Source organism: Thioclava sp. F34-6 (genome assembly GCF_002213235.1).
Classification (GTDB): Bacteria; Pseudomonadota; Alphaproteobacteria; order Rhodobacterales; family Rhodobacteraceae; genus Thioclava; species Thioclava nitratireducens.
In genome coordinates this window covers 507,970-565,640 of the sequence record NZ_NBOA01000003.1, presented here as the reverse complement: position 1 = coordinate 565,640, position 57,671 = coordinate 507,970, and the positions used below count along the sequence as shown (strand labels likewise).

At 64.2% G+C, this 57,671-nt stretch carries 26 protein-coding genes (2 of these 26 only partly in view); 15 read left to right on the top strand and 11 right to left on the bottom strand.

The features are described from left to right. Nucleotides 1–1,147, top strand: the 3' portion of a protein-coding gene (locus B6V72_RS08660) for a methyl-accepting chemotaxis protein (RefSeq protein ID WP_168173027.1). It extends 1,460 nt beyond the left edge of the window; 1,147 of the gene's 2,607 nt are visible here — the last part of the coding sequence; its start codon lies beyond the left edge, outside the window; it ends in the stop codon at nt 1,145–1,147. A 42-nt stretch (nt 1,148–1,189) separates the two neighbouring features. On the opposite strand, the gene B6V72_RS08655 is transcribed toward B6V72_RS08660, so the two are convergent. Together B6V72_RS08655 and uraH are read right to left on the bottom strand one after the other, a co-directional pair. After that, nucleotides 1,190–2,488, bottom strand: coding sequence for a urate hydroxylase PuuD (locus B6V72_RS08655; protein WP_088721853.1), 1,299 nt, complete (start codon nt 2,486–2,488; stop codon nt 1,190–1,192). Between the two features lie 122 nt (nt 2,489–2,610). Further along, nucleotides 2,611–2,967 carry a hydroxyisourate hydrolase gene (uraH, locus tag B6V72_RS08650; protein WP_075774354.1) on the bottom strand — a complete coding sequence of 119 codons (357 nt, stop codon included), beginning with the start codon at nt 2,965–2,967 and terminating at the stop codon, nt 2,611–2,613. Between the two features lie 326 nt (nt 2,968–3,293). On the opposite strand from uraH, the gene B6V72_RS08645 reads away from it, so the two are divergent. Genes B6V72_RS08645 through B6V72_RS08625 form a run of 5 tightly spaced genes read left to right on the top strand, consistent with a single transcriptional unit; the run spans nt 3,294 to nt 8,012 of the window. After that, nucleotides 3,294–4,097, top strand: a complete 804-nt coding sequence (locus B6V72_RS08645) for a UDP-2,3-diacylglucosamine diphosphatase (RefSeq protein WP_077701170.1) — start codon at nt 3,294–3,296, stop codon at nt 4,095–4,097. Beyond that, the gene (locus B6V72_RS08640) at nt 4,094–5,233 is read left to right on the top strand and encodes a ceramide glucosyltransferase (protein ID WP_088735337.1); all 1,140 of its coding nucleotides are present in this window, start codon (nt 4,094–4,096) and stop codon (nt 5,231–5,233) included. The genes B6V72_RS08645 and B6V72_RS08640 overlap by 4 nt, the downstream gene beginning before the upstream one ends. 4 nt (nt 5,234–5,237) lie before the next feature. Then, the gene (locus B6V72_RS08635) at nt 5,238–5,813 is read left to right on the top strand and encodes a VTT domain-containing protein (protein ID WP_075776029.1); all 576 of its coding nucleotides are present in this window, start codon (nt 5,238–5,240) and stop codon (nt 5,811–5,813) included. Next, entirely contained in the window at nt 5,810–6,553 is a 744-nt protein-coding gene (locus B6V72_RS08630) for a glycosyltransferase family 2 protein (RefSeq protein WP_088735336.1), read from the top strand. Before B6V72_RS08635 ends, B6V72_RS08630 begins: the two co-directional genes overlap by 4 nt. Before the next feature lie 34 nt (nt 6,554–6,587). Next, a complete protein-coding gene (locus B6V72_RS08625) occupies nt 6,588–8,012 on the top strand; it encodes a dihydrolipoyl dehydrogenase (protein ID WP_088735335.1) in 1,425 nt (474 codons plus the stop codon). Here the strand turns inward: B6V72_RS08625 and B6V72_RS08620 are convergent. Together B6V72_RS08620 and B6V72_RS08615 are read right to left on the bottom strand one after the other, a co-directional pair. Continuing rightward, entirely contained in the window at nt 8,009–8,761 is a 753-nt protein-coding gene (locus B6V72_RS08620; RefSeq protein ID WP_077701168.1) for a 3-keto-5-aminohexanoate cleavage protein, read from the bottom strand. The genes B6V72_RS08625 and B6V72_RS08620 overlap by 4 nt on opposite strands. After that, a complete protein-coding gene (locus B6V72_RS08615; RefSeq protein WP_088735334.1) occupies nt 8,758–10,080 on the bottom strand; it encodes an aspartate aminotransferase family protein in 1,323 nt (440 codons plus the stop codon). Before B6V72_RS08615 ends, B6V72_RS08620 begins: the two co-directional genes overlap by 4 nt. Nucleotides 10,081–10,221: 141 nt before the next feature. Here B6V72_RS08615 and B6V72_RS08610 point away from each other — a divergent pair, with 141 nt between their 5' ends. The 4 genes from B6V72_RS08610 (at nt 10,222) to B6V72_RS08595 (ending at nt 15,270) form a co-directional block, all read left to right on the top strand. Next, complete coding sequence (locus B6V72_RS08610; protein WP_233243028.1) at nt 10,222–11,085, top strand: MurR/RpiR family transcriptional regulator; 864 nt, start codon at nt 10,222–10,224, stop codon at nt 11,083–11,085. A gap of 57 nt (nt 11,086–11,142) precedes the next feature. Next, nucleotides 11,143–12,117 (top strand): TAXI family TRAP transporter solute-binding subunit, encoded by a 975-nt coding sequence (locus B6V72_RS08605; protein WP_075776034.1) that lies wholly within the window; start codon nt 11,143–11,145, stop codon nt 12,115–12,117. A 109-nt stretch (nt 12,118–12,226) separates the two neighbouring features. Next, nucleotides 12,227–14,842 carry a TRAP transporter permease gene (locus B6V72_RS08600; RefSeq protein WP_240497706.1) on the top strand — a complete coding sequence of 872 codons (2,616 nt, stop codon included), beginning with the start codon at nt 12,227–12,229 and terminating at the stop codon, nt 14,840–14,842. Further along, a complete protein-coding gene (locus B6V72_RS08595; RefSeq protein ID WP_088735333.1) occupies nt 14,839–15,270 on the top strand; it encodes a universal stress protein in 432 nt (143 codons plus the stop codon). Before B6V72_RS08600 ends, B6V72_RS08595 begins: the two co-directional genes overlap by 4 nt. Nucleotides 15,271–15,344: 74 nt before the next feature. Here the strand turns inward: B6V72_RS08595 and B6V72_RS08590 are convergent, their stop codons facing one another. Together B6V72_RS08590 and B6V72_RS08585 are read right to left on the bottom strand one after the other, a co-directional pair. Next, entirely contained in the window at nt 15,345–16,010 is a 666-nt protein-coding gene (locus B6V72_RS08590; protein WP_088718978.1) for an acyl-homoserine-lactone synthase, read from the bottom strand. Nucleotides 16,011–16,083: 73 nt separating this feature from the next. Continuing rightward, entirely contained in the window at nt 16,084–16,686 is a 603-nt protein-coding gene (locus B6V72_RS08585) for a LuxR family transcriptional regulator (RefSeq protein WP_075776038.1), read from the bottom strand. A 99-nt stretch (nt 16,687–16,785) separates the two neighbouring features. Here B6V72_RS08585 and B6V72_RS08580 point away from each other — a divergent pair, with 99 nt between their 5' ends. From B6V72_RS08580 to B6V72_RS08560, 5 genes are all read left to right on the top strand, one after another. Continuing rightward, nucleotides 16,786–17,217, top strand: coding sequence for an autoinducer binding domain-containing protein (locus B6V72_RS08580; protein WP_075776039.1), 432 nt, complete (start codon nt 16,786–16,788; stop codon nt 17,215–17,217). 390 nt (nt 17,218–17,607) lie between these two features. Then, the gene (locus B6V72_RS08575; protein ID WP_240497707.1) at nt 17,608–18,582 is read left to right on the top strand and encodes a UDP-glucuronic acid decarboxylase family protein; all 975 of its coding nucleotides are present in this window, start codon (nt 17,608–17,610) and stop codon (nt 18,580–18,582) included. Beyond that, nucleotides 18,579–20,393, top strand: a complete 1,815-nt coding sequence (locus B6V72_RS08570; protein WP_088735331.1) for a glycosyltransferase — start codon at nt 18,579–18,581, stop codon at nt 20,391–20,393. The genes B6V72_RS08575 and B6V72_RS08570 overlap by 4 nt, the downstream gene beginning before the upstream one ends. A gap of 32 nt (nt 20,394–20,425) precedes the next feature. Further along, entirely contained in the window at nt 20,426–21,337 is a 912-nt protein-coding gene (locus tag B6V72_RS08565; RefSeq protein WP_233243027.1) for a glycosyl hydrolase, read from the top strand. Nucleotides 21,338–21,625: 288 nt separating this feature from the next. Beyond that, complete coding sequence (locus B6V72_RS08560) at nt 21,626–21,880, top strand: hypothetical protein (protein ID WP_146696185.1); 255 nt, start codon at nt 21,626–21,628, stop codon at nt 21,878–21,880. A 54-nt stretch (nt 21,881–21,934) separates the two neighbouring features. On the opposite strand, the gene B6V72_RS08555 is transcribed toward B6V72_RS08560, so the two are convergent. The 5 genes from B6V72_RS08555 to B6V72_RS08535 form a co-directional block, all read right to left on the bottom strand. Beyond that, the gene (locus B6V72_RS08555) at nt 21,935–22,741 is read right to left on the bottom strand and encodes an efflux RND transporter periplasmic adaptor subunit (RefSeq protein ID WP_075776042.1); all 807 of its coding nucleotides are present in this window, start codon (nt 22,739–22,741) and stop codon (nt 21,935–21,937) included. A gap of 12 nt (nt 22,742–22,753) precedes the next feature. Further along, entirely contained in the window at nt 22,754–24,748 is a 1,995-nt protein-coding gene (locus B6V72_RS08550; protein ID WP_088735330.1) for a preprotein translocase subunit SecA, read from the bottom strand. Then, nucleotides 24,741–26,891 carry a biotin/lipoyl-binding protein gene (locus B6V72_RS08545; protein WP_088735329.1) on the bottom strand — a complete coding sequence of 717 codons (2,151 nt, stop codon included), beginning with the start codon at nt 26,889–26,891 and terminating at the stop codon, nt 24,741–24,743. Before B6V72_RS08545 ends, B6V72_RS08550 begins: the two co-directional genes overlap by 8 nt. Before the next feature lies 1 nt (nt 26,892). Further along, nucleotides 26,893–28,734, bottom strand: a complete 1,842-nt coding sequence (locus tag B6V72_RS08540; RefSeq protein ID WP_088721866.1) for an HlyD family efflux transporter periplasmic adaptor subunit — start codon at nt 28,732–28,734, stop codon at nt 26,893–26,895. A gap of 156 nt (nt 28,735–28,890) precedes the next feature. After that, on the bottom strand, nt 28,891–57,671 hold the 3' portion of the coding sequence (locus B6V72_RS08535; RefSeq protein ID WP_146696184.1) for a matrixin family metalloprotease. Its footprint extends 9,475 nt past the window's final position; the window shows 28,781 of its 38,256 coding nt (coding positions 9,476–38,256); its start codon lies off the right edge, out of view; its stop codon occupies nt 28,891–28,893.

The following is a 57,671-nucleotide window of genomic DNA, read 5'->3' as shown; positions in this document are numbered from 1 at the left end:
CGCCCGCCGGAAAGAACGCGACGCGATGCAAGCCGCCCAACAACACATTGTCGAGACCCTGAAATCGGCCTTGGCCGGGCTCTCCGCCGGGGATCTCATGGCCGAGATCACCGCTGAATTCGAAGGCGATTCCAAGACATTGCGTGACGACTTCAACAGCGCGATCGGCGATTTGCGCGACGCGATGCGAAAGGTGCTCGACAACGCCGGATCGATCCGCACTGAGGCGCGGCAAATTTCGTCAAACTCCGATGACATGGCGCGGCGCACCGAACGGCAGGCCGCCACGCTCGAGGAGACCGCCGCCGCGCTCAACGAGATCACCGCCTCGGTCGAGGCGGCCGCCCAGGCCGCCGGCCGCGCGAATGACCTTGTCGAGACCGCCCGGCGCAGCGCGGAAGAAAGCGGCCAAGTCGTTTCCGAAGCCGTGCAGGCGATGTCGGAAATCGAACAAAGCTCGGAGCAGATCAGCCGGATCACCAGCGTCATCGACGAGATCGCCTTTCAGACCAACCTGCTCGCTCTGAACGCCGGGGTGGAGGCCGCGCGCGCTGGCGAAGCCGGACGAGGCTTCGCGGTGGTCGCGTCGGAAGTGCGTGCGCTCGCGCAGCGCTCCTCTGACGCTGCACGCGAGATCGCCGAGTTGATCGCGAACTCCTCAGCACAGGTGAAACGCGGCGTCGGCTTGGTGGGCCAAGCGGGCGATGCGCTCGGGGGCATCCAGTCCTCCGTTTCCGATCTTCTCGCCTATGTCGCGGACAGCGCGAATGCTACGCAGGAGCAAAGCGCGGGCCTGACGGAAATCAATTCCGCCGTCACGCAGCTCGATCAGGTTACCCAGCACAACGCCGCCATGTTCGAAGAGGCCCTCGCCGCTAGCCAGGTCCTCGAACGCGAGGCCGTGGAACTCGGCGAGGCGATGGGACAATTCAAACTTGGCGAGGCATCGGGTGCCAGCGCCAGTCGTGTCGACTCTGCGGACAAACCTGCTGTGGCGCCGCGACGTGCGCCCGAGAAATCGGAGCGCATTGCCTCCGCGCCGCCGAAATCGGCCCTGCGCGATGCTGCTTCGCCTATCAGCGTGTCAGGCAATACTGCCTTGGCTTTGCCGCCGCCACCCACGGATGACGATTGGGAGGATTTCTAACTCATCACTATGATCCCTGAACCCGCCGATATGCGGCAGCGATCACGACGCGTCGGGATGGGGAACCGCGATCTCGGCCTCGGCCCGATCCGTTGGACCTGCCGCTTGCGTCCCGGCCTCGCCCGCTCGGAACCAAGCCCGGATGGCGGCGCGCTCCTGCGGCTCCATGTAGCTCAAATTCGCAGGCGGCATCGCGTCGGTCAGCCCGGCTTGCACGTAGATTTGCCGCGCGGCGGCGGCGATTTCGCGGGGCGTCTCGAGCTTGATATTCTTGGGAGCATGGCCAATCCCCTCATAGCCGGGCTCGCTCGCATGACACATCGAACAGCGCCCCATTACGATACCGCTCACTTCGTCGAAGCCGGGCGCCGCCGCGAAGCGCTGCTCGAAAGGCGTCAACATGGCGCTGTCCTCGGTGTCCGCCCCGGCATCCGCCTTCGGGATCGAGGACAGCCATACGATCGCAATAAACAACGCCGCGGTGGCGCCCCAGGTCCACCACGGCTTACCCTTATGGGCGTGGTGCGTGTTGAAGAAGTGCCGGATCGTCACCCCCATCAGGAACACCAGGGAGGCGATAAGCCAGTTATAGGCGCTCGCGAAAGCCAGCGGATAATGGTTCGACAACATCAGGAAGATGACCGGCAGCGTCAGGTAATTGTTATGGGTCGAACGCTGCTTGGCGATCTTGCCGTATTTCGGATCGGGCGTGCGCCCCGCCACGAGGTCGGCTACTACGATCTTCTGGTTCGGAATGATGATCAGGAACACGTTTGCGGTCATGATCGTCGCGGTGAAGGCCCCCAGATGCAGCAGCGCCGCGCGGCCCGAGAATACCTGCGTATAGCCCCAGGCCATCGCGACGAGAATGACGTAGAGGCCGAGCATGAGCCGGGTATTGTTTTCGCCGAAACGCGATTTGCAGATCAGGTCGTAGAGGAGCCAGCCGAGCGCGAGCGAGCCGATCGAGATCAGAATTGCCCCCCAGACCGGCAGCTCCATCACCCGCGGATCAATCAGATAGAACTGCGCCTGCGTCCAGTAGAGCACCACCAGCATCGCGAAGCCCGAAAGCCACGTCATGTAGCTTTCCCATTTGAACCAGGTCAGCCGGTCGGGCATCTGCGCCGGGGCCACGAGATATTTCTGGATGTGGTAGAAGCCGCCGCCATGGACCTGCCACGCCGCCCCATGCACCCCTTCAGGCGCGCCGGGTTCGGGCACCAGCCCCAGATCGAGCGCGATGAAATAGAAGGACGACCCGATCCACGCAATCGCGGTGATCACGTGCAGCCAGCGCACCGCGAACTGCACCCATTCCAGAAAAAAAGTGTAATCCATCCGTCGTCCCTCGTTTTGCGCCCAGAGTTTCCGAAGCCACGGCCGAGCGCAAGCGATGGCGCGGCGGAACCGCCGGATTTTTGTCCGGATGCTCAAATCACGAGCAGATGGACGCCCCGGGCTCAGCTGCCGCGATAGGTTGAGTAGCCGTAGGGCGAGAGCAGCAGCGGCACGTGGTAATGCGCCCCGGCATCATTCATCCCGAAGCGGATCGGGATATCGTCGAGGAACAGCGGCTCTTCCGCTCCCTGCCCGCTCGCCCGCAGATAATCCCCCGCAGCGAAGACCAGTTCGAACTGCCCGGTGCGAAACCGCTCCGCCGGCAGGATCGGCGAGTCGGTGCGCCCGTCGGCATTCGTCACCATCTCGGCCAGCACCTCACGATCGTCTCCGTTGAGAGCGAAGAGCGTGATCTTGAGCCCGTCCGCCGGGCATCCCCGCGCCGTGTCGAGCACATGGGTGGTCAGATATCCTGCCATCGCGTTCTCCTTCGCCAATCGTCGTCACCGCGACCACTATGCTTTCGGGTGAAACAAACCGCAAGATATCGTGCGCTCACCGGAAGTTGCTTGGTATTTCACACCCTTATGGTTGATCACCGCACAGCTGCCTCTAGGTGACATAACAGGTTCACGTAGCCGTCACATCGATGTCACGTCGGAAGGCGATGGGCAGCGCAGCAAAGAGCGGAAGGATCCTATGGCCCATAAATTGCAGTCTGCCATTTTCCGGACTGTCTCCGCATCGCTTCTCTGCGCAGGCGCCGGGTGCCTGCCTCTCCCCGCCGATCCACCGGAGATGTGACATGAGCCGATCGCGCCATCACAACAAGCACCACTACCGCAGCCTCTTCCTCTCGGATTTTCACCTTGGCTCGCGCGGGTGCAGCCCCGGCCCGATACTCGACTTTCTGCAAAGCGTCCGGGCCGACGCGATCTACCTCGTCGGCGATATCCTCGACCTCTGGCATGGTGGCCCCGTGCAGTGGGGGGATATCCATGCCGAGATCATCGAGACCCTCGAGGCCCATGCCGAGGCCGGAACGCGTATCGTCTACCTGCCCGGCAATCACGATGCGGCACTACGCTCGCCGGGTATGAACTTCCTCAGCTTTGAGCTGGCCGAGACGGCACTCCATGTCGGCGCGGACGGGCAGCGCTACCTTATCGTGCATGGCGATCAATGCGATGCGCGCATCCTGCGCTGGCACGCGATGACCCGTTTCGGAAGCCGGATGGACGCGCTGTTCCGCGGCATCGATGCCTGGTTGCGCCGCCGCCGTGACGTTTCCGAGACAGAGCGCACGTTGATCCAGCTCGCGATCGAGGGGATTAACCACCTGATCGCACGTGGCTCTGGTTACGAGCATCGGCTGATCGCGCTGGCCTCCGAGGCCGGGGTCGACGGGATCATCTGCGGCCACTCGCACAAGCCCGCGCTGCGCGAGGTCGGCGGAATGACCTACGCGAATTGCGGCGACTGGGTGGACAGCCTGACCGCCTTGGCCGAGGATAGTTCAGGCGCATTGCAACTTCTTCAATGGGGCGCGGAGCCCGCTGCGGTCACCGAGACCGGCACCCGCCCCGCCGTCGCAAAGGTTCGTGCATGACGATCGTTCTGCTCTTCCTTGCAGCCCTTCTGGGCATCACTCTAACGGCGCATCTTCTCAGCGCCGCGATGACCGCGTGGCGCGAATCCCGACCACCGAAGCCGGTGCCCGACGACCTGCCTTTCATCGCACTGATGCGCCCGGTCTGCGGGGTCGACCCGTTCGACGCGGAGACGCTGGGCTCGTCCTTCGAACTCGACTATCCGGATTACGAGGTAATATTCTGCGCGCCGTCCGAGCACGACCCGGCCTGCGCGCTGGTCCGTCGCCTGATCGAAGAGAACCCGCATGTGCATGCGCGGCTTCTGACCGGGCTCGACGCGGTGTCGGGCAATCCGAAGCTGAACAACCTGCACAAGGGTCTGTCCGCGACCGACGCTGAGTGGCTCGCGATGGCCGATAGCAATCTGCTTTTGCCGCGCGATTATCTGAAGCGGTTGGTGGCGGAATGGCGGCCCGGCACGGGGCTGGTCTCCGCTCCGCCGGTCGCCGAGCGTCCAGGCAATCTCTGGGGCGCCGTCGAGGCAGCGTTCCTCAACACCAATCAGGCGCGCTGGCAGGTGGCGGCCGACATGATCGGGCTGGGCTTCGCACAGGGCAAATCGCTGTTCTGGCGGCGCGACATCCTGATGGCAGGCGGCGGCTTTGCGGCGCTCGGGCGCAACATGGCCGAGGACGTGGCCTCTACGAAACTCGTGCGCCGTCAGGGGCTGAAGGTGCGGCTGACGCGGCACCTCTTCGCGCAACCGATCGGGAGGCGCGCGGCTCGCACGGTCTGGAACCGCCAGCTGCGCTGGTCCAAGGTGCGTCGCGACGGCTTCGTGATGATCTTCGCCGCAGAGATCGCGCAGGGCCCTTTCCTGCCCTTCCTCGCCGCGCTTGCCCTCGCCGCTTTCGGCGCGATGCCTTGGATCGCGCTGCCGCTTCTGGTTGCGCTGTGGTACGGTGCCGAGGTGCTGCTGGCGCGGATCGCGGGCTGGCCCGCCTCCGCGCGCGACATCGCAGGGTTCGCGATCCGCGACGCGATGCTGCCCGCGCTGTGGCTGATGACATGGTTTGGGCGCGATTTCACGTGGCGCGGCAATGACATGACCCATCGGGACGTGGCGCGCCGCGACACCCCCGTCACGGAGTAACCTTATGTTCGGCTTGGAGACGATCTCCGCATTGATGGCGAAACACGGCCTAGCCGTAATCGCGCCGATTGCGGTGCTCGAAGGGCCGATCGTGACCGTGATCGCGGCGTGGCTTGCCAGCCAGAACCTGTTCTCCGTCTGGTCGGTTGCGATCATCGTGATCCTTGCCGATCTCGTCGGCGATCTGGGGCTCTATTCGCTTGGCCGATGGGGGCTGAACCGGATGCCCAAGAAATGGCGCGACAGGCTGGGTCTGAGCCGCGCGCGGCTCGTGAGCGCGGCGCGGCACTTCCAGAGCAAGGGGATCAAGACGCTGGTCTTCGGTAAACTGACCCATTCGGCTGGCGCGCCGGTGCTGGTCGCAGCCGGGGTCGCGCGGATGAATTTCTGGGTGTTCATGCTGACCAATCTGATCGCCACGATCCCGAAATCGCTTGCTTTCGTGGCACTCGGCTATTGGCTCGGCTCGCATATCGGCAAGATCGACAGCTGGCTGTCGACGGGCTCGCTGATCCTGCTCGTCGTGATCGCGCTCGGCGCCACGATCTGGTTCTATCGCCGCAAGAGGTCGCATTCATGACGAAGATCAGTTGCATTCTGCCCGCCTATAACGAAGCCCCGCGGATCGGCGCGGTGCTGGAGCGCGTGCTGGGCCATCCGCAGATCGCCGAGGTGATCGTGATCGACGACGGCTCAAGCGACGGCACCGCCGAAATCGCCGAGGGGTATTGCGCCGCCCATCCGCATCTGCGGGTGCTGCGCCAGACACAGAACGGAGGCAAGACGGCGGCCGTGGCCGCGGGGATCGCAGAAGCCGCGGGCACTCACCTGATGCTGCTCGACAGCGATCTGCTGGGGCTGACCCATTCCGATCTGGGCGCGCTGATCGCGCCGGTGGCGAATGGGGAGGCCGATGTCACGATCAGCCTGCGCCGCAACGCGCCGCGCATCTGGCGGGTGATCGGGCTCGATTACATCTCAGGCGAGCGTGTGATCCCGCGCGAGATGCTGGGCACACGACTGGAGGCTCTCAACGCCCTTCCCCGCTTCGGGCTGGAGGTGTTCATGAACCGCCTGTGGATCGGCGCGCGCGCCCGGATCGCCGTCGTCGCGTGGCCCGGCGTCGACAGCCCGATGAAGTCCGCAAAGCTTGGCAACTGGCGCGCCGGTGTCACCGCCGACGCGCGGATGATCCGCGACATCTTCCGCACCATCGCACCGCATCGCGCGTTGGGGCAGATCGTGGCGATGCGCCGCCTGCGGGTGCCAGTTCAGGTGCAGACTTTACCGCGAAAAGACTTGGAACGTATAGCTCGCTAGGCGGTTCGGTTCGCGACAGTTCAGCGGAGGTTTCATGTCACAACATGCGCGCGTCGTCATAATCGGCTCCGGCTCGGCCGGGTTGTCCGCCTTGCGCGAGGTGCGCCATGCGACAGATGACTTCCTCATCATCAATGACGGCCATTGGGGCACGACCTGCGCCGAAAGCGGCTGCATGCCTTCCAAGGCGCTGATCGAAGCCGCCAACGCCTTCCACCGTCGCCACGATTTCGAGGCCTTCGGGATTTCCGCCGCCGAGACGCTGCGCATCCGCGTGCCCGACGTGATGGCGCGAATGAAACGGATGCGCGACGACTTCACGAAATCGCCGCGCGCGGTGCCCGAGAAACTCGGCGAAAAGGCGATCTCGGGCCGCGCGAGGCTCCTCGGGCCGAACCGGATCGAGATCGAGGGGCACGGGGAAGTGACCGCCGACGCGATCATCCTCGCGACCGGTTCGTCGCCAGTGCTGCCGGGGCCGTGGAAAACCTTCGGCGATCGTATTTTTACCACCGACACGCTGTTCGACCGCGACGACCTGCCCAAGCGGATCGCGGTGATCGGCATGGGCGCGATCGGCGTGGAACTCGCACAGGCGATGGCGCGGATGGGGATCGAGGTCGCGGGCTTCGATGCGTTGGAAAGCGTGGCTGGCATGACCGACCCGGAAGTCGCTGCACTCCTGCGCGACGCCATCGCGGCGGAACTGCCGCTGCATCTGGGTGCCCCGGCTGAGATTTCCGAGGGCAATGCGGGCAGTTTGATCGTGAAAGGCGCAGGCGGCGCAGAATTCGAGGCCGACGCCGTGCTCGCCGCGATGGGACGCCGCCCCAATATCGCGGGGCTCGGGCTAGAGACGCTCGGCGTGCCGCTCGACGATCACGGGATGCCCGAGGTCGACGCCTCTTCCACGCAGATCGGCGATCTGCCGGTCTTCATGGCGGGCGACGCAAACGCGATCCGCCCGATCCTGCACGAAGCTGCGGACGAAGGGCATATCGCGGGGCGCAACGCCTTGGCCGAAAGTCCACGCCGCTATCGCCGCCGGGCCTCGATGGCCATCGCCTTCTGCGCGCCCAACGCGGTGCGTGTCGGGCAGAGCTTCGCGGATCTGGAGGGGAAGGACATCTTGATCGGACACGCCAATTTCGCGTCGCAATCGCGCGCCCGGCTGGCCGAAGAGGCGCATGGCCTGATCCGCATCTATGCCGAGCCGGGAAGCGGCAAGCTCCTGGGCTGCGAGATGGCGCTGCCCGAGGGCGAGCATTTCGCGCATCTCTTCGGCCTCGCGATCCAGTCGGAGATGAGCACCTACGACATGCTGGCGATGCCCTTCTATCATCCGGTGATGGAGGAAGGGCTGCGCAGCGCCTTGCGTGAGATCGCCCGGCAATTGCCCGACGAGGAGCGCTCCGACCTCGCCGACTGCCCCGAGAAAGGGCACTCGACGCTCGACTAAAGAGCTGCAATCTCGGCCACACGCGCGGCGTTGTCGGGCGCGGTCGTCCCGTCTTCCATCACCAGCGAATTCTCGAACCCGACCCGCGCCTTGCCCCCCTTGGCGAACGCGTTTCTCAGGCAGGCGGTCTCGCCCCGGCCGAAGGCGCAAATCGCCCAGTCGGGGGTGATCGCCTCGGCTTGCATCCAGTCGAGGAACGGGTCGAGCATCTCAGGCGTCGAGACTTGCCCCGCGACATAACGGCCCATCACGAAGATCAGTTGCAGTGCCGGATCGCGCAGCAAACGGTCGGGCAGAACGCGCGCCAGCGCCTCGGCATCCTCGCGGGAATAGAGGATATGTTGGATCGCGATCCCGCGCTCTGCCGCCTCCTCGTAGAACTTCATCGCCAGCAATTCATGATCGCGCAGCATCTCGCGCGCCGAGACAGAGACCATATGAGCGCCCGAGTTCAGAGCGACGTAGCGCTGGTGGCCCGGCGCGTAGCGCCCCGCGGCCTCGGTGGTGATCTGGATCGCCATGTCGCCCAAGCGCGGACGCAGATGGGCCAACGCCTCGGCATAGGCTCCACTATCGAGCAGGTGCCCGCCCGCATCGTCGCGCAGGTGCAGATGCAGCGCCCCTGCCCCGGCGTCGCGGCAGGCGAGCGCAGTCTGCGTGATTTCGTCGAGCGAGACCGGCAGCGCCGGATGGTCGGTCTTGGTCTTGGTCGCCCCGTTCGGCGCGACCATGATACGCGGCAGGCTCACCCGAGAACCTCGCGGATCGCGGTGCCGAGCTTGTCCACCAATTCGCCGATCTGGTCGTCGGTGATGATGAAGGGCGGCGCGAGCAGGATGTGGTCGCCGCGCTGGCCGTCGATCGTGCCGCCCATCGGGTAGCAGACGAGCCCCGCCTCGAAAGCCGCAGCCTTGAGCTTCTTGTTGACGGCCTTCGCCGGATCCATCGGCTCTTTCGTGGCGCGGTCGGCCACGATTTCCAGCCCGCGGAACATGCCGCGCCCACGGATGTCGCCAATATGGGGATGCTGGCCGAACGCCTCGCGCAAAGCCGCGTCGAGCACTTCGCCCTGCTGCGCCGCCCGCGCGACCATGCCACCCTCGGTCAGCTTCTTGACCACGGCATCGCCCGCGGCGGTCGCGGTCGGGTGGCCGATATAGGTATGTCCGTGCTGGAAGAAGCCCGAGCCGTTGACGAAGGCGTCATAAATCTCGGACGTGCAGATCGCAGCCCCGATGGGCTGATAGCCCGCGCCGAGCCCCTTCGCGATGGTGACGATATCGGGCGCGATCCCGTCCTGCTCGCAGGCGAACAACGTACCGGTCCGGCCCATCCCGCACATCACCTCGTCGAGGATCAGCAGGATGCCGTATTGATCGCAGATTTCGCGGATACGCTTGAAATAGCCCTTTACCGGCGGCACCGCGCCCATCGTGGCGCCCACGACCGGCTCGGCGATGAAGCCGATCACGTTCTCCGCACCGAGACGCTGAATTTCGGCCTCCAGCTCGTTGGCGACGCGCAGACCGTATTCCTCGGCGGTCTCGCCGTCCTCGCGCCAGCGGTATTCATGCACGGGCGCGATGTGGCTCACATCGATCAGCAGCGGGTTGAACTTCTCGCGGCGCCACGCATTGCCGCCAGCGGCCAGCGCGCCCAGCGTGTTGCCGTGATAGGACTGGCGGCGCGCGATGAAATGCGACCGGCTCGGCTCGCCTTTCTCGACGAAATACTGTCGTGCCATTTTCAGCGCGCTTTCCACCGCCTCCGATCCCCCGGATGTGAAGTAGACGCGATCCAAGCTCCCCGGCGCGTGAGCGATGAGGCGATCGGCAAGCCGCTCGGCGGGTTCGGAGGAGAAGAAACCGGTATGCGCGAAGGCGATATTGTCGATCTGATCCTTGATCGCGGCAATCACGTCCGCGTCAGAGTGACCGAGACAGGACACGGCCGCACCGCCCGAGCCATCGAGATACCGCTTGCCCTCGGAGTCGAGGATGTAGATACCGTCGCCCTTTACTGCCAAGGGCGCAGTGGACTTCGTGTGGCGCGGGAATACATGGCTCATATCGGTCCCTCCTTCGGGACAAGATTGCGTGAGGGTCGCTGATCACCCCATGAAACATATGTTTTACGCATTGACAATATATGAAACAAATGAAACGGTCACCGCGACGCGATAACTGGTGATGGAACCTGGGGAGGAGCATTGTCCGGCAGTTTCGAACAGCGATTGGCTGCGCAATATGGCAGCCTCTCCACGCGTTTGCGTGAGGCGGGCGACTATATCGCAGACAATCCGGTGAGCATCGCCACGCGCTCGCTGCGTATGCTGGCGAGCGAGTCGAACCTTGCGCCCGCGACCTTCACCCGCCTCGCCCATGCGCTCGAATACGAGAATTTCGAAGAGCTGCGCGAGACCATGCGCGACCAGATCGGTCGCCGTGTTTCACCCTTCGCGGACCGCGCCGACCGGCTGCAGAAGGACGCTGCCGATCCGCAGGACAGCTTCCTCAACCGGTATGCCGCGGCCACGCAGGACAATATCGCAGCCCTGACCGCCGCGATCGAACCGGGACGGCTCGAGGCCGTGGCCGACAAGATCGCCGCCGCCCGCCGGGTGGTGCTGCTGGGCGCGCTAGGTTCGACGGGTATTGCGGAATACACCGCCTATATCGCCAATTTCCTAGGCGACAACTGGGAGCTAGGCGCCCGCGCTGGCTCGTCGCTGGGCGCGACGCTCGCCGGGCTCGACGAGCGCGACGCGGTTCTGGTGATCACCAAGCCGCCCTTCGCGCGCTCCACCATCCGCAGCGCGATCCATGCCCATGAACAGGGCGCCCATGTCACGCTGATTACCGACAGCCGCAGCTGTCCGGCGCTGCACGCGGCCGATGAGACCTTCATCGTGCCCACCGACAGCCCGCATTTCTACACGAGTTACGTCGCCACGCTGTTCTTGCTCGAAGCAATTCTGGCGCTGGTGGCGAAGCGCGCGGGACCCCGCGCAACCGAACGGATCGCCGAGGTCGAACGGCGCAACAGGCTTCTCGACGAAGTCTATGCACGCTGACCGAGGCGGACCGTACCACTGAACCGACACCCAAAAACGATCAACGGGAGTGACTACATGAAACAGTTCTTCAAACTCGGGGCCGTCGCGGCCGTCGCCGGCGCGCTGATGGCGCCCGCGGCGAACGCAGCCGACGAGACCTTCATCACCATCGGGACCGGCGGCGTCACCGGCGTCTACTACCCGACCGGCGGCGCGATCTGCCGCCTGATGAACAAGAGCCACAAGGAAACCGGCGTCCGTTGCTCGGTCGAGTCCACCGGCGGTTCGGTCTACAACATCAACACCATCCGTTCGGGCGAGCTGGACTTCGGCATCGCCCAGTCGGATTGGCAGTACCACGCCTACAAGGGCGACTCGAAGTTCTCCGATCAGGGTCCGTTCGAGAAGCTGCGCGCCGTGTTCTCGATCCACCCCGAGCCCTTCACCGTCGTCGCGCGTGCCGATAGCGGCATCAAGAACTTCCAAGACCTCAAGGGCAAGCGCGTGAACATCGGCAACCCCGGTTCGGGTCAGCGCGGCACGATGGAAGTGCTGATGGATGCGATGGGCTGGAAAACCTCGGACTTCGCGCTCGCGACCGAGCTGAAGGCCGCCGAGCAGTCGAAAGCGCTCTGCGACAACCAGATCGACGCGATGGTCTACACCGTGGGTCACCCCTCCGGTTCGATCCAGGAAGCGACCACCTCCTGCGACGCGAACCTCGTGAACGTCACGGGCGACGCGGTCGACAAGCTGGTCGCCGACAACCCGTACTACGCCACCGCGACGATCCCCGGCGGCATGTATCGCGGCAACCCCGACGACACGAAGACCTTCGGCGTGCGCGCGACCCTCGTGACCTCGGCCGACGAGCCCGATGATGTCGTCTATGCGCTGGTGAAGTCGGTCTTCGACAACTTCGACGAGTTCAAGAAGCTGCACCCGGCCTTCGCGCATCTGAAGCCCGAGGAAATGGTCACCGCCGGTCTCTCGGCTCCGATCCATCCGGGCGCTCTGAAGTACTACAAGGAACGCGGCTGGATTAAGTAATCCCTGCGCATATTCGGGCGGGCGCGCTTGCGTGCCCGCCCTTTTCAGTTTCAGCTACTAAGATCATGCCGGAACAGGCGGACGGCCCGTTGGGTCGCAAGGGGGAACGATGGCGGAAAATCGCGCCTTGAACGAACAAGAATTGCAGGAGCTCGTACAAGCTTCTGACAGCGGGGCGCGCAGCCCCAAGGGATGGGTCGGGCTCATGGTCGCCGTGGTGGCGCTGAGCTGGTCGATCTTCCAGGTGCTTCTGGCCTCGCCCATCGGGCCCTATGTGCTGCCGGGCGACCTGATCAACAATGCCCGCCAGATCCATCTGGCCTATGCCATCTTCCTCTCGGCGATGGCATATCCGCTGTTCAAGTCCTCACCCAAGGACCATGTGCCGTGGTATGACTGGATCCTCGCGGTAGGCGGGGCGCTTCTCGCGCTGTACGGCTATTTCTTCTACCAGAAGATCGTCGACAATGGCGGACTCGCCGATATGCAGGACTCCTATATCTCGGTCCTGGGCATCATCTTCCTCTTCATCGCAGCCTATCGCACGCTCGGCCCGGTCATGGTGCTGCTGGCGATCGTGTTCCTGTGTTATGTGTTCTTCGGCTCGTCGGAGTTCTTCCCCGAACAGATCCGCTGGGCCGGTGCGAGCCTGCGCAAGGCGATGAGCCACATGTGGATCACCTCCGAGGGGGTGTTCGGGATCGCGCTCGGCGTCTCGACCAAGTTCGTCTTCCTCTTCGTGCTGTTCGGCGCGCTGCTCGAGAAAGCGGGCGCGGGCAACTACTTCATCCAGATGGCCTTCGGCGCGCTCGGCCACCTGCGCGGCGGGCCTGCGAAAGCCGCCGTCGTGGGCTCTGCGGCGACCGGCCTGATCTCGGGCTCGTCGATCGCGAACGTGGTCACCACCGGCACCTTCACCATTCCGCTGATGAAACGCGTAGGCTTCTCGGCAGAGAAAGCCGGCTCGGTCGAGGTGGCTTCTTCGGTCAACGGCCAGATCATGCCGCCGGTGATGGGGGCCGCCGCCTTCCTGATGGTGGAATATGTCGGCATCTCCTATCTGGAGGTCATCAAGCACGCCTTTATCCCGGCGATCATCTCCTACATCGCACTGTTCTACATCGTGCATCTGGAGGCCGTGAAAAACCGCATGCCGACGATCGGCGACCGCGTGGTCTCGGTCTGGCGCACCGCCTTCGGCATGTTCGCCTTCTTCGCGGGCTTCGCGGCGCTGTGCTATGCCACGCAATACCCGGTGCGCCTCATCACCTCGATGGTACCCGAAGGCGCAGGCTGGGTTCTGTCTCTGCTCGTCGTCTTGGTCTATCTCGGCCTCGTCTGGGTCGCCGCGAAAGCGCCCGATCTGGAGCCGGACGATCCGAACTCCGAGATCGTGAAGCTTCCGGAGATCAAGGATATCTACAAGGCGGGCCTCTACTACCTGCTCCCGATCGTCGTTCTGGTCTATTTCCTGATGATCGAGCGCAAGTCGCCGGGCCTGTCGGCCTTCTGGGCCTCGTTCCTGCTGTTCTTCATCCTGCTCACCCAGAAACCGCTCAAGGCCGCCTTCCGCGGCGAGAGCGCCCCGATGAGCCGCTTCCGTGAAGGCGTTCTCGACCTGATCGGCGGCATGATCGACGGCGCGCGCAACATGATCGGGATCGGCCTGGCCACCGCCACCGCCGGGATCATCGTAGGCACCGTCTCGCTGACCGGGATCGGTCAGGTGATGGCCGATTTCGTCGAGTTCCTCTCGGGTGGCAACCTGATCCTGATGCTGATCTTCGTGGCGATCCTGTCGCTGATCCTCGGGATGGGCCTGCCGACCACGGCGAACTACATTGTCGTCAGCTCGCTGATGGTGGGCGTCGTCGTCCATCTGGGCGCGCAGTCGGGCCTCGTGGTACCGCTGATTGCGGTGCACCTGTTCGTGTTCTACTTCGGGATCATGGCGGACGTGACGCCACCCGTGGGCCTTGCCTCCTTCGCGGCGGCGGCAGTCTCGGGAGGCGACGCGATCAAGACCGGCTTCACGGCGTTCTTCTATTCGCTGCGCACGGTCGCCCTGCCCTTCGTGTTCATCTTCAACACCGATCTGCTGCTGATCGACGTGACGTGGTACCAGGCGATCTTCGTCTTCGTCATAGCGACGATCGGCATCCTCGTCTTCACCGCGGGCACGATGGGGTGGTTCGTCACCCGTTCGAAGATCTGGGAGACGGTGGCGCTTCTTCTGATCGCCTTCACCCTGTTCCGTCCCGGCTATTTCATGAACATGATCGAGCCGCCCTATAACGAGGTGCCGCCTGCGAACATCACGCAGCGCCTCGACAAGGCACCGGTCGGGCGTGAGCTGCGACTGATCTTCTCGGGTCCCGATTACACCACCGAAGAACCGAAGGACCTGACCGTGCTGGTCAAGGTGCCCGAAGGCGCGACGGGGCAGGACCGGCTCGACAAGCTCGGCCTGAGCTTCACCGAAACGGACGGAAAGATGGTCGCGGACGAGCCGATGTTCGGCTCGGAGTTGCAGCAGAAACTGCAGGGCTTCGACTTTTACGGCGACAGGCCCGTCACACTGTCCAACGTGAAGGTGCCGAACGACCAGCTTCCGAAAGAGCTGATGTTCATCCCCGCTTTCGCGCTTCTCGCGCTCATCGCTTTCCTGCAATATCGGCGCAGGGAAGACGATGACGCGGCCTTTGCTGAAGGAGAACCGGCATGACCAATACCATTCTCTGCGCGATCGACATGAACCGCCCCAAGACCGAGCGCAAAGTGCTCGAATGGGCGGCGCGGCTGGCCGAGATGGAAGACGCACAGCTCGATGTGATCACCGTGGTGCCCGATTACGGCTCGGCGGTTGTGGGGGCCTTTTTCTCGGACGATCACACTGCGAAGGCGAAGGAGCACGCGCGCGAGCTGCTGCATGACTTCGTCGCCGAGGTCGTGGGCCCCGAGGTGAACGCCAAGGTGCGACACATCGTGGGCGTCGGCACGGCCTATCACGAGATCCTGTCGCTGGCCGAGAAAGACGGCGCGGACATGATCGTGCTCGGGGCGCATCGCCCCGATCTCAGCGATTATCTGCTCGGGCCGAACGCCGCTCGGGTCGTGCGGCACTCCAATTGCTGCGTCTTCGTCGTGCGCTGAGCGCGCGACCGACGCCGAAGATTTAGGGGCGCGCCCGGGCGATGGGCGCGCCCTTTTTCTTATCCCGCACCGGCTCAGGCAGCGGTATGCAACTGGCGCGGCGCCGACCGGGCCGCCAGCACGCAGGCCTCGGCCATCTCGCGACGCCGCTGCGTGGAATATTCCGCGGGCATCCGCAGCGCCGCGTATTGCCGCCCGTCCTCGTCGTTGCGATAGGTCGGGCCCATCCGGCTCACATCGTAGCCAAGCTGGCGCAGCGCCCGCATCAGCGCGAGAGAGGAGAGACAGATCAGCTCGTCCGCGCCCCGCTCCTTGGCGCGCTCCACCAGCCCGTCGACGATCAACCGCAAGCAGGTCGCGCGCTCGGCCTGCGTGGTCAGCGCGTCGGAAATCACCAGCCGCGTACATTCCCAGACCGTCTCGCTGGCAATTTCGGTCGGCAGGATTTCCGGCGGAATATGCGGCAACTTTCCCAGATGCGCGTCGCGCAGCATGTAGGTATTTCCACCCCAGATCGCCGCGGTGGACATCGCGCGCGCACCGCCCACCACCTGCCCCTCCTTCAGCACGAGCGAGTAATGCGCTAGGGGCGTATCATATTGATCCATCTCCACTTCGTCGTTATGCGGCACGTCCCAACCGAGCGTGTCGACGAAGACCTCCTTGCGCAGGCGCAGAAAGTCGTAAAACGCGGTGCCGAAGCGGTGAAGTTGCGAGAATTCGAAAGTGCAGTTTTGCATTGGAGCCTCCTTCTGGATAACTCCATCGAAACCACGAATTTGTAAAAAATTCACCCTTTTAGGTTGTACCAGCCTAGATGAGTCGCCTCGACGTCGCGATTGCGAGCATCTCGATCGCATTTCGCGCACCCAGCTTTCGGCTGGCAGAGGAAAGCCGGGCCTTCACGCCGCTCTCGGAAATCGCGAGTTTCGCGGCGATCTGCTTGATCAAGAGCCCATCCGCGCGGTAGCGGATCGCCTCGAGTTCGGCTGCCGTGAGAGAGCGTTGCGAGGCATCGACATGCAAGGTCTTGAGCATCTCGAACGCTTCCTGCAGCTCGGCATCGGTGAAGTCCCGGTCCGACCGGAACAGCGCGGCGTGGCTGCGTCGCCCGACATCGCGCGGCGTGTTGAACGAGATCGTCGCGCCATAGAGAAGTCCCATGCGCCGCGCCATCCCGACGACGTCACGGGGATCGTCTTTCAGATCGGCCCAGCGCACGTACCCAACATTGTGATAGACCCAGTGCATCGAAGGGTCCTGCACCACCAGACCGTGCTGAGTGTAGATGTCCACCCAGTCACTGTTCAGACGGTTGAGTTCGGCCTCAGGGAAAGAATAGCCAACCCTTAGCGCGAGATAAAACCCGGCAGGGGCGATTTGATTCAATCGCGTTTCGCAGTCCCTCAGTTCCATGATCTGATGGTCAATTCACTTGCACTCGATGCGGTCTCAGCCTACCGTCGCGCGGGACGCTGAGACCCTCTTCCGACAACCTAAAGACGAAATCCCGTGATGGAAACAGCAAACCGCAAGGAAATCGATAACCTTCTCAAGGAACTCGGTCAAACCTGCGACACCGGTTTCGCGTTTGCCCTGCATATCCGCTTTACCCGCCCGAACATCCTGTATCGCACCTACCCCGAGCCGTGGATCGAGGAATATAGCGAGAAGGGCATGATGATGGATGATCCCGTCGTGCTGTGGGGGATGCAACACGAGGGTATCGTGCGTTGGGAGGATCTCGATGACCCCAAAGGGGTCTTGGAGGGGGCAAAAGCCCATGGCCTTCGGAACGGGTTGACCTGCGCGGTGCTGGAAAACGGCTCTCGTTCGATCTCGGGCTTCACCCGCTCTACCCAGCCTTTCTCTGAGGCCGAGGCGCAGGAGCTGTTGGAGATGACCCGGCAGCTACACAATCTTACGGCGGGCCTCTCTGACCTCTGAGACGCGGCCTTTCGCACCAGCCTCGCGCCGATTGTGCAAATCGAATCAACGGGTCTCTGCAATTTCGACTGGCCGAAGCCGCTGCACCTAATTCAACCTCGGCGTGTAAATTTCATCTAACCGAAGGTTGGTTTTTGTCGGCCATTCGAATTTCGGTCGAAAAGCTTGGCTTTCGCTTGATAGGCGCGAAAGGCGCCCCCTAACCTCTTAAGTATCTGTAATCGGGATCGACGGGCCTGGTCCGGCCCAAAGCGATTAAGTCGACATCAAACCGGACTGGGCAGTCGCTGCCGTTCTTCTGTGGGGGGGAACATGACGCATCTGCCACGTTTCGAGACGCAAGATATCTCTTGGGCACGGCCGCGCCGACATCGGGGGCAGTTGCGTAGTCTGGTTGCCGGAGGGGCCGGGTTTCTGGGATCGCACCTGTGCGACCGGCTGATCGAGGCCGGTCACGCCGTTATCTGCATCGACAACCTCCAGACCGGGCGGCGACAGAATATCGCCCACCTGTCGGAGCATCGCGATTTCACTTTCTTCAGGCATGACGTCATCGCACCGCTGCGGATCGAGGGCGAGATCGACCGGATCTACAACCTCGCCTGCGCGGCCTCGCCGCCGAAATACCAGCTCGATCCGCTGCACACGTTCCAGACCTGCATCGCCGGGTCGCTGAACCTTCTGACCTTGGCCGAGGAGAAGGGCGCGCGCATTCTTCAGGCTTCGACCTCCGAGGTCTATGGCGATCCTGACATCTCGCCCCAGCACGAAGACTATCGCGGACGCGTGAACACCACCGGCCCCCGCGCCTGCTACGACGAGGGCAAGCGCGCGGCAGAAACACTGTTCCACGACCTTCAGGCCAGCCGCGGCATCGACACCCGCATCGCGCGGATATTCAATACCTACGGGCCCCGGATGGACCCCGAGGACGGCCGCGTGATCTCGAATTTCGTCACGCGGGCGATCCGTGGCGCGCCGCTCCAACTCTATGGCGGCGGCACGCAGACTCGCTCGCTTTGCTATGTCGACGATCTGATCAGCGGGCTGGTCGCGCTGATGGAAAGCGAGACGGTCGGCCACGATCCGGTAAATCTGGGCAATCCGGGCGAATATACCGTCGCCGAGCTTGCCCATATTGTGCGCGACATGTGCGATAGCCGGGCGCCGCTCGTGGTTTCGGACCTGCCGCTCGACGATCCGATGCAGCGCTGCCCCGACATCACCCGCGCCGAGACCCGCCTGGGCTGGCATCCCGAGATCGCATTGCGCGACGGCCTAGTGCCGACCATCGCCTATTTCCGGGCCGAAATGACGGGCGCGGCATCCGAAGCCGCCCCCCCGATCGCGACGGCCGCGGAATGATCCAGCGCCCCGACATACGGGCCGCAATCGCGGCGGGGCATCTGGCACCGATCCTCTCCCCGAGACAGGCGCTGCGCTACCGGGTGCTGTTCGCGCTGTGGATGCTCGCCACGGTCTATTTCTGGAGCTGGTGGCTCACACCGTCGCATATCCTTGCGACGGTGCCTTATCTGATCCTCACCGGGGTGCTGATCTGGCTTCTGGCGATGCAGGTCTATTTCTTCGTGATCTTCCTGCAGGCGCTACGACCGGTCTCCCCCCTGCCGGAGCCGGGTCGCTGGCGCGTAGCGATGATCACCACGAAAACCCCGTCTGAGCCCTTCTCGGTTGTCCGCCGCACGCTAGAGGCGATGCTCGCACAGGATTATCCGCATGACACGTGGCTGGCCGACGAGGCGCCCTCGCCCGAAACGCTCGCATGGTGCAAGATCCACGGGGTGAAGGTGTCCAGCCGCCAGGGCATCGAGGCGTACCATCGCAAGGAATGGCCGCGACGGACGCGCTGCAAAGAGGGCAACCTCGCCTATTTCTACGACCATTGGGGCTATCGCGATTATGATATCGTGAGCCAGCTCGACGCGGATCACGTCCCGCAACCGGGCTACCTGCGCGAGATGCTGCGCCCCTTCGCCGATGAGGCGGTGGGCTATGTCAGCGCGCCCTCCATCTGTGCCGCCAATGCCAAGGAAAGCTGGGCCGCGCGCACGAGGCTCTATTTCGAAGCGGCGTTCCACGGCGTTTTTCAGGCGGGCTATACCGGGGTTCTGGCGCCGATGTGCATCGGCTCTCACTACGCGGTGCGCACCTCTGCGCTTAAGGAAGCTGGCGGGCTCGGCCCCGAACTGGCCGAAGATCACTCGACGACGCTCCTGATGAACGCGGCTGGCTGGCGAGGCGTTCACGCGATCGATGCGATTGCGATCGGCGACGGTCCGGCCACGGTGACCGACCTGATCACCCAGGAATTCCAGTGGTCGCGCTCGCTGTTGAGCCTCCTTCTGCGCTACATGCCGGACTATGTCGGCAAGATGCCGTGGCGGCTGAAGTTCCTCTTCGTGCTCTGCCAGAGCTGGTATGTCTTCTTCGCGCTTTCGATGTCGACGATGTATATCGCCCCGATCATCGCGATCAGCTTCGACATGCGTTTTGCCGACGTTACCTATCCCGCCTTCGTCGGCCATGTGCTGCCCGCCGGCATCGTGACGCTGATTTTCGCCTTCATGCTGCGGCGCGATCAGTTCTTCCGTCCGCGCGATGCCAAGATCATCGCGTGGGAGAAAGCGCTCTTCGTGATGATGCAATGGCCTTGGGTGCTATGGGGCTGCATCATGGCCATCTATGACAGGCTATCGGGAAAATTCGTCGATTTTCGGATCACACCGAAGGGCGAAGCGGCCTCGACGAGGCTGCCCGAGCGGATCATCGCCGTCTATGGCGGGCTGGCCCTGGGGGCCTTGCTGCCGGTTCTTTTGGTGGACAACGTCATCGAGGCGCGCGGGTTTTACCTCCTCTCCATGTTCAACGCCGCGTTCTATTTCGTCTTGCTGAGCGTGATCTTCGGCGCTCGCGCGCGCCGCGTTCAGATCGATTGGCGCGGCTGGCCCCGCGACATGGCGGTTCAGATGGGCACGCTGAGCGTCATCGTCTCGCTGAGTTTCGGAGCCCTTTGGCTCCGCGGCGGCGAAAGCGTCTACGCGCTCATGATCGGGCTGACATCGGTTCAGCTCGCAAAGGTCGAATACATCGTCTCGGGGGCCGGCATGGGCGCTCCGGGGCAAGCGAAGTTCCTCGTCAAACCGAGCTGGAAGTGACGGGGCTTCGCACCCAAAAGGAGGAGACTGAAATGGCTTATGATCTGATGACCCGTCGCGAGGTGATGGCCGGTGCCGCGGCGTTGGGACTGACCGTATCGGCGCGACCGGCATTCGCTGCGGATGTCAGTGTGCCGCCCGGCTCCTTGCCGTTCGGCGTCTATGATCCCGATGGTGATTTTGCGGATGTGTCGGGCGTGGTGATCGAACACCTGTTCCTGCCCTGGGAGGACGTTTTCCTTCCGTCGCTGAATGATGCCGATAGCTATGCGCTCGAACGCAACCGCGCACTTCTGGTGACGCTGGAGCCCTGGACATGGTCGCGCTCGGAGCGCAACACCGCGCAATATCTGCGCCGCGGGATCGAGCGGGGCGAATACGACGCCAACATGATCGCGGTGGCCGATGTGCTGGCGACGCTGCAAAGCCCGGTCACCCTGCGCTTTGCCCATGAGATGGACGACAAGTCCGGCCAGTTCATCTGGTCGGATTGGAACCCCGACGACTACATCGCAGCTTATCGCCGGATGACCGACGTCGCCCGCGACCGGGCGCCGAAGATCAACCTGATGTGGTCGCCGCTGGGCGACGAGAACATGGGCGACTATTACCCGGGCGACGACTACGCCGATATCGTCGGGCTCACGGTCTTCGGACTGCAGGCCTGGGATCAGGCCAAGTTCGGGCGCGATCAGACCTTCGACGACATCTTCGCGCCCCGCTACGCTCGGGCGGCGACCTATGGCAAACCGGTCGCGGTGGCCGAGCTCGGCTATGTCGGAAACCAGTCCTATGTTTCGATGTGGCGCGACCGCGTCCGTCAGGAATTGTCGGATTATCCGAGCCTCGTCGGCGTCAGCTACTTCAACCAGCGCGAGGTCTATCCGTGGCCGGAAGGGTTCGGCGCCCCGGATTGGCGAATCAAAAATCAGGTTTTGACGTAACCCACCACGGATAGTGGCGAGTTTTCGCCTATCACACCACCTCTGGACAAGACCTTGATGCCGCGCGGGAAATCCTCCCGCGCGGCACTTTTGCGATTTGCCATGATCTTGCCTGCTTCCCGCCACGTCACCTACCAACTTGACCCATAGGCTGGGATCGACCAATCCTTCTGCATGAGGACGCAATCGGCCCTCTTCCGCGCAGACGGGAAGGGCCAGACCGCAACACGAGCAGACAGGATTACAGTTCCGATGACGTTTTTATCCGTGAAAGCGGCCCGCCTTGTCGTGGCCGGCCTGATCTTTGCTGCCCCGCTGAGCAGCGCCCATGCGCAACAAGCCGGCATGCTGGATCTCAAACCGATCCGCGTCGCCGCCAAGAGCACGGCCGGGCATGGCAGCGCCAAGTTCGACTGGCTCGCCGGGCGCACCAGCAAATCGCAAGCGACCCCGCGCGTCGTTCAGACCCGGTTCATCGGCAACGGCAAGTGGATTTGCTCGCCCGCGGGTTTCGGCAAGAAAGCAAACTGCTTCCAGCGCTGAGCGCCGCACACATGCATGGGATGACGGCCCTGTCCTAACCGGGCCGCCTCGCGCTCATTCGGCGGGGAACCCCACGGTGCAATCGATCCCGGCAGGCAGTTTTCCCTCGGGATTGGGCAGCGCGAGACGCACCCCGAACGTGTCCGAGGCCGCATCGAAAACCTTGTCGACGACGCTCACCGTCGCGTCGTATTCGCCGCCCACGGGCGCGGCAGGATAGACCTTCAACACCTGATCCTTCTTGACCCGGTCATACATCGCGGTCGGCAGGAAGACCTCGACATGCAGCGGGTCGATCTGCGCGAGCTGCGCGATCGGCGCTTGCGAATAGACATATTCGCCCGGCCCCATCATCCGAGTGATCACCAGCCCGTCGATCGGTGAGCGGATTTCGCGCCGCGCCAGTTGCGCCTCCACTCGCTGCAGATCGAGCTTCGCCAGATGCTGGTCCATCTGGGCCGAGCGCAGCTCCAGTTGCGCGACCTCCGCATTGGTCTGCGCCTCCTGCACCTGCGCATCTGCCATCACGTTACGCTTGCCCATCTCGGTCGCGCGGTCGGCGGCCTTTTGCAGCAGCGCCACCTTAGAGCGCGCGATGTCGATCGGCCCCTCATCCTGCGCGCGTTCCCTCGCATAGGTCAGCTGCGCCTCTTCCGCCTTCGATTCCAGCTTCGCGATCGGGTCGCCCTTCTTCACCGTATCCCCGCGCGAGACGAAAACCTGATCGATCACCCCGTCCACCGCCGAGCCGATCTCGAGCACTTGCCCCGGGTCGATCAGGCAATCGAAGCGCTCCTGATCCTGCGCGAGCGCCGCACCGGGACCGAGGGCCAAAAGAAGGGTGATGGAAGTAAGCCGCATGGGTGGTCCCTTTCAGTTGCCCCTGCCGCTGAAGGCGAGCAGGTCTTCGAGATTGTCGTCGGCGCGCAGAAGCGCTTTGCGCACGCCCGAATGGCGCGCTTCGGTCGCGCGTTGCGCAAGCCGGGTCACGGGCGCGCCGATCAGCCACGGCACACGACCCTTCCCGCCCGAAAAAGTGCGGATCAGGCTGGAGAGCCGTGTGCCGTAGAAGACCCGCAGCAAATCGTCCTCGAGCGAGACGAAAGTGATGAAACTGCCCGGATCGCCTTGCCGTCCGCAGCGCCCGAAAAGCTGACGATCGATGCGGCGCGCGTCATGGCGGCCCGTCGCGATGACATGCAGCCCGCCAAGGGCGCTCATCTGCTGATCGATGCGGATATCGGTGCCGCGCCCGGCCATGTTGGTCGCGACCGTGATCCGCCCATGCCCGCCCGCTTCGGCTATGATATGGGCCTCGTGCTCGGTCTCGCGGGCGTTGAGCACGCGATGCGTCAGCCCCTCTTCGGTCAGGAGCGCGCTGATCTCTTCAGAGGCGGCGATGGATTGCGTGCCGATCAGGATCGGGCGGCCCGTCATGTGAACGCGTTTGGCCTCGGCCAGCACGGCGCGCCATTTCTGATCGGCAGTCGCGTAGTGCCGCTCGCCCAAGTTCTTACGGCGCGAGCGGCGGTTCGTCGGGATGCGCTTCGTGCGTAGCCGGTAGACCGCGCGCAGCTCGCCGGAGACTTCGGCCGCGGTGCCCGTCATGCCTGCCAGCGTCAGATAGCGGCGGAAGAAACGCTGATAGGAGATGCGGATCAGCGTCTCTTGCCGCCCCGTGATCTCGCACCCTTCCTTCACCTCGATCATCTGGTGTAGCCCGCGCTCCCACGAGCGGTCGGACATCACGCGGCCGGTATATTCGTCGACGATCTGAACGCCCGCCTCATCGACGATGTAATGCTTGTCGCGGTGATAAAGATGCAGCGCCGAGAGCGCCTGCCGCGCCAGTTCCTCACGGTGAATCTCGGTCGCCCAGACGCCCCCGAAATGCGCGCTGAGCTGGCGCAGCCGCGCCTTGCCCAGATCGGTCAGTTCGACCTTCCATTCCTTCTCGCGCACGGTGAAATCGCGCGGCCGGGTCAGTTTGCGCCCGATCTCGACGGCGCGCTGATAGGTCTGCTCCAGCCCCGAATGATCGCCCGCCCGGGTGATGATCAGCGGCGTGCGCGCCTCGTCGACCAGCACGCTGTCCGCTTCGTCCACGATCGCGTAGCATAGCCCGCGCATCAGCAACCGCTGCCGTTTCGGATCGGTCTTCGACAGCCCCTCCAGCGCCATATGCAGCGCGCGGGTCTCGCCTTCCAGCACCAGCCGGTCCTTGAGGTAATCGAAAGCCAACTGCTTGTTCGTGCAGTAACAAATATCGCAGGCATAGGCCGCCTGGCGTTCCTCGGGGCTGAGCCCTTCGATGATAACGCCGACGCTGAGCCCCAAAGCCCGATAGAGCGGCCCCATCCATTCCGCGTCGCGCGCGGCTAGGAAATCGTTCACCGTCACGATATGCACCGGGACGCCCGACAGCGCCATGATCGCGGCGGGCAGCGTCGCGGTCAGCGTCTTGCCCTCGCCGGTATCCATCTCGGCGATCCGGCCCCGCAGCATCGCGCGCCCGCCCAGAAGCTGCACGTCGAAGGGGCGCATCTGAAGCGAACGTTCGGACTGGATGCGCGCCAGCGCGAAGGCACGGGCCACCAGATCGGCGCGCAACCCCTTCACCCGCAGCATCTGCGCGACCTCGACACGGGCTGCATTGAAGGCATGCGCCTCCAGCTTCGCCAGCGTCTTCTCCTCCTTCGCGACACGGCGCAAAAAGCCCGCGCCCGCCGCCGATTTGACCGAGAAGAATTGCGAGACCCGCCCCACCGCGCTCGCCATGATCCGGTCGAGCGTGCCGAGGCGTTCATCCTCGCGCTCGGGGTAGAAGGCGGTCAGCAGGCCGGGGCGCTGGACGAGTATCTCAGACATCGTAGAGCCTCAGGAACAGCTGGCGCAGCGCTCGGTAGGCCTGAAACCCGATCGGCAGAGTGCCGTGAGAGAAACGCACCTCGACGCGACGGCCCAGCAGCGGCAGCGCGGCGTCGGGGGCCATCTCCAGCTCGAACTCGAAGACCCGTTGCAGCGTGCGCAGCCCCTTGTTGTCGCCCGGATCGACGGGAACGGTGCCGCCGCCCTGCAGTCCCAGCGCGGGGGTCGGCAGGTCGCGGATCCCGCCGGGCACTTCGCGCACGATGGTCGCGGGATAGCTCTGGCCGCCATATTCGACCGGCATCACATCGACGCGGCCCGTCGCGTTGCGCACCAGATCGACATCGTCCTGACCGACGACAACGCGCAACGCCGCCGTGTCTTCCTCGGTCAGAACGTAGGAGATCACCTGCCCGCGCTTGGCGAACCTTCCCTGCAGATCCTCGCCATTGGGCACCACGGCCAGACCTGCGCGCGGTGCGCGGATCGACAATTCGTCCAGCTGCTGGGCCAGCCGGTTGCGGTCTTCGCGGGTCGCGGAAATCTCCGCCGCGATCATCTCTGCCTCGACCCGGTCGGTGCGCACCGCCGCCTGACGCTGCAGCTCCAGCCCCGCAAGTTGCGAGTCTAGCACCTCGAGCCGCGCGCGCAGCAGCGGATCGTCGAGCTTGATCATCACCTCGCCCGGCTTGACCGCGTCATAGGTCGCGACCGGTACCTCCGTCACGAAGCCGCTGGTTCCCACACGCACCTGCGCCTGCTCGGAAGGCCATGTCACCCCGCTCACCACGGATCTATACGGTGCTGGCAGCACGAAAAGGATCACGAAAAGCGCGGCGATGAGCCCGCTCGTCACGAGGATCGCACGCGGCCTGTTGGCGCGGAGTTTCGGACTGGAAGACAGAAAGGACATGGATTTGCCTATGGGCACGAGGATCTGCGTCGTGATCGCCCAAGCTGCCAGCAGCACCCCGATGAAGAAGAAGCGGCCGGCGATATAGGTGATGATCGCGAACATGATGAAGAGGCGATAGATGAAGGCGGCGATCCCGTAGAACAGGAACCAGCGTTTCTCGGCGGGCAGCGAGGTGACGGGTTCCGCCTCTTTCATCCCGAACAGGTATTTCTGCGCGAGATAGGCATAGTAGCGGTTCGCGCGCTGGCCAAGATTGGGGATCTCCAGCCAATCGGCGAAGACGTAATAGCCATCGAAGCGCAAGAGCGGGTTGCCGTTGAACAGAAGCGTAGAGACGCCCCCGATCAGCATCACGTTATAGGCGACCGCATGGGCCGCGCCGGTCTCGGCATTAAGCCAGACGAAGAGCGCGATCGAGGCGAGGAACAGCTCCACCATGATCCCGATCCCTCCGACCAGCATCCGTTGATACTTGTCACGCAGTGCCGAGGCGGCGGAGGCGTCGACATAGGGCACAGGCACCAGAACCAGCAGCATGATCCCGATTTCATGGACCTCGCCGCCGTTCTTCTTAACCGCATATCCGTGGCCCAATTCGTGAAACGCCTTCACCACCGGATAGACCAGCCACAGCACGAAGAGGTTCTTCGGCGTCAGCACCCGGTCCGCGATGTTGTCGGTGATCGCGCCGAAATTGATCGCGGCGAAGATGAAACCCGCGAGCACCACCAGCACCCAGATCACCGCAAAGGTGCGGGTAAAGAAGGGGCGCACGAAGGGCATGGTGCGGGTGAGAAACGCGTCCGGGTCCCAGATCGGGATGCGGACGGCGAGCGGCGACCAGATCTTCTGCTTGATCTGCATCGACTGGTGGCGCTGGTAGCGACGGAACAGCTCGCGCCCGTCGGGCGGCACGTCGCAGATCAGCGCATCGGCGGCGTGCAACTGCCCCATCAGCCGGATCGCCTCGTCCTGCGTGGGGGCCTTCTCGCCAAGCTGCTCGTTGGTGGTGTTCCACAGTTCGTCCATCGTGCGTTTGCCGTTCATCAGCCCGACCAGCCGCCAGGCGGCTGGCGAGATACGATGGAAGCGCCCCGTCGCGATGTCCTGGATCACGAACCAGACGCGCCCGCGATAGTCATGCCGATGAACCGCGACATGCCTGCGCAGGCGCGGTTTGAGATCCTTCACCCGATACCAGGACGGAGAGAAGAGCGAGGTGGCCATGTCACGGCCACCAGGACCAGAGCGTCATGCGCACCCAGAGAACGATCCGCCGGGTCCAGATCCAGACGAGGCGGTGTTCCTCGACCTCGATCTTGGCGACCCCTTCCATACCGGGGCGCAGCGCGTTGATCGGCCCGTCGGTAACGGAGGCCTCGACGAGGAACTTGTTCGCCCCGGCTTCGGCATTGGAGATCGGCGTGACCCGGTCGACCTTCACTTCGATCGGGGTGTCGGGCAGCGAGGCGAGCACCAGCGCCCCGCTCTCGCCCGCCTTTACGTCCTTCACGTCGCGCTCGTCCACGCGCAGCATCACGCGGTAGTCGTTGAGCGGGGCGACCTGAAACAGCACGTCGCCGCGCCCGATCGGGGCTCCCAACGCCTGCGTCAGATCACCCGAGACCACGACCCCGTCGAAGGGCGCCTTGATCACCATCCGTCCGATTTCCTGATCGAGCAGTTCGATCTGCGCATCCGCTTGTTCGATCTGGCTTTGCAGGATCAGTGCCTTGGCGCGCTCGCGCTTGGCCATGGCTTGCGAATATTCGCGGCTCTGTTTGGATTTCTGACTTTCCCATTTCAGCCGCTCGAGCCGCAGGTCGCGATCGTCGAGCTTGGCCATCACCTCGCCCGCCTTCACGATATCGCCCGCGCGCGCATCGGCCTCGGCCAGATAGCCTTCGATGGGTGCCGAGATCGCGCGCTGGATACGGCCCTCGACCGTCGCATCGGCGGTCACGCGATACATGCCCTTGGCGAACCACGCGAAAGCCAGCAAAGCGACCAACGCAATCGCGGCCAGCTTCAGGGCCGCGTGATTGGGGCCGAACAGCGCCTTGAACGTATTGACGCTGGCATCCCATGTCTTCGCGGGTAGCCAACGATCCTCGCGGCGCTTGATCGCCAGAACCGGGCCCAGCAACACCCCCGCATATTCCGCCATCTGGATCGTGTCGCGCCCGAACGGCTCGCCCGCCGGACGTTCCAGCACCAGAGCGCCGACCAGCTTCTTGTCCTCGGTCAGCGGCACCGTGCAGAGCGTCGCCCCGCCTTCGATCTCCGACAGTGTCGCATGGGCGCGCAGCACCCGTTCGCCCCCGTCCTCGGGTGGCGGATAGCTCAGCACCGCCTGCTGATCGATTGCCTCATCCATCGCGGCTTCGATGGCGCGCACGAGGTTGGACCGCTTGCCGAAGCTCGCCGAGTTCGACAGCGCCCGCACGCGCGCATGACGCCCGCGCGTCAGGCCGATCGCGACCAGTTCGCAATTCAGCACACCCGCAAGTTCCGAGGCCACCGCGGTCGCGGCTTCGGTGAAACGGTCGTAATGCAGGCTGGTGGCGAGCAGTTCGATCACCGAGGCGAGGCTGTCGCCCGAGCCGCCCTGCTTCCGGCGCAAGAAGGCCTCGAGCCAGCCCGTGCCCCATTGCAGCTGATCAATTGCCAGGTCAGTGCGCGCGTCCGGGTTCGCGCCGATCTGGATTGCCGCTGCGCCGCGCAGATGGCCCTCCATCCGGATCGGCACCGCGATGGCCGCGCCGCCTTCGCTCAGCGTTTCGATCACCATCCGCTCGGCATGGATCGCGCCGTCCACGGCGGCCATCAATTCGCGTTTCGGTTTTGCATTCTCGGGCCAGACCCCGGCAGGCTCAAAGCGGCTCCGCCCGATCCCCGCAAGCACCACCAGCCCCTGCTCCAGACCCGTAACCTGCCGCGCCATAGCGTCGAGCCAAGCCTGCGACACATGCGACCGGTCGGTCCCCGCTTTCAGCCTGCCGAGGGTTTCGGAATCCAGAAATACCGAGCCCGTCGCCTCGCCAGAGGTTGTCCCCGCGTGTTGCTGCAAAATGGCTCCCTCAAGGGTGCTCCCCAGCGCCCTTTGTCCGTCCCTGTCCCTGACAAGGGCCGACCGAACGGCAAAATCGCCCCTTACGTTAAGTAAAGGATTAGTTCGCGATTCAAGCAAGAAAAAACGTGGCAGTTGAACGCACTGGGCGCCGCGTCAGCCTTTTGCACCGCGCGATTGTTTACCCGAATTACCGGAATTACCCCGCGCGGACGTGGTTGTTGCTGGCGCGGGATCGGTGACGGGGGCAGCGCTCGGGGCCGAGGTGGTGTCGCTGGTCGCGGTATCCTGCGCTGTGCTGGTAGTCGTCGCCGTGTCGCTTGCCGTATCGGTCGAACTATCGGGCACCGATGCAGGCGCTGGCGCGGCGGCCTCCTGCGTGGCAAGGGTCGGGTCCATCCACGCCGCCGCGTCGCTATCGTCGGCAAGCCCGAGGATATGGCCGAATTCGTGCTTGAGCGCGTCGACGAGGTTGAGCCCTTCGCTGCCGTCGAGCGACCAGCCATGCCCCGCCCCGTCCGCGTCGAGCGTTATCGCGCCCGCGGTCGTGTAGCCCAGCAGCGTGCCGTCGAGCGAGGCGATGGAAATCTGCACCGCTTCGAGCTTGGCGAGATCCTCAGCGCTCAGCCCCAGTTCCTGCGCGATCTCTTCCAGCGCCTGCGCCCGGGCCTCGGCCAGAAGGGCTTCATCGAGAACTGCGCCCTCCGGCGCGGTCGCAACCGTTTCTGCATGGAGCGCCTGCGCCGCCTCGATGGTCAGCGACCAGCTTTCCAACGTGCCGGTCTTGCGCTTCGCCCCGTCGACGATTTCCAGCGTCCAGACACCGCCCGACATCTTGCCCTCAAGCGCCGCCAGATCACCCACCGGGCGATAGGTCACGCCGTAAGGCGCGGCGGCACTGGTGATGCTCTCTCCCGCCGCATCGTCGAAGCGCGTATCGATCGCCGTACCATCAAGCGCCGCGAACAGTTCGATCCGCGTGCCATCCGGCGCGATCAGCGTGACGGTCAGATCGCTCAGCCGCTCATGGATCAGGCTGAGGGTCACGTCGAGATCGGCGATCACCACATCCGAGCCGACATAGAGGCTCTGGGTCGTGACGCCCTGATCCGCAATCGCGATCGGACCTGCGGAATTATAGTCGTAGATCAGCGAGCCGGTGTCGGGCGTGAAATAGGCCGGGTCATTCGTGGCAAGGCGCACATCGTCGAAGCTGGCCGCGTCGAAGGCCATCAGCCCGACTGCACCGTCGGCGACGGGCGCGTAGAAGGCGTGGCCCAGAATTTCGTGGCCGTTGAGCGAGAGGCTGACAGTGCTGCGGGCGAGCGTGATCTCGACCTTGTTGGAATGGCCGCCTACGATGGCGATGTCGTAGCTAGCGGTTTCCACGAAGCCGTCGCGCTGCGTGTAATAGCCGATCGAGACGCGGTCGTTGGCCGTGTCGATTATGGCGTATTTGTAGCGCCCGTCCGTGTAGCTGTCGAAGACGAAGCCCGCACGGCCGTTGGTCTCGATCTGCGCTGCAAGCCGCGTGACGGAGGTCTCCGCGATCACCAGATCGGCGAGCGCGATGGCGGGGGCTCCTGCAGGCTGAGCATCCAGCGCGCCCGCATCGATCTGCCAAGCGGCGTCAGTGGCGAAGCGATCCGCGATGCCATCAGTGAAGTCCTCGGTCTCATCAAGGGTAAATTCCGGTGGCAGCACCTGTACCGCAATATTGTCGAGCTTCGTCACCGAGTTCTGCGCGCCGAGCCCGACATAGCCCGAGTTCAGCCCGTGCGTGACGCCGTATTGATCGACCCGCGCGTCGAAGACATGGGTGAAGTATTCCTGCCCGTCGATCACCAGCGTCGCGGTCAGACCGTTGATCGCAAGGAGCAGGTTATAGGGCGTGTCGGGCTTGGCCTGCACCGGGGTCTGCTCCAGCACGATCCAGCCATCGGCGGTGCGGATACCCATCTCGAACTTGTCGGTCGAGATGTTCACGCCCGCGAATTTGAAGTCGGTCGGCGACTGGTAGTCGAAGATCAGATAGGCGTTCGACTTCAGACCCGCCGTGGGCTTGCCGCCGACGATGGTCGCCTTCATCTCGAAATAGCTGGGTAGCGCGTCGCCGATATAGAAGACCGAGACAGCATCGCCGCCGAGCGTTTCCGGGCTCACCGCAAAGGCGCCGCCCTGAACTGTCCAGATCCCGCTATCGGCTGCGAAACCCTTCGCGTCCTGACCGCCGCCATTGCCGTTGAAATCGGCCGAGCGCAGCACGTCGCGGCGACCGCCCGGGATGTTGCCCGGCTGCGGGTCATTCGGCGCGCCGGTCTGATCCTGCCACGCGTCGTCCTTCTGCATCACCAGCCCCAGCTCGCCCCACGGCTCGCCGTTGCGGTCGGCATTGTAATCGCCAGTATCGGCCGCGCGGGTGGGATCGGCGCCGTCGGAGGCCGAGAGATCGTAGAGATATTCCTGGATCTGCGGTGCCAGCGCACGGGAGATCGTGAAGGCACCGAAGGGCGCGAAGGGCACGATGTAGCTGTTGAACTCACCCACCCAGTCGATCAGGCGATCACCGCCAGTGTTGCCGATCATGATGTCGCGACCGGCACCGCCATAGACGATGTCCTCATAGCTCGACGACGTGTCGGGCGTGTCGTTCGCGCCCAGGACCGAGCCATCCGCGTCGCGGGTATGGTCGTCATCGACATCGATCAGATCGTCGCCCCAGCCGCCATAGACATGGTCGCGCCCGGTGCCACCGACGAGCCAGTCATTGCCCAGATCGCCGAAGATCACGTCATTGCCATCGCTATAGACCGGGCTGCCATCCTGTTCGAGCGTGCCGACCTGCGGCGCGCCCGGATCGGCCGGATCGAAGCTCGCGAAGAAGGTCAGACCGTCGACCGCCTCGGAGAGCGAGACGTAATGGCCAGCGGCGTCGATCACGATCACATCGCGCGGGTTGTATTCGTCATAGGCCGCGAACTCGCCCGCGTAGAAGGCGTTGTAGCCCAGCGCATTTCCTTGCGTGACCGTCGGATCGGCGGACCAGAACGGAACAGTGTAATCCGAGCGGACCAGCACGCCGGCCGCACCCGGCGCCAGCGCGTCGTTCGGATAGGCGAGATACCAGGCCTCGGCCAGCGCCTCAGCGCCCGAGACCAGATCGTCGCCCGCGCCGCCATGCAGGAAGTCGTCGCCCAGACCGCCATAGATGATGTCGTCCGCATAGGCCGGATCGAGCAACGGATCGTCGGTTTCGCCATCGGCGGTCAGGAAGAAGGGCGTGAGGTTCACGGTCTTCTTCAGCGCGCCCTGAACGTTGATATCGGCCTGCTGGATTTTACCCGGGGTCGAGATCGTCTCCTTGCTGACACTTGCGATCGCGTAAAGCGGCTCGTCGTAGCTCGAGGAATTGCGCGAGGTCCAGATGCGACCGTCGTCGCCCAGCACGCCGTCCTGACCGGTGCCGCCCGAGATCCAGTCGTGGCCCCAGCCGCCGATCAGATCGTCGTCCTGACCTTCGCCATAGAGCACGTCATTGCCGGTCATGCCGTAGATCGCGTCGTCGCCGCCCTCGCCGTGGATTTCATCCGCGCCGCCATTGTCGGCCAGCGCAGCCGCGCCCCAGACATCCGGGCCGCCGGTGTGATAGTCGAGCAGCTCGACCGCACGCACCACCAGCCATGCGTCGGCGTGATCCGCGCCGCCGACCGCGATACCCGAGGCCCGCGCCGGATCGAGCGTGTCGTAGTTGAAGCCGAGGAAGCCGTTCGCACCGACCAGACGCAGGATGCGACCGTTGTCGCCAAGGATCACATCCGCGTCGCTGGCATGGGCGTTGGCACCGCTCTGACCATAGTCGTTGCGGCTCAGCGTCACCGGATCGCCCTGCCCGCCGAAGAGCATATCGGCACCGTCGGGACGGAAGGCCTCGGTAACATTCGCGGTCGCCAGCAGATCGAGGCTGAAGCCGTCACCGGTCGCGCGCGCGTCATGGATGTAGAGATCCGAGGAACCGCCGATGATATCGTCCTGCCCCAGCCCGCCGAAGACGATGTCGTTGCCGCCATTGGCCTCGATATAGTCGTCGCCGTCGCGTGCGGCATTAATGCTGCGGGTCGGGTTCACGCTGAGCGTGCCATCGGCAAGGCGCGTGGCGTAGCCGTTGTCGGTCGCGTCATAGGCGGTGTCATTCGGCAGCAGCCCACGGAACGTGGCCGAGCCGTCGCCCTGGATCGCATCGTCGCCGAGCTGGCCGAAGATCACATCGTCATCCGCACCGCCTGCGAGGTAATCCGCGCCGTAGAGATCGGTCCGGTTGGCCTCGGTCGCGTCGGTGTGATCGAAGAGGGCGATCAGCCGCTCTTCCACGCCGGTCGGGTTGGTCTGGGCCGCATCGCCCGCATTCGAGCCGGTGCCGTCATCGGCAGCGTCATAGATCGTCAGCGTGCCATCGGCGAGCATCCGGAAGCGCAGGCTCTCGGCCGCGTCGGTGCGGATCACGATGCCATTGTCACCAAGGATCACGTCATTGTCGGTCGCATTCGGGTCGAGCGCCTGCGCATCCAGATCGAACCAGGCGCTGATCACCGGGCGATCCTCGAACAGTACCGCGCCGTTGCCGTCGATACGGTCCGCGCCGTCATCGCCGCCCGGACGATTATGGCCGCCGATCAGATCGTCGTCGCCATTGCCGCCATAGATCACATCAGCGCCCTGCTGGCCCAGCACGATATCAGCGCCATCCTCGGCGAAGATCATGTCGCGCCCGCCGCCGTCGTTCTCGGTCCGCAGGATCGAGTAGAAGTCGAACTGCGTGGTGAGCTCGGTCAGGTTCAGCGGCAGCAGGTCGGCATCCACGCCGCCACCCGGCTGCGCGACGATCCGACCGTGATCGCCGAAGACCAGATCATTGCCCGCACCCGCGAAGATCGTGTCATCCGCCGTACCGCCGATGATGAAGTCGCGTCCCGCGCCGGTAGCGATCAGATCGTTGCCGCCGATCATCGCGCCGGTTTCGGCATAGCGATCCTCGGTGGTCGCGATCTCGTCGATATCGGAGGCGTCTCCATCGAGGCCGACCCAGTCGATGAAGCCGGTATCGCCGATCACGATATTGCCCGCGTCATGCAGCGTGGCGTCGGTGTCGGTTGCGGCGTAGACCTCACCGACCTTCACGTTGATCGCGTCGCCGCCAGCTCCGCCCAGCACGATGTCATAGCCGATGCCTGCAAGGATCACGTCATCGCCGCCGATCTCGGGCGCGGTCGTCTCGATCAGGCCCAGCGTGATCGGCTGCGTACCGAAGCGCGGCGCGTCATCCGTGGCGGCCACGATCCGGCCGTTGTCGCCCAGCACGATATTTTCGCCCTGCCCCGCGTCGACATAGTCGCCCGAAATCTCTTCGCCTTCGACGAGGATCGTCGCGGCGATGGTTTCGCGGTCGCGCGAGCGGGTGCCGTCGATCAGCGCGTCGATGATCGTCTCGCCATCTTCACCGGCGAGCACGATATCGTCGCCCAGGCCCGTCACGATCCGATCGGAGCCGCCATAGGTCTCGGCGGTGGTGGCGATTTCGTCGATATCGGTGCGGTCGCCGTCAGCCGAAACGTAGTCGACAAACCCGCTGTCACCGATCACGATATCCGTACCGCTGTCGGTTGCGCCGTCGGTGGTGATCGTGTCGCCATTGACGCCGCCCAGGACGATATCGTCGCCGCCAAGCGTGGTGATCGTGTCCGCACCGCCGATGGTCGGGTCGATCGTGTAGATCAGCGTGGGCGCGACATCGGTACCGTCATTGACGTGATCCGGGCCGCCCGAGCCAAGCTTCAGCGCATAGCCCGTGCCATCCGCGGTGAGATAGTCGATCCGACCGCGATCGCCGAAGACGATGTCATTCGCCAGACCCGAGGTGATGCGGTCATCGCCCTGACCGCCGAAGATGATCAACGGCAGCGTGCTGAGCGCTGCATCGGCGACATCGTCATCGGCGAATTCCAGATAGTCGCGGGCATAGCCCCAATCGGGCACATAATTCGCGTCATGCGGACCTTGGGTGTTGAGCACGAAGGCCCCGTCCTCGCTCGCCTGCAGATCCACGGTCACATCGTCATTGCCCAGACCGGTGTTCAGAACCGTCAGCTCGCGGCCGCCTTCAATGTCACGCGCATGGGTGCCGTCGATGGCGATCGCATCGGCGCCGAAGCCGGTCCAGTAGGTGATGCCACCCAGGAAGTTGCCCGCCGCATCCGCGCCATAGGTGATCGGCGCGGGCGCGATACCGACGACGAAGATCTCGTTGACGCTCGACAGCTCGGTATCGTCGCCCCATGCGGCGGCAGCGGTCAGCGCGGCATCGCGATCATCGGTGATTTCAGCGCGCAGATCGGTCGTGCCGTCGCCCTGCACCGTCGCCTCGTCCGAGATCATCAGCTTGTGGCGGCCGGTGCCCGCTTCGATGTTGAGCATGCCTTCGATGTTCAGCAGATGGCCGGTCAGGAAGGTCGTGTCGGTGTCGAGCCCGAAGCCCGCCTCGGAGGAGACATAGATCCGCTCGTCGCCTGCACCGAGGTTCAGCGTGGTATGGGCGGTGGTGCCGCGCACGTTGATCACGTCATTGCCTGCACCCATCCCGATCTCGAGATATTCGACGCCGTAGTAATCGACACCATCCATCCGGGTCTCGAGCGTGGCCAGATCGGTCTGGATCCCCAGCGGGCCGAGCAGATAGTCGAGCGCCGGATCGCCGCCATTGACCACGACCGAAATCCGCTCGCCCGAGCGCAAGGTGATGACAAGCACCGTGCCCTCGACATGGGCGATGATGTTCGGGCCCTGCGCATCCATGATCTGAGCCGCCAGTGCCGCAGCCACATCCCCCGCCGTATCCCCGACGAGCGCGGTATAGGCGAAGGAGGACAGTGCGAAGTCGCCCGGGAAGGCATCGTCGAACAGCGGCGTCGCGAGATCGGTCAGATCGATGGTGAAGGTGTCGCCCGCGCTCGGCTCGGCGATATCGATGCGCGCCTCCAGCACGTCGCCCGTCAGACCGCGCGTATCGACAGCCTCGACCGTGGTCTGGGCCAGCGCGCCTTGGAAGGTCAGGTAGATCGTGTCGCCGAAGCGATCGACCGCGAAGTTCTTGGTATAGGGCAGGAACGGACGGCTGTTATTCGGGTTCAGGATCGGCTCGAGGATCGCGGCGATCTCTTCGGCCGTCGCGTCATAGGCGATCGGGTCGGAGATCCGCAGATCCATGTTGCCAAGCACATCCGGCACGATGAAGGCCAGCGTGAAGGTCCCGCCCTCGGCGGCGATGGTGATCGCCTGCATCTGGTTCAGGCCCGGATCGGTGGTGCCCTTGATGACTTCGGTGACCTCGATATTGGCGGTGGTGTTCGCATCGCTGGTGATCCCGCTCGCATCGACGATCAGGTCGGGCAGATCAACGCCCCCGGTCGGGCCGCCGAAGATGACGGTGTAGATATAGCCGCTATCGGTCGCCTCTACGCTGACCTCCGCATCGGTGCCGTAATCGGCAAAGACCGTGTCGATCGCCGCTTTCATCGCCGCGGCATCCGCATCGAAGGCCACCGTGACCGGCGTTCCATCCGGCAGAGCCAGCGTGAAGCTGCCGCCGGTGCCGCGGGTCTCGATCTGGATACGCTCGGCCACCGAGGGCATATCGAGCCCGGCCACGCGCGCGCCGTCCAGCACGAGGACGTTGTCGTTCAGGTCGGCGCTGTCATCGAGGAACAGACGGTCATTCTCGCCCGCGCCCATGTCGACGATCAGCAGGCCGGTGATCTGGTCGACCACGCCCTGATCGGAGCCGATATAGACCTGATCGTCGCCATTGCCGGTGCGGATGATCGTGTGACCGGCAGTGGTCTTCACATAGATCACGTCATTGCCGTCGGCGCTGTCGATGATGGTCTTGCCGCGATGGGTGCTTTCGACCGTGAAGGTATCCACATTGCGACCCAGACGGATGTCGACAACTTCGAGGCCGGTATAGCTGACGCCGCCCGCGATCAGCTCGCCGCCGATATAGGTGTCGCCGCCCATTCCCAGACCCGAGAGATGGTTCTCGGTCAGCACGCCGCTGTCGATGGTCGGGCTCTCGTTGTTGAAGACGGTGAGCGTGTCGATCTGCTCGGCCTCGTCCACGCGCAGGTTCGGATTGACAGGCGCATAGGTGATGAGCGCGCCCGGATCGGTGTCGAACCCTTCGGGCGGCGTACTCTCCAGCACCATCTGGCTGCCCGATACGACCGGCGCATAGACCGAGGAAATCCGCGCCGCCAACCCTTGGGTGACCGAGCCGAAGCTGCCATCGGCAGTGACCGAAGCCGGCGTGGCCGCGCCGATGATCGTCAGCGCCCAGCTCGCGCCGCTCATCGGCGGTTGGATCAGGTGGAACGCAGCCGTGGTCCAGTGGATATTCGCGTCGTTGTAGAGGCTCTGCACCGGCGCGCCGCCGATGGTCGAGGTCAGGCCCGCATAGGTGGTGACCGCGATATCGAAGGCGGCCGCATCGGCGCGCTTCACATGCAGGCGGGTCTCGCCCAGCAGGTTGACCGTCGCCACCGCTTCATATTCGGCCGAAGCGTCGATCAGAGCGGCCAGTTCGCGCAGCACGATCGAGCGATAGGCGTGCTCCGTGTCCGGCGTGTAGCTGAAGTCGGTGCCGTCGAGCGTCACGGTCACGGTTTCGAAGGCGGTCACGTCGCCCGCCAGATCGACCGAAGCCGTCAGCCAGTCGATCAGCGAAAGATCGCTTTGATCGGGGGTGCCGAAGAACCAGACATAGCCCTCTTCGACCGCATCCTGCGTGCCGACCATCAGCGAGAGCGTCATGCCCGCATCGTTGACGAGCGAGAGGATGTCTTCCGAGACGCTCGCGATATCGACACGGCCGCTCAGCGTGCCATCGGGATCGATGGTCGCGATGTCGTAGATCGTGGCGGTGTCGTTGATGCGCGGATCGAAGCCCGGACGCTCGCCGTAATCGCCGTTCACATGGGTCAGCTCTTCGGGATCGATGGTGATCACCGTGCCGCCATCGGTCACCGTCCCGGTCACGCCATCGGCCAGCGGAATGTTCGTCTCGCCCGGCAGCAGCACCGGCACGCGCAGCGAGACGTCGGTATCGCTCTCGCCGCCGATGATCGAGACCGGGCCGCGGATCGAGTTCACGCGGTCGTTGAAGGCGCCGAAGACCTGCGCATCGCCGCCATCGACGATCGTATCGTCGAGCGCCAGCACGGTGACCTTCTGCGGGATCATCCAGTTGGCCGCATCGAACTCGACGAACTGACGCGCCGCGATCTCGCCCGCCTTCTGGCCGCTGACCGAGGCGGAGGCTGCGTAATCCGCCGCCGGATCGGCCAGCTCGCGGATCGAGATCACGCGACCATCTACGATCACCTCATAGGCGCGCGGATCGCCATTCGCGGTGGCCGCATCATTCGCGAGATTGATCTGCGCACCCAGCGCGGCAGCGATGTTCGACAGCGACTGATCCGCGCTCACCGTGTGGGAGAAGCTCTGGCCGTCGAAGTTGACCGTCCAGACCTCGCCCGCCGTGGGCACGCCCATCATCTCGAATTCGAGGACATTGGCGAAGTTGAAGTCCTGCACGGTGCGGGTGTCGATTCTGCCCTGGCTGTCGCCCGCGATGCCGACCTCGACGAAGAAGCGGGTGAAGCTCGCGCTGGCATCGACCGAGATTTCGATCGCGCCGTCGGCGGTCAGCGTGGCGTTGTAGCCGGAGACCCTATTGATCGCGGCGATCAGGCCCGCAGCAACCGCATCCAGATCGTCGCCCGCCTGAACCGTGTAGCCGACCGTCTGGGCACCTGCGCGGAGCGCCACATCGTCGAAGAGCGTGACCTGCCAGGTCTCACCCTCGACCGCTTCGCCTGCCAGCGACAGCGCGGCGAGCGGGGCTGCGACCTGAACCTGCACAAGTTCGTTCTCTCCGAAGTTCGCATCCGCATTGAACGCCTCTTGCGAATTGTAGGTGCGGGTCGGCAGCGGGGTGACATCGACGCGGACCGTGTTGTTGCCGCTCAGCGCACCGGTCAACACGACCGAGAAGCTGTCCACGACTTGCACATCGCCCGGCGCACGCTCGGCCAGATCGGTCGAACCGCCCGTCTGGATGATCTCCACCGTCGGCGCGTCGTCATCGAGCACGGTGACATCGAGCGGCGCGGGCGCGAGATTGTCGCCGTTGCGGCCCACGACGTAGCTGTAGGGCGTGAATTGCTGCGCGAGTTCGGCATTGGTGATGTTGGTCCCGATCTCATAGGCGAGGCTCGTGCCCTCGGGGATGACGATCGGGGTCAGCGGCGCCGCGAAGGCGATGCGGGCAAGCTGCCAATGCGTCTTCGACTTAACCGCGTCCACGCTGACATAATCGCCGCCGATCGTGGTGCTCGCCGCGTCGGGGCTCGACTTGCGCAGCACTTCGATAGAGAAAGCCTCGATGCCCCCCGCGCCCGGGGTGCGGAAGATGAAAATCTCGCCCGGATCGTAGCTCGGCGGCGTCAGGCTGGCGTCGCTCGCGATCGCGATCGAGGCATCTTCGCTGTCGAGCGGCAGCAGCGAGAAGGCCGTGGACGAGGTCAGCGTGATCGCGCCATTGGCATCGACCACCGCCGTGATCCCGAGATTGGCCGCGTTGATTAGCGCCGCCAGCTCGTCGGAGATGCCCGCGATGCCGCCCAGCTCGTCGCCCGATTGCGAGGTGTAGCTTATGAGCTGCCCGTCGACGAGGATGGTCCAAGTCTTCGAGCCGCTGGTCGGGCTATAGATCGCGCCTTCGACCGAGGGCAGCAGCGTCGCTTGCAGATAGCCCGCCGAGGCCGAGTAATCGGCACCCGCGAACTGCGCGACCAGCTTGTTGACGATGTCGCTCATGGTGTCGCCGAATTCGGCGGTTGCCTGCACCTGCAGACCGTCGAGCTTGATGATCCAGGTCGCGCCATCGACCAGCGTGCCATCGGCGGCCAGCGTACCGTCCGCCATCGACGCGCCAAGGCGGAAGGCCACGATGTCGTATGCGCGCTTGCTGCTGGCCGCATCGACGCTCAACTCATCGCTCGAGAACTCGAACGCGTCGCCCGAGATCGAGACATAGATGTCGCCGGTGGGTGTGAAGAGGTAGCCGGAGGCGGGATCGCTGGTTTCGATCAGCAGCTTGAAGGAGACGCCATCCGCCGCCGAAATGCTGCGCGTGGCACCCGTGCCCGTCATCGCCGCAGCCTGCTCGGCGTCGGCATTCACCAGCGTCGCGAAGGCATCTGCGATATCCGCAGCGGTCGCGGTATGATCGAGGCGTGCATCGACCACGATCGTGCCTTCGGTGACGGTCGAGAGGTCGGCCACCACTTCGCCGATTCCGACGCCGACCACGTAGTCGATCCCGCCCAGCGTGAGCGTGTAGATCTCGGACACCGCGGTATTCGGGCGCAGGATCGTCAGATCGGCAGCGGTGTAGAGCACCTCGGCGCTGCGCGGCTGGCTGATATCGCGGTTGATGTTCGCCGCGACCCCACCGGCCACGTCCGCATAGGTCGCACCAAGGAAGGCGTCGCGCGTATCTTCGAAGATCGAGGGCTGGATGCGAGCGTAATGCACGCCCTCATCGGCGCTATCGTTCACCGCCTCGATCGTCACGAATTTCGCGGTGTTCCAGTCGGAGCCGTCGAAGTTCACGACATTCGAGGACAGCGTCACGTTGCCATCGACCGCGAAGTTCACCTGCACCGGGCCGGTCGGCGCGCGGCTCAGCATCACGGCAAAGCCGTCATTTGCGGCAAGCGCCGCGGCCTCGGCCACGATCGTATCGCCCGCGAGATCGATGGCCGAGGAGTTGTCGACCGGGAAGATCAGCAGCTCGGCCACTTCGTCGTCGATCACATCGACCAGCATGTTCGGCACGGCCAGATTGTCGAAGCCGGTATCGTCGGCGCGGCTGTCGCCCTCGGTCACGGTATGGCGCAGCTGGACAATGCCGCGACCCTCGGCCACCAGATCGTTGATCGCGGTGACGGTCACGTATTGCGGCGTATCCCAGTTGGCCGCCGTGAAGTGCAGCACCGTACCCGAGGCCGAGCCGTTGACCAGCACGCCCTCGGCGCCCGCGGCCACATCGCCCTCGGTGCCCAGCGTCGGCGAGATCGTGATGTAGACGTCTTCGTCCGGCGCGCGCGACAATGCGATCGCGTAGCGGGTGACCGACATGGTCGGATCGGCGGTTGCGGCCTCGAAGACGCGCAGCACACTGGAGCCCGCCTCGCCATCGGCGTTAAAGAAGACCAGATCGGGCGCATCATTGTCCTTGATCTGCGAAACCGGATCCTGCGCCCAGATCGCCTGGTAGCGCGGATCGGTGCTGTCGACCGTGGTCTGGATCAGGCCGCTATGGCCGTTGAGACCGTTCGACACGACGGTGATCGCGCCGCCCTCGGTGACACCGTCGAGATCCGAGCCGCCAAGGTTCACGCTATCCGAGCCCAGACCGCCCACGATCTCCAGCAGCACGCCCTCGGAGGTGCTCTCGATGAAGAAGGTGTCGTTGCCCTGCAGCGCATCGACCACCAGCTTCTCCATACCCGTGTAGGAGATGAACAGCCCGCCGCCATAGACGCCATTCTTGGTGATGACGTAGTCGTCGCCCATCTCGGTGCCGATCACGGTCATCGTGTCGAAGCCGTCGCCGCCATCGATGCGGACCGGCGCGTTCACCGCGTATTGGATGAAGTCGGCACCCTGCCCGCCGTTGATGTTGGTGAAGGGCGCGGCCGGGTCGTTCGGGTCGACGCGGACGAAGGAGCGGACCTGGAACGTGTCGTCGTCAGCCTCGCCATAGAGGAACAGCTCGGCCTTGTTCGAATAGACGGTGAAGCTGTCCTCGCCGTCGCCGCCACGGATCGTGGTATCGAAGCTGACGCCGTTCGACAGGAAGCCGACTGTGACCTGCGTGGTCTCGTAATAGTCGATGCCGCTCAGGCCGTTATAGGGGTTCTGCTCGTCGCGGAAGGAGGCGAAGAGCTGGCCGATCTGGAACGTGTCGTCGCCCGCATCGCCGAAGGCCTGAACGCCCGCGAGCGTGTCGTCGAAGACGAAGAGGTCATTGCCCGCGCGCCCGAAGACCCGCAGATCGGCGTCGATGGCGGAGTTGTATTCCACCCGCTCGACCACGGTCTTGAGTATCGTGCCATCCTCGGCGATCGGCAGCGCCGCGACCACGCCTACATCGAGGTCATGATTGGCGCGGAACAGGAACAGGTCGCGCCCGTCGGTGCCGCGGATTTCGGCGCGGTCGATGCCGTCGAAGGCAGTGCCGGTGTCGAGGATGCGGATCGTGGAGTTGCCCGCGCTCGCCAGACCGATGTCATATAGATCGCTGCCCGCCTGACCGTCGATGTCCAGCTCGAACCCGTCGATGCCGTTTAGGAAGGTCTGGGTGCCGTCGGCGTAGTAGTTGACCTGCACCAGATCGTTGCCCGCCCCGAGGTTGAGGAAGGTGCGGCCCGAGATCTTCTCGATGGTGATCGCATCCGAGGTGGCATCGCCGGTCGCGGTCTCGTCGCCGGTGTTCAGCGTGGTGATGCCCGCATGGGTATCCGAGACGTGGAAGCCGTTATTGCCGTTGCTGAGCGACAGCTCCAGTTCCTCGAAGCCCGCATAGACCACGCCCAGCGTCATGCCGAGGCCGACGATCTCGGTGCCGCTCAGATAGCCGCCCTGATCGGGCAGCGTATCGCCCGCATCGGACACGATCAGCGTGTCGCCGTGGTTCACGATGGTGCCGTCGACCGTGTAGGTGACCGGATCATTCGCGCCCGCATCGATCGTCAGGTAGCCGAAGAGGATCGCGTTCAGCGTGCCGTCATTGGCCAGCGGCGTGTCGGGATCGTCATCGGTGACGGTGACCGCATCGTCGCCCGCGCCGGAGTCGATCGTGGTCGGGCCGTTGATCGCGAAGACCTTGATGATATCGGCGCCGTCGCGGGTCTCGAGCGTGGTCACGTCGCGCTTGCCGGTCGACTTGAGGGTGACGTCGTTCACGCCGTCGCCCAGATCGACATTGACGTTTTCGAGCGCGATGTAGCGGATGCCCGCGGTCGCAGCGGTGAAGCCATCCACGAAGATGAAGCCCTCGACCGCGGTGCGATCTTCCAGCCCGATCACCCCGGTGGTCGCGCCGGTATTGCCGCTGTCGTCGATGTTGAGCGTGTCATTGCCCCGATCGGCGAGTATCGCACCGCTATAGGTGTCAAAGGCGTCGATCTGGATCAGCGCGGCGATCCCCGAGAGCGTGCCGCCCAGCGGGGCCGTGCCCGGCTCGGACGAGGCTGCGGAGCCGAGGTTGATCACGTCGTCGCCGATGCCACTGTTGATGTAGATCGGCAGATCGGTCGCGGTGACGGCGATCACGTCGGACCCCTCGCGGGTATCCACCTCGATCACGCTGAGATTGCTGTGATCGATACTGACAGCCGCCGCGCCCAGCACCTTGTTCGCCGCGTTGGTGTAGCGCGACACGGTCATCAGGCCCACCGACAGCGCGACGTAGTCGTCCCCCTGCGAGCCCAGATAGACCAGCTTGTCGGCGTCGGTGGTGCTGCTGTCCGTAATATGGACGGTGAAGCCCGAACCGAGCGGGGCCGCGATGATGTAATGCTCCAGATCGCCGCTCGCATCCGACCCCTTGTTGTCGAGCGTCACTGTGCCGTTGAAGGCGCTGACGCCGATGGCCAGACCGCCCACAGTGACCGAACCGCTTAGGTCGTTGACGACGAAGGTGTTGTTGACGCCGTCGCCGCCGGTCAGATCGACCGCCTCGAAGATGCCGTTCAGACGCTCGACGGTGGTCTGACCCGCACCGAGGCCCGAGGTGCTCCACAGATCGGCGTCGCCCGGCACCATCGCGCCATCGGTCGTACCCTCCGCATAGGCCGTGGAGCCATCCGCCTGGAAGACTTTGCCCACCAGGAACAGGTTCTCGTAGAGGCCCATATCCTCGCCCGCGAAGACCTCGATCAGCGTGTCGGTCTCGTTCGCCTCGTCGGTGTCGCGGAAGATGTCGAGCCCATCGCCGCCGGTCATGGTGTCCGAGCCCTCGCCGCCATCGATCACATCATTGAAGATCGAGCCGATGATCCGGTCATTGCCGCCCTGCCCTTCCAGCGTCAGCGCGATCAGGTCATGGGTCAGTGGCGTCGCATTGGCCGGGTCGCCCGCTTCGACGGCCGGGCCCGCGGTAATCTTGTCATTGCCGCCCGCCGCCGAAATCCGCAGCGTGTCGCCCTTGGCGCGGATCGTGTCGTCGAAAGTGACGGTCACGGTGCCGGTCGACCAGGCGGCGACGAGGATGAATTCCTGATCGGCCACCGCACCCGCCTTCAGCGTGAAGGTATCGGCGCCACCGGTACCGTTGAAGATCACCGCATCGGCCACACCGTCGCTCGCACCGTCGATCTCGGCCACATCCGTCGAGGGATCGGCGGATTCCACGACCAGATCGTCGTCGATGCGCATCGTGTTCAGATCGGTCTGGCCAAGGGGGTTGACCGTCAGCGTATCCGTGCCGCCAAGCAGATGGATGATCAGCCCCTCGACACCGTCGGCCTCAAACCCGCTGCCATCAGCGTCGAGCGCCTGCAGGATGCCGGAGTTGGCGGGCTTCTGGCCGACCGTGACCGTGTCGGGGTTGGCCGTGCCGTAAAGCAGTATTGTATCGGTGCCCCCGCCGCCGTCGATCACCTCGATGCCATCGGAGGCGAGATTGCGGAAGATGCGGTCATTACCAGTGCCGCCGTTGATCGTGTTCGCGCCGCCGCGACCATCGATCTCGTCCGCGCCGCCCTCGCCATCGATCACATCCGCTGCCGCGCCACCGATCAGGCGGTCCGCGCCGGTGCCGCCGTAGATCGTAGCGACGCCCGTGCCGTTCTGCAGCACCACGTCATCGCCACCGAGCGCGTAGATCGTGATCGGCATCAGCGCATCCGAGACGATCCGGTCATTCGCGCCCGAGCCGTAGATGATCGAGCCAGCCGCGACGCCGCTGCCGATGCTGATCTGATCGCCCAGATCGCCCGCAGTGCCGCCTTCGGAGGCCGAGTTGATCGTAACCTGACCGTCGCCCTCGTAGGCCACGGTATCGACACCCGCGCCGCCCACGAAGAGGATCGGCACGGCGACGCCGTCGCGCACGACCAGCAGGTCGTCGCCGGATCCGCCATAGCCGCGGATTTCATGGACGTGCTCAAAGACCTGCTCGCGGCCCGAATAGATCACGCGGATCGTCTGCGCGCCGTTCACGACCGGGGTGACGGCCTCGATGATATAGGTCTCGCCCGCCGTCGCTTCGCCGATGCCGCGCTTGGTATTCGCGTCGCCCATGTTCAGCACGAGGATCGTGGAGGTGTCATCCCAATCCTTGTAGGTGCCCGAATTGGTGTCGCCGTTCAGATCCCCCGCGAGATAGATCGGGGTCGGGAATTCGACATAGCCGACGGTGAAGGACATGCTTACCGAGACCTTCACGAAGAGCACCTTCACGCTCGCGCTGGCCGAGATCACGATCGGCACGCGGCCGGTGCCGGTCGCGGTGGCCGAGAAGCTGATCGAAACCGTGGCCCAGCTGATGTTGAAGGCGCGTAGCGAAACCGAGGCCGAGCCCGACACACCGAGCTTGTAGACGTCCGCCGCATCGTCGAAGAGGTAATAGACCCGGATCGAGAAGTTGCCCGTCAGGCCGAAGCTGTTCGAGCCCAGCACGAGGCGACCGCTCAGCGAGAGGTCGAAATAGCCATCAGAGTTAAACCAGCCGTTCACGCTCATCGTGGCGAGGCCGAAGAAGTCCATGCTGGCATAGAAGTCCACGCGCCAGTCGTTCTGCACCACTTCGATCCGGAAGCCCGCGTCGAACTTGAGGACCTTCAGGAACTCGACCTTACCGCTGAGATCGAGCACGAAACTGTTCGCCTGCAGCACTCGGCCCGAGATCGTCACGTCGCGGCCGACCGTGTTGAGCATCAGCTTGCCGTTGGCTTCGATGTCGATCACCAGCGCGATATTGGCGTTGATGCTGACATCTAGGAGCAACGCGAGACCGTCGAGCTCGCCAGTGCTGGAGTTGAAGAACAGCACCGCGCCACCCGCCGCCGAGACGTTGAGGCCCGCAAGACCGAAGGTCACGTCGAACTCGACGCGGAACTCGCTCGCGTTGAGGCCGATATAGACGCGGCCCGAGGCGGTCGCGAGATCGATGAAGTTGACCGAGCCGACGATCTCGAGGCTGAAGCCCGAAGCGACGGTGACCGAGATCGTGCTCTCCTGACCGCTTGTATTGATGGTCGGGATCTCGAGGGTGCGCGCGCTGGAGAAGGTGTTGAGCTGGAAGGTCGCGTCGCCAGTCACGGTGATGACGCCCGCGAGGTCGAGGTTGAGATCGATCTCGGCATAGATCACCAGCCCGCCATCCGCGATCACGAGACCGCCGGTCAGACCGAACTCGGCCACGCCCACTAGCCGCGCCTGCACATCCAGCGTCGCGACCAGTTCGAAATCGGGTGCGGTGCCGATGCGGAAGGTGAAGACGCCCGTCAGTTCGATCACATCCGAGACGACCAGCGTGCCGGTGACCTTCAGGAACAGCCCGTTCTCGACCGAAATCGTGCCGTAATAGAAGGTGCCATCCGTGTTGGCGGTCGCGTCGCCCGCAAGAACCAGAGCGTCATATTCGCCCTGCGTGACGATCGTGTAGCGATCTTGCGTCGTCGCGTAGGTGTTGAATTCGAGCATGATCGAGAGCGACCCGCCAAGGCTGACGCCCGGAAGCTCCAGCCCGCCGACCAGCGACAGCTGCGCCCGCCCGACCACGCCCGGATCGCTCGCGCCGATATTCGCCTCGAGATAGAGCATCCCCTCGACCGCGCCGAAGTTCTCGATCCGGCCGGAGACCGTCCCCTGGATCGTCACGGAGTCTCCGGTGCCCGTCACCGACAGGAAGCCGTTCAGCGTCACCGTATCGAAGAGCGTCACCGAGCCGCTGATCTGGACCACGAAATAGGCGCCCGCGGATTTCGTCGTATCCGGCTCGTTCTGGCCCAGGATCGGCGGACGGTCGAAAATCTCGAAGGTCGTCGGCACGTTCGCGGGCAGGAACGGCACGAGCGCGTCGGGCACATCGAAGACCTGGTTGATGCCGGTGGTGTTGAAGAGCACGATCACCTCGGCCTCGAAACGGAAGATATCCGCCGCGATATTACCGAAGCTGCCGGCATTGTTCGCCGCGTCCGTGTTCTCGCCGCCGGCATCGCCCACGCTCACCTCGAGCGACAGGCTGCCCGCGACACCGAAGGCGCTGCCCGGGGCGGTGCCGAAGTCGATGATCAGCAGACCGACCGCCTGACCCGAAATCACGTTGAAGACGTTGGCGCTTGCCGCGACGAAGACCTCGACCCGGTCTTGCGAAATCTTCAGGTAGAAGGCGCCGGTCAGCTCGGCATAGACGTTGACGCCCGTGTCGACATCCGGGTCGTTCGCGTTCTGATCGGTCAGCTTGATCGCGCCGCCGATATAGAAGACGACCGAGTTGCGCGACAACTCGTAGGTCTGGTCTTCGGAATGCAGCGTCGCGGTGCCGTCGAGGCTTTCGATGAAGTAGATCGACCCGCCATCGGTGATCCGCCAGCGCGACTGGGTGTTCAGTTCGCGCACCAGTTCGATCTTGGCTTCCGAGCTGAGCGTGACGCCGAACTGGGCGAAGGTCGTGCGCACTTCCGTGCTTACCGCCTGCTTCTGGTAGAAGCCTTCGTTGGCCTGACTCGGCAGCGCGCCGAGATCCGCCACGGCCACCGTGTCATCACCGCCAGCGGTGCGCTCAAGCTGATCGCCGAGGATGCCTTCGAGCGACAGGGTCTCGACCTTGTCCTCGCCCGACATGTTGATCATCAGGGTCGCGTTGCCCTTGATCCAGACGCCGTATTCGTTGAGCGCTTCGAAGTTCGGCTGGATGGTGGCCACGCCCCAGAACTGCGGCAGGCCGCTCGACAGGCCGCCCGTTTCCAGCACGAAGCGCGCCGCGGCAGAGCCGATATTGCCGAGCTTGTAGACCTCGATCGTGCCCGAGGCTTCGAGCGCGAAGCGGAAGACCTTGGAGCCGTCGGCCTTGATGTAATCGCCGAAGGTCAGTTCGGCCTGCGCGCGCAGCTCTACGAGCGGCTCGTCGACGATGCCCGCCGAATTCAGGGTGATCGAGCCGGAGACGCGGATGAAGAAGACGCGGGTGGTGGCCGGGTCGGCATCGGCGCCGGGCTGGCCGCCTTCCTGCATCTGGTCGATGACGCGGAAGCTCTGCTGGCTCGCACCACCCTCGTTGCCCTGCAGGTCGGACCAGCTGCCCTCGTTGAAGGAAACCGTGACCGTGCCGAGGCCGAATTCGCGCGAGACATAGTAGCGGAAGGTGCCGTCACCCATGTCGGTCGGGGTGAGATCCAGCAGATCGAGGTTGGCCCCGCCTGCCCCGCCGAAGGTGAACTCGTCGCCGTCGATCGTCGCCGCGTCAATCGCATAGAGCGCGTTGAGGCTCGGATCGCCCAGCGTGTCGAAGGTGATGTCGATATAGGAAGCGGTGTCGGTGGGCTTGATCGAGAGCGTCGTCGGATCGATCGCCTCGGAGGCAGCGGCCCCGTAGGTCCATGCGCCCGCCGCATAGGTCAGGGTCAGCACCGCGCCGTCGGCGGCGTCGGCGGAGTCGAAGGTCACAGCGAACTCGCCTGGGGGACCACGGGCTTGGATCCCGGTGATCGTGATCGAGTTGCCGTCGATATCGGTCAGCGTGAAGTCCGTGATCGCAAGGCTGCTATCGGTCAGCGTCTGGCTCGTGCCGAGCGAGAGCGCCACATAGGTCGCCGTCGGCGCACTGGCACCCAGACCGATCTTGTCGGTCGTCACCACCAGATCTTCGCTGTTGGTCGCGGTGATCGCCTTGATGGTGCCGCCATCGGTGCCGAGCCAGTCGAAGCTACCCGAGATGAACTCGACCGAGACGTTGTCGTCGAGGTTCGAACCCGCGAAGTCGCCCAGGTACCAGATGCGGAAGATCGGGTTGCCGTTCGCGTCGTCGCCCATGTAGGTCGGCGCCTGGCTGTCATCGACTTCGATCGTGTAGCCCGTCGCGCTCAGGATTACCTCGGCGCCCGCATCGGTGATGCTCTCGAGATCGATGCCGGTGGCGTAGCTCGGCAGCTCGAAGGTGACGTCGACGAAACCGCGCTCGTTCAAGGGCGCCTGCCCCACCGAGGCGCCTTGGACCGGGTCGGTCAGGCTCGCACCGAGTTGGACGAGACGGAAGCTCTGGGTCTTCGCGTCATTGTCATAGCTGCCCGAACCGAAGCTCGCTGCGGCATAGTCGACCTGCACCGAGCCTGCGGTGAACTTGCCCGAGAGGAAGTAGCGCACGGTCAGTCCGTCGCCCACGACCAGCGCCGAGGAAACGGTGACGCCATTGGCACCCGCGCCCGAGAAGCTGATCTCGTCGCCCAGAGTGCCGAAGTCGATCTCGTCGCCATAGGTCGGCGTGTAGCGCACGTCGATGAAGGCCACCGAAAGCGTGCTGGCATCGAAGGAGACCGGGCCGGTCGCATCGTCGGCCGTGCCATCGGCGCGCAGAACCGTCGGCTGATCCTCGATCGTCGCGATGCGCGAGATCGTGGTGTTCGCCGCAGCCGCGCCGGTGGTGAAGTAGCGGAAGATATAGTCGCCCGAGGTCGCCTGCGGGTTCAGCCAGACCGGGGCGAGTGTATCGTCGAAGGTGATCGAGCCGCTGCCGCCGAAGGTGAATTCCGGCGCGAGATCGGTGATCGAGCCCACATCGAGCGCGCCGCCGACCGGACGCTCGAAATGCAGGTCGACATAGCCGCGCCCGTTGACGTCACCGAGCCCCGTGCTGCCCTCGTTCGCCGGATCGACCAGATCACCCTGCGGGCCCGAAACGGTGAAGGACAGCGTCTGGACACGGTTCTTGGCCGCATCGCCGAAGCTGTTCGCCGCCAGCGTCACGTCATGGCTGCCGATCCCGAGCGAGCCGTCTGCGAAGACGCGGATCGTGCCGCCCATATCCATCAGCTCGGTGATTGTCAGGCCGGTCACGGTGACGTCGCTGATCGCCAGTTGATCGGTGATGTCCTCGCCGTAAGCCCCGCTCAGTGCGATATCGAAATAGGTGCGGTCGCCCGGCAGGTTGGCGGTGCTATCGGCCGGAGGATAGGTCGAACCGCTCTTGACCACGATGGTCGGAGCGCTTTGCGCTGTCGTCGCAAAGAAGGAGATCGAGGTGATATCCAGCGTCAGCGTGATCGTCTGCGGATAGAGATCGCCGGTGAGCGACGCGGGCTGCGCCGAGTTGGTCTCATCGATGAAGGTCTGCAGCGAGTAGATGAAGGAGATCTTCGTCGGATCATTCGCATCGTTTTGCAGCAGCGCCGGCGCCCCCTCGCCCAGTTCGACACGGAAGGTGCCGCCGCTCAGGCGCGAAGTCTCTACCGTGTCGGTCTGCACGGCGAACTCGGCGGCGAGGTCGAGCACCGAAGCCGGGTCGAGCACATAGCCCGCCGGGATATTGGTGAAGGTGATCTCGACCGAACCCTCGGTGATCTCGAGATTGGCCACCACGCCCAGACCGTCTTCGCCGCTCTTGATCTCGGGGTCAGTCGTCGGGTTCGCGCTGTCGGAATAGTGGTAGGACCAACCCTGTTCGACCGCGGAGATGGTGAGATCGCCATAGGTCTTGCTGCTGTCGAAGCTGCCGGTGAGCCAGTAGCGATAGACCGGGGCCGCGTCGGTGCCGCCCACGCGGACCGGGGCCACACCATCGTCGATCTGCACAGTGCCGAGGCCCGCGCCGCTCAGCGTGAACTCCGCACCGCCATCGGTGATCGAGGCCGGGTCATAAACGAAATCGCTGTCGGGCACGTCCGGGAACTGGATGTCTATATAGTTGCGGCCGTTGAGCAGGTTCACGTCGATCGCGGCGCCCGCGCCCGGATCGACCATGTTTGCGGTCGCGCCTTCGACGGTGATGACGCTGTCACCGGTGGCGCCTGCATTGCCCGCCCCATCCTTCCATTCGCCGTTGAAGGTGAGCGTGTAGCTGCCCGGTGCGAAGTCGAAATTCGCTGTCGTGATGGCATAGGCGAATTGCGTGATGCCCTCTTTCTTGAGCAGCGCATAGAGTTCGGCGCCATTGCCGGGCAACGCGTGGTCATAATCCGCACTGTCGGACGCGACGATCCGGCCCTCGGCATCGAGACCGAGCTTCTTCAGGCTCGCCGTGCCGTCGGCGTTCATGAACATAGCGACCGGGTCCGGCGCGTTGGAGATATCGATCGCGGTGTTGGCCGTCGTGCCATCCGCATTACCGGTGCGGGTCAGCGTGAACTCGGCTCCGGGATCGAGGATCGAGGCGTAATCGAGCGAGCCGCTGCCCGCGGGATCGAAAGTCACGATGATGCGCTGATCGGCATTGGCGAGGTTCACATCGACCGTGTAGCCGTCGCCGTCCAGCTGATAGGGCGCGCTGAGCGAGGCTTCGGGCTCGACCACCGAGAACACGGCATCGCGCGTGGCGGTGTTGTTCTTGCCGGTTTGCGTGGCGTTGTTCGCCCAGGTATCGGAGGCGAAACGCACGGTGTAGTCGCCAACGGCGAGCTGCTTGTTCGTCAGGTCCGGATCGCTGGTGTCGATGAAGTAACGCACCTTGCCGCCGCCGATCGCGATGGCGCCAAGGAGGTCGATCTCGTCGCCCTCGTCATTGAACAGCTTGAACGGCGCCACACCGTTGGTCGCGATCGCTGCCAGCGTCTCGGCGGTGATCTCGCCACCGATCTCGGCGATGAACTTGATATCGACCCACGGGCCCGCGACAGCCGGGTCGCCGCTTTGGGTCGTGTTGTCCTCATCCGCATAGACGGTCTGGTTCGTTGCGGTCTCGGTGTAGGACCAGGACTGGAACAGGAAGGTGTAGGTCACAGAGTTCACATCGCCCGTGCCGGTCAGCCAGAAGCGGAACGTGTCGGCATCGAACTGCGCCGGGGCCTGCGTGTTGTCGAGGGTGAAATCGCCACCGGTGATCTCGAATTCCGGCGTCAGGTCGAAGACCGAAGCGGCGTCCACCGTCGCACCGTTCACCGTCGGGAAGGTGATGTCGATATAGGCGCGCTCGTTGAAGTTGCCGACGCCGGTGACGCCACCATCGCTCGGCCCGTCAAGGCGCTGCGTCGGCGTCGCGGCCTGCTCTTCGACCACGGCGAATTGCGTGGCCTCGCCAAGGATGTCCTTGAAGCCGAACTGCAGCGAACCCTTGATCGTCAGCAGATCCAGCTGATCTGGAATCTTCACAAGCAGAAGGATTGTCGCCTCGCCGGACGCGATCTTCGACAGGTTCGCGTAGAGCCGCGCCGAGAGCGACAGGTTGTCGGCGGCGAAGTTGAGTTGGCCGATCACGAGAATCTTGCCGTCGGTCGATATCTTGATCGTGACCTGGCCGTTGAACACCGCCTGCGAGGTGTAGATCGAATAAAGCTTGGCCGAGCCGGTGATGATCATCGGCGAGGTGAAGGCCGCAGCAAACCCGCCGCCCGCCGCCGAGCCGTTCTGGATCGCGATATACTGGTTCACCACCTGCTGCTGCACCGAGTTCAGCCAGTCATCGACCGAGACGTTCAGCGGCAGCGCAAAATCGGGGCCGTTGAGCTCTTCGGGATCGGTGATGTCGGGCAGCGACTTGAAGAAGTCCACCCCGCCGGTGAAGTCGTTGATCGCGAGGCCCGAATTCGGCTCGAGCAGGATACCGCCGGGAACCGAACCCGAGACCAGCACCCCGAGCGGGCCCAGCTCCGACAGCGCGAAGCGGATGGTGAAGCCGCCCAGGCCCGAGAACGAGAAGCCCGCCTCGACCCCGATGAAGAAGATGCGATCTTTCACCGGGGTGGTCAGGTCGAAGGTGGAGAGCACCTGATTGCCGTCGCCGATCCGAATGATGCCGCCGATCAGCGCCCCCTCGATTTCGCCGCCGAACGCGTTGCCGCCGATCTTCACGCCGATCGAGTCTATGCCGATTATCGGGAATTTGCCGTCCAGCAGAAGGCCCACATCGATGCGGATACCCTCGACCGTGCCCTCGAAGGTCAGCCCGTCATAGCCCTGCAGCCCGGTGATCGACGCCGACAAGGTCAGGACGAAATCGCTCGGGTCGGCCTGAATGTCGGGCCATTGCACGCCGATCTCGGTGATCTTGATCGGCAACCAGCTTGGCCACTTGAAACTCGCCCCCGAGGCAGCGCCGACGCCGATGAAGACGCCGAAGCCCTGCTTGGTGACGAAAGTGCCGTCGCCGAGGAAGGCGAACTGACGCGCCTCGCCCGAGAGGTTGAGCGAGCCGATCTTCAGTTCCGCGCCGATCGACACGAAGCTGATCAGCTCCTCGTCATCGGCAGCACCGGTGTCGAGCGACAGGCCCACACCCTTCAGCTTGAGGACCGAGCCGATATTGATCTCGAAGGTGTCGAGCTCGAAGATGAAGCCGTCGACCACGCCATCGGTGAAGGTCAGGCCCGCCTTCAGCGCCAGCGTGTCGTTCACATCCTCGCCCGAGACGCGGTCGGTGACCTTGGCGTTGATCGCCTTGCCCGGCGCGAAGGTCGCCCCGCCAGAGCCGACATAGATCGTGCCGGCGAAGGTCACCTCTTGGCCGAAGATCAGCGAGAAGTCGGTGACGCCGATGCGCAGATCGTCGAATTCGAGGATCGAGCCGAACTTGATCTTGCCGGTAGCACCATCGGTACGCTGGACCGCGCCGGTGCCGGTGCCTGAGCCCGCGCCGGTGCCCGAATAGATAATCTCGCCGCGCCCGATGCGGAAGCCGTTGTCGTAGATCGTGAGACCACGCACGCCTTCATAGGTGGTGATCTGGCCCGCGATACCGAATTTCGGGAAGGTGACCTTGATCGTGTCGATCTTGATGATCTCCTGCCCCGCGCCCTCCGGCGTGCCCGCGACCGGAGTTTCGGGCGCCGTCCAAGAGGGATCGTATTCGACCTTGATGCGGTCGGCCTCGAAGAGGACCACATCGGGGATCGAGCCCGTCAGCTTGTCGGCGGTGATCGACCATTTGCCGGTGAGCGAGACGACCGGATCGTCGCCGCCGCCCGAGATCACGCCCATCACATCGATGCCGATATCGAACTTCACCAGCAGGTTGGTCAGGGTGATCTGGGTGCCGCCGCTATTGGTCTGGGTGCCGTCGGCATTCTGCGTCGCGGTGCCACCGAAGGCGAGCGAAGCGCTTTCCGCTCCGACCGAGATCGTCAGGACCAGCAGACCGTCCTTGAAGCCGAGCTTCGCAAGACCGACCTTCGGCGCGAGGATCGAGACCGGACCGACCTTGATCGGGGTCGCAGCCTCGGCCGCCGGCAGTTCCTGCACCTTGAAGATCTGCACATAGGCGGTGGTCTTCGCGGGCGACGCGACCGAGCCGTTCTCGCCGCCGAACCAGTAGACGACATCGTCGGAGGTGCTGTCCAGATTGGCGCCCCGATCGGTGTATTTCCAGGTGCCGGTGATGAACTCGACCTGCACATCGCCCACGTTGAAGGCCGGGTTCGCCTGCGAGGTCGAGGTCGAAGTCGGCGTGCCGACCACACCCGTGCCGGTGGCGGTCGCGGCGGGCGGCTCGGCGAAGACGTAATAGCGATAGGTCGTCTTGCCGATCTTCTCGACCGTGTAGGTGCCGTTGGTGTTCGTCAGCAGATTGACGTTCGACGCGCCGCCCGTGCGCACGAAGCGGATCTCGTCGCCATTGATCGAGCTTGCGTCGAGGATCTCGCCATTGGGCAGCACGAAGGTGACGTCGATATAGCCCTTCGAGTTCAGCATCGACTTGTCGATCACCGCGCCATTGAAGGGCGAGGCCAGCTCGATCGAGGGCGCGGCGGTGATCGTGGTCAAATCCTGCGGATCGGTCGCCGGGTTCGCCGCGGGCGCATTCTGAACCGGCGTCTTGCGGATCGTGAAGCGTTCGTATTCGGCGGCACTTTGCGCACCGGCGGCATCGCGCCAGGAGTTGGCGAGGAACTGCACCTCATAGGTGGTGTTCGCGGACAGGCTCACAGGCGTGGTGATCTGGTAGCGATAGGTCGGGCGCGCCGTGCCTTCGACCAGCACCCCTGCCCCATCGACCGTGATCGCCGCCGTCGTGTCGCCGTAGCGTGCGGTGATCGTGAATTCCGGGTCGATATCGGTGATCGAGTCCGGGTCGATGCCCAGCGGATAGGCCGGGTAGGCATCCGCGTCCAGACGGTTGGTGTTGTAGAAAGTGACGTCGATATAGGTGAAGCCGTCGAGATTGATGATCTGGCCATTGAGCGGCGAAGCAATATCGGCGGTCAGCGGGCGCAGGTTCGTCGTCGGCGTCACCGAGACGGTCTCGCCAAAGAGCGTGTAGCCCGTCACCCGCATATCGGTCAGCTGGAAGCCAGTCGCGCCGCCGAAGCTGAACTGGGCCGCGCCTTCGATGCCGAAGCTGTCGGCTCCCGGCGGCGTCACGGTGATCGAGGTCTCGGGCGCATCGACCGAGATCCGGCCATCGGGCGTCTTGTTGAACAGAACGTCGTTGGAGCTGATCACCAGCAGATCGCCGGTCTCGGCCACGCCGAAGCTGATCTCGACCGAGCCCTTCACGCGCTCCATCTGCGGGGCGACGAAGGTGATCGCGACCGGAGTGGCCGAGGTGCCGCCTTCGAGCAGCGGGAAGCCGGTCACGGTGGTCGAGAAGGCGGTGCCCGAGGTGTTGAGCCACACTTCGACCGTGCCCGAGATATTGAGTCCCGGAATGCCCAGCGCCTGAACCTCGCCCTTCGCATAGACCGCGAATTTGCGGTTGGCGGAGGTGCCGAATTCGAAGATCGCGATCGTGGTGTTCGAGATCAGCAGGCCGATATCGTCATTGGGATCGTTCGGATCGCCCGCGTCGCCGAGGAAGATCGAGATGTTACGCCCAATCTTGCCGCTGGTCGCGCCCGCAGGCAGTTCGGCCGGGAGTATGTCGCTCAGGCTGCCTTCGATGGTGAAGTAAGGCTCGTAGCTCAGCTTCACCTCGGCCAGCGCGATCTGGTTCACATTGGCCTGACCCCGGAAGTCGAGAATGTAGGTCGCATCGCCCACGTCGACCTCTTCGTAGATGTCGGTGCGCGACGTGGTGTTGATGCGGATGATCGCGCTGGCCGAGGCAGAGAAGCCCGCCGCCGAGCCTTGCGCGCTCGCCTCGATCTGCGCGGCGACCCCGTTCTGCGACAGGGTGGCCGAGCCCGAATAGATCAGGATCACGCCCTTCGCGTCTTGGATGGTGAAGCCGTCGCCATTCGAGTCCGTATAGCCGCCCGAGACCCCGGTGAAGGCGATGGTCATGCGCTTGGTCTGGTTCGGCGCAACCCCGGTCGTCAGCTGCGAGAACATCAGCGTGCCGCTCAGGCTGATCTCGGGGGCGTTGCCCACGTCGATCGTGCCGTCATTGTCGTTATCAGTCGCGTTGAAGTCGACAGAGAAGGCGGCGTTCTCGACTTCGACCCGCAGGAACTGGCCGCGCGGCAGGTCGAGCACATTGTTGTTCCCGAAGTCGACATAGACCGCCTGAATGGAGGTGTTGATCTCGAGCGTCGCCGTCGTGCCATTGCCGATCTGATAGGCATTGGTGCCGTCGTCGAACGCGATATCGGGAAGCGTGACCGAGAAGCTGCCCGCCATGCCCTGCGGCATCAGATAGAGCAGCGCGTCGCCGGTGAATTCATAATCGCCGAATGTCAGGGTGATGTGGGTTAGCGAGATTTTCGAGTAGACCGCGCCCGTCGCGCTCGTGGTCTTTTCGAAGGACAGATCGCCGGAGAAGGCAAAGTCGGCATCGTCTGCGCTGGTGGGCGTATCGCCCGAGAGGTTTACGAGAAGCTCGATCCCCGTTCCCACCGGATCTCCATAAGCCGAGACCGAGAGGAAAGTGCCCTTGTAGCTGAGGTCGTAGAACGCCTGCAGCGGGGTCATATCTGCAAAGGCCGTGGCACCGGGGTCGAGGCCCGTCACCTCCGTAAAGTCGAAGCCCGTGAGGATCGTCTGGGCGCCCGCTCCTGCGGTGCCCGACTTGCCTTGGTTGAGCTTGAGCTCGACGCCGCTCGCACTGATCGCGACGCCCGGAATACCGGCAAGCGCGACCTCTGCTATCGACGCATAGAGCGCGGTGTATTTCTCGCCGCCCACGACCGCGACGCCATTGGCATCGACCTGGCTCAGCATGGCGAGGCGGAAGGAGAAGTTGGTCAGGACCAGACCCTGTGCCCCCGAAGTATCGGCCATCGGCTGCACGACCGGGGTGTCGCCCGAAGTATCGACCTCGAAATACGGCCCGCCGGTGCCGACAAAGGCGCTGATGCCATCGCCCGAGATTTCGGTCGCCGCGAAAGTCTTCTGGTTCGGCGCCGTGCCGACGGTCAGGGTCGCGCCCTTCTGGAAGGCCACCTGCCCCGCGAGGAAGACGTAATCCTCGAAGCCCAGCACGACGAAGCCGGACGCTGCAAGGATCGCGCCATTGGCATCGAGCGTCACGGTATCGGTGTCGCTCACCTTCACGTCGAAACCGCCGCCATTGAAGCTTGCGAGGTTCAGCGCTTCCTTGGCCTGCGTGCTCAGAAGTTTGCCCTGGTTCAGCTCGACCTCGAGCCCGTAGCCCGAGAGCGTCACGCCGTCGACGCCCACCAACTCGACCGTGCCGCCCGCCTTCAGCGCCATGTACGAAGCCGCCGCCGGATCGGTCGCGGCCAGCGCCACGCCATTTGCGTCGACCGTCTTGAACATGGCGAGCGCGAGAT

Bases quoted from the DNA above. Each gene is read 5' to 3' on its own strand.
- B6V72_RS08645 (WP_077701170.1), top strand. From the start codon at position 3,294: ATGAGCCGATCGCGCCATCACAACAAGCACCACTACCGCAGCCTCTTC.
- B6V72_RS08585 (WP_075776038.1), bottom strand. From the start codon at position 16,686: ATGGAACTGAGGGACTGCGAAACGCGATTGAATCAAATCGCCCCTGCC.
- B6V72_RS08565 (WP_233243027.1), top strand. From the start codon at position 20,426: ATGGCTTATGATCTGATGACCCGTCGCGAGGTGATGGCCGGTGCCGCG.
- B6V72_RS08590 (WP_088718978.1), bottom strand. From the start codon at position 16,010: ATGCAAAACTGCACTTTCGAATTCTCGCAACTTCACCGCTTCGGCACC.
- B6V72_RS08580 (WP_075776039.1), top strand. From the start codon at position 16,786: ATGGAAACAGCAAACCGCAAGGAAATCGATAACCTTCTCAAGGAACTC.
- B6V72_RS08625 (WP_088735335.1), top strand. From the start codon at position 6,588: ATGTCACAACATGCGCGCGTCGTCATAATCGGCTCCGGCTCGGCCGGG.
- uraH (WP_075774354.1), bottom strand. From the start codon at position 2,967: ATGGCAGGATATCTGACCACCCATGTGCTCGACACGGCGCGGGGATGC.
- B6V72_RS08605 (WP_075776034.1), top strand. From the start codon at position 11,143: ATGAAACAGTTCTTCAAACTCGGGGCCGTCGCGGCCGTCGCCGGCGCG.
- B6V72_RS08615 (WP_088735334.1), bottom strand. From the start codon at position 10,080: ATGAGCCATGTATTCCCGCGCCACACGAAGTCCACTGCGCCCTTGGCA.
- B6V72_RS08545 (WP_088735329.1), bottom strand. From the start codon at position 26,891: ATGGCCACCTCGCTCTTCTCTCCGTCCTGGTATCGGGTGAAGGATCTC.
- B6V72_RS08655 (WP_088721853.1), bottom strand. From the start codon at position 2,488: ATGGATTACACTTTTTTTCTGGAATGGGTGCAGTTCGCGGTGCGCTGG.
- B6V72_RS08570 (WP_088735331.1), top strand. From the start codon at position 18,579: ATGATCCAGCGCCCCGACATACGGGCCGCAATCGCGGCGGGGCATCTG.
- B6V72_RS08640 (WP_088735337.1), top strand. From the start codon at position 4,094: ATGACGATCGTTCTGCTCTTCCTTGCAGCCCTTCTGGGCATCACTCTA.
- B6V72_RS08555 (WP_075776042.1), bottom strand. From the start codon at position 22,741: ATGCGGCTTACTTCCATCACCCTTCTTTTGGCCCTCGGTCCCGGTGCG.
- B6V72_RS08635 (WP_075776029.1), top strand. From the start codon at position 5,238: ATGTTCGGCTTGGAGACGATCTCCGCATTGATGGCGAAACACGGCCTA.
- B6V72_RS08600 (WP_240497706.1), top strand. From the start codon at position 12,227: ATGGCGGAAAATCGCGCCTTGAACGAACAAGAATTGCAGGAGCTCGTA.
- B6V72_RS08630 (WP_088735336.1), top strand. From the start codon at position 5,810: ATGACGAAGATCAGTTGCATTCTGCCCGCCTATAACGAAGCCCCGCGG.
- B6V72_RS08550 (WP_088735330.1), bottom strand. From the start codon at position 24,748: ATGTCTGAGATACTCGTCCAGCGCCCCGGCCTGCTGACCGCCTTCTAC.
- B6V72_RS08595 (WP_088735333.1), top strand. From the start codon at position 14,839: ATGACCAATACCATTCTCTGCGCGATCGACATGAACCGCCCCAAGACC.